The sequence below is a fragment of the Paramagnetospirillum marisnigri genome (assembly GCF_001650715.1).
Classification (GTDB): domain Bacteria; phylum Pseudomonadota; class Alphaproteobacteria; order Rhodospirillales; family Magnetospirillaceae; genus Phaeospirillum; species Phaeospirillum marisnigri.
The window spans coordinates 113,018-166,171 of record NZ_LWQT01000055.1 but is presented as its reverse complement, the minus strand read 5'-3'; the positions used below and the strand labels follow the sequence as shown (position 1 = coordinate 166,171).

Genomic DNA, 53,154 nt, shown 5'->3' with positions numbered 1-53,154 from the left:
GCCCGACCCCTTGCCGCCGTTGGGCGCCATGATCGAAATCCCCGGCGCCGCCCTGGCCGCCGACGCCATCAGCTGGCATGCCGACTTCTTTTCCATCGGCACCAACGACCTGACCCAGTACACCCTGGCCATCGATCGCTCCGACGAGGCGGTGGCGCATCTGTTCAATCCGCTGCATCCGGCGGTGCTGCGGCTGATCCAGTTCACCGCCCAGGCGGCGGCCCGCGCCCGCATCCCGGTCTGCGTCTGCGGTGAGATGGCGGGCGACCCGCGCTTTAGCGCCCTGCTGATGGGCCTTGGCATCCGCGAACTGTCCATGACCGCGTCCAATGTGCCGGTGATCAAGGCCCGCATCCGGACCACCGGCATGGCCGCCGCCGCCGAACTGGCGCGCGAGGTCATGGAGCTGAATGACGGCGGCCGCATCGCTCAACTGGTCGACCGCTTCAACAGCGCGGGACGCTGAGACATAAGGGGGAAGTCATGTGGATCCGGCTGGGGTTCGTCATCACGATTACTATGATCTCGATCATGCAGCCGCGTCTGGTCGCGGCGGCCGAGGTCTATCCCACCCAGGAGCTATTCAGTACCTCCACCACCGTGGTGGGCGAACCCATCGCCTATCCCGCCACCGGCCCGGCCAAGGTCACCACCCAGATCGTGACCATCGCGCCCGGGGCTGAGACGGTGCCGCACCACCACCCCGCGCCCATGGTCGCCTATATCCTGGATGGCGAGGTGACGGTGGATTACGGGCCGAAGGGCAAGCGGGTGTTCCGGCGGGGCGACGCCTTCGTCGAGGCCATGGCGGTGTCCCATAAGGGCGTCAATACCGGCACGGTGCCGGTGCGCATCCTGGCCATATCCATGGGGGCCGAGGGCACCGCCAACGCGGTGGCGGATCGGTAGCCCTTATTCCCACATAAAGATATCTTTATGTCCTATTGCGTTTTGCCGGGCGGACTGTTACATACGGTCCAGCCATAGCCATCCCATTTCGCCGAGGGCCCATCATGACCGATTACGTTGTTGCCGACATTGCGCTGGCCGATTGGGGCCGCAAGGAACTGGACATCGCCGAGAGCGAGATGCCCGGCCTGATGGCCACCCGCGAGGAATACGGCCCCAGCCAGCCGCTGAAGGGCGCCCGCATCGCCGGTTCGCTGCACATGACCATCCAGACCGGTGTGCTGATCGAGACCCTGAAGGCGCTGGGCGCCGATGTCCGCTGGGCGTCTTGCAACATCTTCTCGACCCAGGACCACGCCGCCGCCGCCATCGCCGCCGCCGGCACCCCGGTCTTCGCCGTCAAGGGCGAGACCCTGGAAGACTACTGGGACTACACCCACCGCATTTTCGACTGGGCCGATGGCGGCTGCCCCAACATGATCCTGGATGACGGCGGCGACGCCACCCTGCTGATCCATCTGGGCATGCGGGCCGAGAAGGACATCTCCGTCCTCGCCAATCCGACCTGCGAGGAAGAAGAAGTCCTGTTCGCCTCCATCAAGAAGAAGCTGGCCACCGACAAGACCTGGTACACCCGCAACGGCACCGCCATCCGCGGCGTGACCGAGGAGACCACCACCGGCGTCCATCGTCTGTACGAGATGGAGAAGAAGGGCACCCTGCTGTGGCCCGCCATCAACGTCAACGACTCGGTGACCAAGTCCAAGTTCGACAACAAGTATGGCTGCCGCGAGAGCCTGGTGGACGGCATCCGCCGCGCCACCGACGTCATGCTGGCGGGCAAGGTCGCCGTGGTCGCCGGTTTCGGTGATGTGGGCAAGGGTTCGGCCGAATCCCTGGCCAGCCAGGGCTGCCGCGTCATCGTCACCGAGATCGACCCCATCTGCGCCCTGCAGGCCTGCATGGAAGGCTATGAGGTGCTGACCATGGAAGACGCCGCGCCGCGCGGCGACATCTTCGTCACCACCACCGGCAATGTGGACGTGATCACCGTCGATCACATGCGCGCCATGAAGGACCGCGCCATCGTCTGCAATATCGGCCACTTCGACTCGGAGATTCAGGTCGCTGGCCTGAAGAACTTCAAGTGGACCAATATCAAGCCGCAGGTGGACGAGATCGCCTTCCCCAACGGCAACCGCATCCTGCTGCTGGCCGAGGGCCGCCTGGTCAATCTGGGCTGCGCCACCGGCCATCCCAGCTTCGTCATGAGCGCCTCCTTCACCAATCAGGTGCTGGCCCAGATCGAGATCTTCACCAATCCCGGTAAGTACGAGAAGAAGGTCTATGTCCTGCCCAAGAGCCTGGACGAGAAGGTTGCCGCCCTGCATCTGGCCAAGCTGGGCGCCCGGCTGACCACGCTGAACACCAAGCAGGCCGACTATATCGGCGTGCCGGTGGCCGGTCCCTTCAAGGGCGAAGCCTACCGCTACTAAGATCGCGGAACGCGAAAGCCCCCTGGCCGACGGCCAGGGGGCTTTTTCTTTGGGTCCCTACCGCCGTGACGCGGGCGGGGCCAGTTGCTCCGAACGGATGCCGCCCGAGGATGACGGCGCGGCGCGAGGCGCGGGCGAGGACTCATAGCCGACCGAACTGGCGTCCGATTGCTTGGGCGCCACCGTCACCGACACGGTGGTGCCATAGACGGTGCGCCGCTCCACCTGCACCGTGGCGGCGCGGTCGCCGCGCAAATAGGTCAACACGCTGGTCTCGGCGGTGACGCTCATCATGGGCTGCCAGCCGAAATTGGGCATCTGCGATTGGTAGAAGGCGGTGACCTCGTTGGCGGAATTGGACAGCGTCATCACCACCCGTCCGGTCCAGCGGTCGCGGTCCGACAGGATCAGCGAGCGGTCGTTGTCCATGGTGGCCCCCGCCGGGATCGGAATATCGGTGACCAGCTGGAAATTGACCGGCTGGTCCGAGGCGGTACCAGAGGTGGGCGGCAGGTTGGTGCCGCGCGAGCACCCCGCCAGGGCGAGACCGGCGAGCAGCGGCAGGGCAAGGCGGAAGGCACGGCGCATCATGGGGGTGAAAATACCGGGAAGGCGGCGGGGGAACAAGCCAATGTTCAGGGCGCCGCCCTCAACCCCAAGGGATAGCGTTCCAACACGTCGTAGTCGGGTCCGTGGCGGCCCAATCTGCTGCGATAGAGGCAGAACTCCTCGGCCGGAATGACTTCGGGGCCGATCACCGGACATCCGGCCATGAAAGCCTGGATGCGAGGGGGTGGAGTATTCTTCAACCGGGCCAGGGTGACATGGGGCGTGTACCGTTTCGGGTCCGGTTTGACCCCGGCGCGGAGCACCGCCGCATCGACCTTCGCCGCCAGCCGCTCCAGCGCGTCGGACAATTCGACCCCCGCCCACAGGGTGTGGGCGCGGTGGCGGTCGCCAAACAGTCCCAGCCCGCTCAGCACCCAGTCCAAGGGCTCGGCGCGGATGGACGCCAGTTCGTGATGGATGTCCTCGGCCTGGGCCTCGTCCACCTCGCCGATGAAGCGCAGCGTCAGATGCAGGTTGTGGAATTCGACCCAGCGGGCGCCCTCCAGGCCGCCGCCCAGCGCCACCAGCCGGGCGCGGGTGGCCGGGGGCAGTTCCAGGGCCACGAACAGCCGGATCACGGAGCGGCATCCCCCGCCAACACGGTCAGCACCCCGGTGAAGCCGTAAAGGCGGTCGCGGTTGATCTCGCCATTGGCGAAAAAGCCGATCAGGGGGAAGTCACCCAATTCCTCGCGCAGGACCGCCGCCTCGGCGCCCTCCTCACCGAACATATGGATGCCCCGGCCGGTGCATGACACATAGATCCCGGCGCGGATGGAGCGGTTGCCCAGGCGGGCCTTGATATCGGCCAGCATGCGGCGCAGATCGGCCCGGGCCGCGTTGGCGTCGCGGCGCACGAAGATCAGCTCCTCGCCCACCTCGGGCTGGTCGGCCATGGCCAGCCAGCCATTGGTGGGATCGATGCCGATCAGGGTGCGGACCTGATAATCGGGGATGTCGGAGCCCGCCACCGGCAGGGCGACATGGATGTAACCGGCGATGCGGCGCAGGTCGCGGGCCAGCAATTCTCCCACCTCCTCCTTCAGCACCTCCAGGGCCGGGCGCTCGTCGAGCCCCATCAGCACCCCGTCCCAGGCCTCGGTGATGGTGTGGACCGGGCCGATGGGGGTGCAGCCCTGGGTCATGCCGGTCAGCACCGGCACCGAGGGGTCGAGCAGCAGGCCGCTGAGGCGCCCCGCCACCACCTGATCCGCCAGTTGGGCGGGCGGCCCCACCGCCGAGAGCAGGCCTCCAGCCAGGAAACCGGTGGATTCGGCCATCTCGGCGACCGCGTCCAGCAGGCCGGGGTCGCGGGGATCACCATGCACCAGACCATTGGCGGGGGCGTGCTCGGCGGGCCAGGTTCCGGCATCGCCGCCGAAGACATGGAACGTTGCGGGATCGAGATGACCCACCATGACCGCCAATGCGCCGCCGCTGCCGGGAAAGTCGTTGCGGTATTCCTGCCCGTCCACGAACAGGCCGGGGGCGACGCCGCCGACCCAGTGCTCGATATGGGTGATCTCGCGCAGGAAGGTCAGGATGCTGGCGATATCCGACGAAAAGCCCTCATTGGCGTACAAGATGCCCAGATTCGACCGGGCTGGGGCGCCGCCCAGACCGTCCAGGCAGGCCTTGGCCGCCAATCCCCAATGGGAGGCGCGGGAATGGGCGACGGTAAAGGGCTGGTCCGTCATCGGGCACCTCCCTGGGCGGCATGGCGGTCCAGCAACTGGCGGACCGAAGGCAGGATGCGGCGCACGATCTCGTCGACGCCCTGGGCGGACGGGTGCAGGCCATCGGGTAGGGTCAGGCGGGGATTGCCGGTCACGCCGTCGAGGAAGAAGGGATAGAACAGCAGGCCATGCTCGCGGGCCAGGGACGAGAACACCGCCTTGAACTCGGCTTCATAGGCGGGACCGTAATTGGGCGGCGCCAGCATGCCGGTGAACAGCACGCCAATGCGCTCCCGCTCGAAACGCTTGAGGATGGCGTCGAGATTGGCGCGGGTCAGCTTGGGGTCGAGGCCGCGCAACCCGTCATTGGCCCCCAGTTCGAGGATGGCGAGGTCGGGCTTTTCCGCCAGCGCCCAGGTCAACCGGGCCAGTCCGCCCTGGGTGGTGTCGCCGGACACGCCGGCGTTGATCAGCCGCACATCGCGGCCCTCGGCGCGCAGCGCGGCTTCCAGCCGGGCGGGAAAGGCGGATTCGGCGGGCAGGCCGAATCCGGCGGTCAGGGAGTCGCCCAGCGCCAGGATTCGAACCGGCGCCGCCAGGGCCTCGCCCATCAGGGCGTTGACAACCATCACCAATGCCCCATATCGCAGGATCACCCGTGAAAGGAAAGACATGCCGCATCCCCCGCTCGCTGCCCCGCCCCTCGTGGCGCTGGAGGGCATCCATCTCAACTTGGCGAGCTTGGCGGGCGAGGTCAATGTCTTGCGCGGTCTCGACCTCGCCGTGGCGGCGGGCGAGACCCTCGGCGTGGTGGGTCCCTCGGGCTCGGGCAAGTCCACCCTGCTGATGGTGATGGGCGGGCTGGAACGCCCCACATCGGGCCGCGTCCAGGTGGCGGGCCACGATCTCGCCGCCCTGGACGAGGACGACCTGGCCCGGTTCCGCCGCGACCATGTGGGCATCGTCTTCCAGTCCTTTCACCTGATTCCCACCATGACGGCGCTGGAGAACGTGGCGGTGCCGCTGGAACTGGCCGGGCGGGCCGACGCCTTCGCGGCGGCGGCCGAGGAATTGCGCCGGGTCGGCCTCGGCCATCGCCTCGACCACTATCCCGGCCAGTTGTCGGGCGGTGAGCAGCAGCGGGTCGCCCTGGCGCGGGCCTTCGTCATCCGGCCCCGGCTGCTGCTGGCCGACGAGCCCACCGGCAATCTGGACGGCGCCACCGGCCGCGCCGTGATGGATCTGCTGTTCGAGCTGAACCGCGATTTCGGCGCCACCCTGGTTCTGGTCACCCATGACGATACGCTGGCGGCCCGCTGCGGCCGGGTGGTGCGCATCGAGGATGGGCGGGTGGCGGCGTGAGCGCCGCGCCGGTCCTCGCCCTGGCCCTGGGTCTGGCCCGGCGCGAATTGCGCGGCGGGCTGAAGGGCATGCGGGTGCTGGTGGCCTGCCTCGCTTTGGGGGTGGCGGCAATCGCCGCCTCGGGGTCCTTGCGCGCCGCCGTGGACCTGGCCTTGACCACCGATGCCCGCGCCCTGCTGGGCGGCGATCTGGATATACGGCAGTCCCATGCCCCGCCCCAAGGCGACCAGCGCACCGCCCTGCTGGAGTTGGGCCACGTCACCGAGGGCATGGAAATGCGGGTGATGGCCACGGTGGATGGCAATCGCGACCGCGCCCTGGTGGAGCTGAAAGGGGTGGATGCGGCCTATCCCCTGGTGGGAAAGCTGGAACTGGCGGCGTCGCATCCCCTCGATCCGTTTTCCATCCGCGACGGTGTCTGGGGCGCGGTGGCCGAGGCCAATCTGCTGGACCGTCTGGGGCTGGCGGTGGGGCAAAGGCTGCGGGTGGGCGAGATCGAGCTGGAGATTCGCGCCGTCATCGCCAAGGAGCCCGACCGCGTCGCCACCGCCCTGTCCTTTGGTCCCCGGCTGATGGCATCGCGGGAAGCGGTGGAGGCCACCGGCCTGATCCGGCCGGGCAGTCTGGTGCGCTATTCGGTCCGGGTGGCGCTGGAGCCGGGGCGCTCCGCCGCCGAGGCCAAGGCCGAGCTGGGGCGCCGCTTTCCGGATGCCGCCTGGCAGCTGCGCGACATCTCCGACGCCGCCCCCGGGGTCGGCCGTTTTCTCGATACCCTGTCCTCCTTCCTGACCCTGGTAGGGTTGACGGCGCTGCTGGTGGGCGGCATCGGCGTCGCCAACGCGGTCAAGGCCTTCCTCGACGGCAAGATCGCCACCATCGCCATGCTGAAATGCCTGGGGGCGCCGTCCCGTATGATCCTGATCACATATCTGATCCTGGTGGGCAGCCTCGCCCTGGCCGGGATCGTGCTGGGTCTGGCGGTGGGGGCATCGGTGACGCCGTTGGTGCTGGCTCTGGGCGGGGAGTCGCTGCCGCTGCCCGCCAAGGCCGGATTGTTTCCGGTGGCCCTGCTGAACGCCGCCGGATTCGGCCTGCTCTCGGCCCTGGTCTTCACCTTGTGGCCGCTGGCCCGCGCCCGCATGGTGCCCGCCTCCACCCTGTTCCGCCGTCTGGCGGTGCCGGTGGGCGGCTGGCCCGACCGCGCCAGCCTGACGGTGCTGGCCGCCGCCGCCCTGGGTCTGGCCGCGCTGACGGTGCTGGCCTCGGGCAACCGGCCGCTGGCGGCGTGGTTCGTCGCTGCCGCCATCGCCACTTTGGGCTTGTTCCGGCTGCTGGCCTGGGGCCTGTCACGGCTGGCGGCCTTCCTGTCGGAGCGGCACGGCAAGCTGGTGGGGCCGACCTGGAGGTTGGGGCTGGCCAATCTCCACCGGCCGGGCTCGGCGGTGGTGGGGATGGTGCTGTCGCTGGGATTGGGGCTGACGGTGCTGGTCACCATCGCCCTGGTGGAAGGCAATCTGGCCGCCCAGTTCGGCGAGCGCCTGCCCGCGCGGGCGCCATCCTTCTACTTCATCGATGTCCAGCCCGATCAGGTGGCGGGGTTGGAAGAGGCGGCCCGCGGCGCCGATCCGGACTCCGGGATCGAGCATGCCGCCATGGTGCGCGGCCGCATCAGCTCCATTCGCGGCGTGCCGGTGGGTCAGGCCAGCATCGCTCCGGAAACCCAATGGGCGGCACGGGGCGATCGCGGCCTGTCCACCGCCGCCGAACCACCGCCCGGCACGCGGGTGGTGGAAGGAAAATGGTGGCCCGCCACCTATGCCGGTCCGCCGCTGGTCTCGGTGGACGCGGCGGTGGCCAAGGGCTTCGGCCTGCGGGTCGGCGACCGGCTGGGACTGAACGTGCTGGGGCGCGAGATCGAAGTCGAGGTGGCCAATCTGCGCCAGATCGACTGGTCCAGCCTGTCGATGAATTTCGCCTTCCTGCTATCGCCCGGCGCCCTGGACGGCGCGCCCTACACGGTGATCGCCACGGTGCGCGCCGCCCCCGAGCGCGACGGCACGGTGGAAAAGGCCGTCACCGACCGGCTACCCAATGTCACCTCCATCCGGGTCAAGGAGGCGCTGGAAGCGGTACGCGCCATCATCGGCCAGGCCGATCTGGCGGTGCGCCTCGCCGGGCTGGTGACCCTGGCGGCGGGCGGCATGGTGCTGGCCGGGGCGGTGATGGCCGGGCATCGCCGCCGGGTGTGGGAGTCGGTGGTGCTCAAGGTGCTGGGCGCCACCCGGCGCCAGTTGTGGCGGGCCTATCTGGCGGAATTCGCCCTGATCGGCCTAGCTACCGGCCTGGCCGCCGCCGTCACCGGCTCGCTGGCGGCCTGGGCCATCCTGGTTCATGTCATGAAAGCCGACTGGGTGTTCCTGCCCGGGATCACCGCCGCCACCCTGGGCGCCTGCGTCGGCGCCAGCCTGCTGGCCGGATTCGCCGGGACCTGGCGGGCCTTGGGGGCCAAGGCGGCGCCGCTGCTGCGGGGGGAATAGCCCCTTCAAGAAATACGGTAACTTGATTCCCTCCAGGACTTCTCCATATTGGTAGCAGTCTCAACCGTACTCAGTCAGAGGAACGACCATGGCTTTCGGATCAGACCCCAGATACATGAGCGCCGCCCAGGCCGAAGCCGCTCAAATCGATGTGGGCCTGCGGCAGTACATGCTCAGCGTGTACAATTACATGGCCTCCGCCCTGGCCTTGACCGGCATCGTCGCCTGGGTCATCGCCAGCGTCCCGGCGCTTAACGCCGTCGTGGTGCATTCGCCCCTGAAATGGGTGTTCATGCTGGCGCCGCTGGGTTTGGTGTTCTTCATGAGCGCCAAGATCGAGTCCATGCGGGCCTCGACCGCCTCGACCCTGTTCTGGGTCTATGCCGGTCTGATGGGCGCCTCGCTGGCCTCGGTGTTCCTGGTGTTCACCGGCGCCTCGGTGGCCCGGGTGTTCTTCATCACGGCCGCCGCCTTCGCGGGCCTCAGCCTCTACGGCTACACCACCAAGAAGGACCTGTCCGGCATGGGCAGCTTCCTGATCATGGGTGTGTGGGGCCTGTTGATCGCGGGCATCGTCAACATCTTCCTCGCCAGCCCCATGCTGCACTTCGTCATGAGCGCGGCGGGCGTGCTGATCTTCGCGGGCCTGACCGCCTATGACACCCAGAACATCAAGCAGATGTACTGGGAGGGCGACCACTCCGAGGTGGCTCAGAAGAAGGCGATCTTCGGTGCCCTCCAGCTCTACATGGACTTCATCAACCTGTTCATGTTCCTGCTGCAATTCATGGGCGTGCGCCGCGACGACTAGTTGCTATTCCGGCGAAATTTGGGATGATGGCCCCCGGAGCAATCCGGGGGCCTTTTGCTTGCCCCGGCCAGAGCCGCGCAGGGGTAAGTGCATGGGAACGCTGACATCCGGACCGCTTTCCGATCTGGCCCGTTCCATGGCCGAAGGCTTCGGCCTGAGGCACTTTGTCGAGACCGGAACCTTCCTTGGACATTCGTCGGAATGGGCGGCGGATGTGTTCGAGCGGGTCACCACGGTTGAATCCAACGAGGACTACCACGCCCAGGCCCGCGCCCGGCTGGCCGGGCGCGACAATGTTACGCTGATCCACGATGATTCGGTACTGGCGCTGCAAGATGTGGTGCCGACCCTGGACGGCCCCGCCCTGTTCTGGCTGGATGCCCATGCGGGTGGCGGCTGGTTCGGTGGCGCCGATTATTGCCCGCTGCTGGGCGAGTTGGAGGCCATCGCCCAATCGCCGTTCCAGCATGTCATCCTGATCGACGATGCGCGGGCCTTCCTGGCGCCGCCGCCGCCGCCCTACAAGGCGGATTGCTGGCCGGGCCTGTCCGAGGTGATCCTGGCGGTCAATGCCCGCTTTCGTTATGACGTGACCTGCCTGTGCGACGCCTTGATCTGCACTCCGCCATCGGTGCGGCCGCTGGTGGTCGCCTTCTCGGCGCTGGTCCGCCCCGCCATCGATAGCCAGACCGGGCTGCCGGTGGCCTGAGAAAGCGGTTACAGCGTGTCGCGCAACAACTGCATGGCCTGGTTCAGCTGGCTCATGCGCTGGTGGTCGCCGTGGTTGCTGTCGGGATGGTGGATGGTGGCCAGCATGCGGAATTTGGCGCGAAGGGTGCGGGCGTCGGGAAAATCTCCCGGCGCGAAGCCCAGAACATACAAGGCCTCGGCCCGGGTCTGCACGCCATCGGGCAGCGGCTCGAAGGCCAGCACGCTGATGATGGCCTTCAGGCGGTCGATTTCCTCGCTGATGGCCTGAAGCTTCTGGTGCTGCTCGCGCACGCCCCGGCGGCGCTCCACCTTGGGGAAGGCCTCCTCCTCGCGGGGTGGCGGCGACGGCCGCCGGTCCTCGGCGGCGGGTTCGGGTGGCGGCGCCGCCTTGGGGTCTTCCAGGCGGACCCGGATGGCGCCTTGCTCCATGGCCAGGGCGAGGCCGAGGGCGCGGCGGACATGGTCGATCTGATAGCCGGGCGCCATGCGCACCTGCAGGCGAGGCTTGCGGCGCCAGGGCCGCCCCTGGGCCGGGCCGGATTTCAGGATGACCGTCTCGCGGTCTTCGGGCGGCGGCTCGCCGGGATCGGGGCAGGTGGCCAGGGCCTCGGGCGAGACCACCAGCAGCACCGAGCGGGCGATGTCGCCCACATTGACCTTGCGCCGCGCCGCCAGTTGCTCGACGGCGTCACGGAAGGCGCTGGAGCAGGGAACGGTATAGGAATGCTTGATGGTGGCGGTGACGACGGAGTCGGCTTGGTCTCTCATGAACGCATCGCAAGATTGGCGGTGATCTGATCCCCGCCCCGACTATGCCCGAGCGCCAATTCCAGTCAACTGCCAATGTTGGCTGTTCAGAAAAAACATGAAGCTACACAGGCCATCATATTGAAATATTGTCTCTTTCAGATATGAGCCATCAGGGTGTCCAGCGGCTGAAGATCCAGCTTGCGGCCTTCCGCCAGCAATTGGCGCATGCCATCGGCGGGCAGCGGCCTGCTGAAGAAATAGCCCTGGATCTGGTCGGCGCCGAGGCCGCGCAGGAAGTCCAGATGCTCCTGGTTCTCGACACCCTCGGCCACCACCTTCAGCTTCAGCGCCTTGGCCATGGCGACGATGGCGTCGACAATGGCGGCGTCATTGGGATCGGTGGTGATGTCCATGACGAAGGAGCGGTCGATCTTCAGCTTCTGAATGGGAAAGCGCTTGAGCACCGACAGCGAGGAATAGCCGGTGCCGAAATCGTCGATGGCGCAGCCGATCCCCATTTCCTTGAGCTGCTGCACCACGGCGATGGCATTGTCGGCGTCGCGCATGGCCGAGCTTTCCGTCAGCTCCAGTTCCAGCCAGCGGCGGTCGAGACCGGAGGTGGCCAGCACCCGCTCGCAGGCCGACAGCAGCCGCCGGGCATATTGGAACTGGCGCCCCGAGACATTGACCGCTACCGGAATGGCGGGCAGGCCCTGGTCCTGCCACTCCTTGTTCTGATGGGCGCAGACATCGAGCATGAATTCGCAGACGGCGTCGATCAGGCCGGATTCCTCGGCCACCGGAATGAAGTCGGCGGGCGAGACCATGCCCAGCTCCGGGCTCTGCCAGCGCACCAGCGCCTCCATGCCGATCACCGCGCCGGTGGACAGGTCGACCTGGGGCTGGTAATGGGCCGACAGCTCGGCGTTCTCCACCGCGCGGCGCAGCCGGTTCTGCAGCGACAAGGTCTTGGCCGCCCTTGTGCTCATCTCCTTGTTGAACATCTGCAGCGTGGCGGGACCTTGGGATTTGGCCCGCTGGAAGGCGGCGTCGGCGTTCTTGATCAGGGTCTCGGCGTCCTCGCCGTCGCGGGGGAAGGCCGACACGCCCATGGCGGCGGAGATGTCGAATTCCTGGCCGTCCACGGTCACCGTGGCCTGGGAACCGTGATGCAGCCGGTCCAGCGCCTCGGTCATGTCGCGCTTGGAGGCGAGCCCGGTCAGCAGCAGCAGGAAGCGGTCGCCCGACGCCCGGGCCATCACGTCGCCGGACCCGATGGCGGCGCGCACCACGTCGGCGGCGGCCATCAGCACCTGATCCCCGACGCTGTGGCCCATGGTGGCATTGATGATGCCGAGCCGGTCGATGCCCAGGCTGACCACCGCCATCAGGCCCGCCTGGGCGCGGGCTTCCTCGGCGGCGGCGGCGAATCGCTCCAGGAAGGCGGTGCGGTTGGGCAGGCGGGTCATGGGGTCGTGGAAGGCGAGGAAGGCGAGGCGTTGCTCGGCCAGCTTGCGGTCGGTGACATCCAGCAAGACACCGTCCCAGACCACGATCCCATCGGGACGCTGGGTCGGGCGCGACTGGCCGCGCAGCCAGCGCCGCCGTCCGCCCATGCCAGTACCCGCCACAGACATTTCCTCGTCGAACGGCTCCATGGTGCGGGCCGAGCGGCCCAGGGCGGTCAGGAAGGCCTGGTGTTCGTCGTCGCCCAGCAGGGACAGGAACAGGTCCGGGTCGCGGGTCAACTCTTCCGGCTCCAGGCCGAGAATGGCGCGGCACCCCTCGCTGACATAGGTAAAGGACAGGACCCCATCGGGGCTCAGGCTGCGCTGGAACACCATGCCCGGCATATTGGCGGCGATGGCGCCCAGGCGCTGCTGGGTTTCCCGCAATGCGGCCTCGGTCCTGCGCCTGCGGGTGATGTCACGGCCGATGCCCACGAACAGGCGCTGGCCTTCCAGCCGGACCTCGCTGGTGGAGAGTTCCAGGTCGAAGGTGGTGCCGTCCTGGCGCAAGCCGGTCAGTTCGCGCGGACCGCCCCCCACCACGGTGGCAGACGAGGTCTCGGGGGCGTCCAGCAGCTCGGCATGGCGCAGCTCGGGCGGCAGCAGGATGGAGAAGGGCTGCCCCACCATCTCGGCGGCGGTGCGACCGAACAGCCGCTGGGCGGCGGCGTTGACGGTGTCGATGGAACCCTGGGAATCCAGGATCAGGATGGAATCATCGGCATGGTCCATCAGCATGTCGAGCCGCAGTTCGGCGCGGCGCCCCTCGGTGACGTCCACCACCGCCCCATCCCAGGTCACCCCGCCGTCCCCGGTGCGACGCGGATTGGACGCGCCCCGCAGCCAGCGTACCTCGCCGGTGGCGGTGATGGCGCGGAATTCCTCGCGGCACGAGGTCAGGGTCTTGGCCGAGCGGAGGATTTCCGCCAGATGGCCGTCGCGGTCGGCCCAATGGATCACCTGCAGGCAACCCTTGGCATTGACCGCCATGGCGGTGGCGGGAAAGCCCAGCAAATCCTGGACGCTGTCGCTGATCCAGGGATAGGCGATGGCGCCGTCGGCGGCCCTGGTCCGCTGGAAGATGAAGCCGGGCAATCCCAGGGTCAGGCCATGCAGCCGGGCTTCCGCCTCGGCCAGACGCGGCAAGGCCTCTTCCGGGGCGCAGGGAACGCCCGGGGGCACACCGAATCCCACCTCTCCCGCCACGTCATCGGCGGCGGTGGTGGACCCGGCTGGAGATCTGTTGTTGCTCACCCTCTCCCCTCCCGGATGGTTCCGGGTGCCAAAAACGCTGTATCGGGATGGTATCGGGATCGGCGGGATCAGGCAACCCGTACCACCACGGCCAATGGCAGGAATTGGATATACCGGCCGCTCGAACACGAGGGGCTGGAATATCGGGCAAATTGTCTTACATTCGCCGCACTGGCCGATGGAGCGCTTCCGTCGCCGCTCATCACGGGGGTTCCCATGGAATGGCTCGCCGATCCGGACATCTGGCTCAGTCTCGCGACCTTGGCCGTGCTGGAAATCGTCCTTGGCGTCGACAATCTGGTCTATCTCGCCATCGTTTCCAACCGCTTGCCCGAACCGATGCGCCCCATGGGACGGCGCCTGGGGCTGGTGTTCGCCCTGGTGACCCGCATTGCCCTGCTGGGCTCCATCAGTTGGGTCGCGGGTCTGGTGGAGCCGGTCTTCGTCATCTGGGACCATCCGGTCAGTTGGCGCGACATCATCATGATCGGCGGTGGCGTCTTCCTGGTGGCCAAGGCCACCCATGAAATTCACGGCAGCCTGGAGGGCGAGGAAGACGCCGCCGCCGCGGCACCTCCGACCGGTGAAACCGCCTCCTCCCCGGCGGTGGCCGCCGCGGCGACCGCCGGCATGGGCGCGGTGGTGGTCCAGATCGCGGTGCTCGACATCGTGTTCTCGCTGGATTCGGTGATCACCGCGGTGGGCATGGCCAATAACCTGTGGGTGATGGTGGCGGCGGTGGTCCTGGCCTCGGTGGTCATGGTGGTGGCGGCCAATCCCTTGTCCGAACTGATCGAGAACCATCCCACCATCAAGATGCTGGCCCTGTCCTTCCTGATGCTGGTGGGCATGGCGTTGGTGGCGGAAGGGACGGGCGTCCATGTGCCCAAGGGCTATCTCTACTTCGCCATGGGCTTCTCGCTCGGCATCGAGGTCCTCAATCTGATGGCGCGTCGCCGCAAGCGCGCGCCGGTCAAACTGCGCACCCCGGTTCCCTGAATCTGGCGGGAGGGTGCTATTCCCCTTCCGGCAGTGGGGTTGAGCCCCTGCCGGGGCTGTGGTATCGCTTCCGCCGGATTTCCGCGCGGGCGGTTAAGAAATAAGGATATTGGAGAGCGGCATGGCCTACGTCGTCACCGAGAACTGCATCAAGTGCAAGTACCAGGATTGCGTCGAAGTTTGTCCGGTGGACTGCTTCTACGAGGGCGAGAACTTCCTGGTGATCAATCCCGACGAATGCATCGATTGCGGCGTCTGCGAGCCCGAATGCCCGGCCGAAGCCATTTTCCCCGATTCCGATCCCAAGGCCGCCGACTGGAGCGAGGTCAATCGTCAGTATGCTGGCGAGTGGCCCAACATCACCCGTAAGGGTGACGCTCCCGCCGATGCCGACGACTGGAAGGGCAAGCCCGGCAAGAAGGACCTGCTGTCCTCCAAGGCTGGCCGCTAAAATCCCAAAGCCCCGGCCCGCCTGGGATTCCGGCGGGTCGGGATTTTCTCTGTTCTTCACAGAGGCTGTTGTGCTATAAGGGCAACTCCGTCGAACTGTGTCGACGGACAGCTTGTCGGCAAAAGCCATCGGGGCGGAAATTCGCCCACCAAGTCAAGCAGACGTACCGCCGCCAGCCCGGGGAACCCGTGGCGGGTCGGAGTGTTGCGTTCCTTTTGGAACGCGGAAGGCAACGCCGTTGCCCCTTAGGTGCTCTTTCGTAGGGAACTCGAAAAGATGACGATCGTTTCATTCTCCCAGGGCGATTATGTGGTCTATCCCACCCACGGAGTCGGTCAGGTGGTTGCCGTCGAGACCCAGGAAATCGGCGGCATGAAGCTGCAGTTGTTCGTCATCACCTTTGACCGTGACCGCATGACGCTCCGCGTTCCGGTCACCAAGGCCCAGAAGTCGGGCCTGCGCAAGCTGTCGCCCCGCTCGGTCATGGATACCGCGCTGTCCACCCTCAAGGGTCGCGCCAAGGTCAAGCGCACCATGTGGAGCCGCCGTGCCCAGGAATACGAGGCCAAGATCAATTCCGGTGATCCCGTGTCCATCGCCGAGGTGGTCCGCGATCTGCACCGCAACGCCAACCAGCCCGACCAGTCCTATTCCGAGCGCCAGATCTACGAGGCGGCGCTGGAACGTCTGGCCTCTGAACTGGCGGCGGTGGAGCGCATCGACACCCAGGCGGCGACTGAAAAGTTGCAGGGTCTGCTGGAAGCGGCGTGATCATCCTTTATTGACGTTGTCGGCGACGACTGCGACCATGTCCGCCCGGCGGGAAAACCGAGCAGTGCCATGAACGCGGAAGCCGAACGGTCGGCCACGACCCAATCTGACCCCAACGTCTTCGCCACCTTGCGTGGCGGCGGGCGCATCTGGGCGATCGCCGCCATCCGTGGCGAACACGCAAGGCTGCGCTCGCTGCATGCCCGACTGGCGGTCGAGTGCAAGCCCGGCGACCAGATCGTCTATCTCGGCGACTATCTCGGCTACGGCCGGGCGGTGATCGAGACCGTGGACGAACTGCTGACCTTTCGCCGCCGCTTCATCGCCCGGCCTGGGGTCGAGCTGGACGACATCGTTTACTTACGCGGCGCCCAGGAAGAGATGTGGCAGAAGCTGCTGCAGCTTCAGTTCGCGCCCAATCCGGCCGAGGTGCTGCGCTGGATGGTGGATCACGGCATCGCCACCACCATCACCGCCTATGGCGGCGGCATGGACGAGGTCCAGACCTGCATCAAGGACGGCATCCTGGCGCTGACCCGCTGGACCAGCCAATTGCGCCAGAACATGCGGGCCTATGACGGGCACACCACCTTGATGAGCGTGCTCAAGCACGCCGCCTTCACCGACGACAACCTGTTGCTGTTCACCCATGCCGGGCTCGACCCGACGCGGCCGCTATCGGCCCAGGTGGATGCCTTCTGGTGGGGGTCCAGCGGTTTCGCCGATCTGGCCGAACCCTATTCCGGCTTCAAGCTGGTGGTGCGCGGTTCCGACCGCCTGCATCGCGGCGTGGTGCTGGGACCCCATATCGCCACCCTGGATTCCGGATCGGGCATGGGCGGCAGCCTGACCGCCGCCTGCTTCGGTTCCGACGGCAATATCCTGCAACTGCTGGAAGCTTAAGGCCATGACCATGCTCCGTTTCGCCGTCGCCTGCGCCGCGACGATGCTGCTTGCCGCCCCTGCCCTGGCCCAGGGCGGGCTGATGGATCTGGGCAAGGGTGCCATGATGGAGCAGGTGCAACGTCGGCTGGGCGGCGAAGCCCCCCCGGCGGCCAGCGGCGGGCTGGGCTCATCCCTGTCCACCGGCGAGATCGGCTCGGGGCTGAAGGAGGCGCTGCGCCTCGCCGCCGACAAGGTCACCGGCCAGTTGGGGCGGCCCGATGGCTTCAACGCCGATCCCAAGGTACACATCCCCCTGCCCGACAAGCTGGAAACCCTGCGCAAGGGCCTGGCCCTGGCGGGGCAGTCTGGGCTGGTGGACGATCTGGAGCTCAGGCTCAACCGCGCCGCCGAGGCCGCGACGCCCCAGGCCAAGCAGATTTTCTTCGATGCCGTCTCCAAGATGACCCTGGACGATGCGCGGGCCATCCTGAACGGCCCCAGCGACGCCGCCACCCAGTATTTCAAGCGCACCATGACCCCCGATCTCAAGACCGCCATGCGGCCGGTGGTGGACCAGACCGTGTCCCAGTCGGGGGCGGTGCAGTCCTATCAGGGCGTGGTCGGCGCCGCCAAGGGCCTGCCCATGGTCGGCAACATCGCGCAATCGGGGCCCGGCATGCTGACGGATCATGTGCTGGAACGGGCGCTGGGCGGCATTTTCAGCTATCTCGGCCAGGAAGAGGCCGACATCCGCGCCAACCCGGCCAAGCGCTCCACCGACCTGCTGAAGAAGGTGTTCGGCGGCTGAAATCCGGGCCTTCGCCCTGGTGACAGCGCTCCCGTTCCGGGCTAGTATCCCGGCCGTGGCAGCCGTCCCGGCTTCGCCCGACGGACTATGGCCATGGTGACCAGCCTACCCAATCTGCTGACCCTGTCGCGCATCGTCGTGATTCCGCTGGTGGTCGGCCTGTTCTATGTGGACGGCGACGCCGCCCGCTGGGCGGCTTGCGTGCTGTTCGTCATCGCCGCCATCACCGACTGGTTCGATGGCTATGTGGCGCGTTCGCGCAATCTGGTCTCCACCTTCGGCCGCTTCCTCGACCCCATCGCCGACAAGCTGCTGGTGGCCGCCGTGCTGTTCATGCTGGTCGCCTTCGACCGGGTCAGCACCGTGTCCTTCCTGCCCGCCCTGGTGATCGTGCTGCGCGAGATCCTGGTGTCGGGCCTCAGGGAATTCCTGGCCGAGGTCCGGGTCGGCATGCCAGTCTCGAAGCTGGCCAAATGGAAGACCGGCATCCAGATGGTGGCCATTCCGGTGCTGCTGGTGGGCGACGCCGCCACCTTCATGCCCACCCGCGTCATCGGCGAGGTCGGGCTGTGGATCGCCGCCATCCTGACAATGGTCACCGGCTGGGACTATCTGCGCTCGGGATGGGGGCATATCGTCGCCAATCCCGTGGCCAAGGACTGAGGCCATGGCGGTGTTTGGCGTTTGCGGCCGATCCGGCAGCGGCAAGACCACGCTGCTGACCCGGCTGATCCCCTGGTTGAAGGCCCGGGGGCTCACCATCTCCACCGTCAAGCAGGCGCAGGAGGCCTTCGACGTGGACAAGCCCGGCAAGGATTCGTACCAGCACCGCGAGGCGGGCGCCCGCGAGGTGATGATCGCCTCGGCCCGGCGCTGGGCCCTGATGCACGAATACCGCGACCAGGCCGAGTTTTCCATGGAGGAGCTGCTGGCCCGCATGAGCCCGGTGGATCTGGTGCTGGTGGAAGGCTTCCGCCGCTGGCCGCATCCGCGCCTGGAAGTGTGGCGGGCGGAGTGCGGCAAGCCGCCCTTCTATCCCGAGGACCCGCTGATCAGCGCGGTGGCCAGCGACGCCCCGGTGCCGGGCTGTCCGCTGCCGCTTCTGGATTTGGGCGATGTCGCCGCCATCGGCGCCCATATCCTGGACAGGATCGGGCGATGAGCGGCCGCTTCGACATGGACGATTCGCTGATCACCGTGGCCGAGGCCCTGGCCCGGCTGGAGTCTCGCCTGTCACCGGCCGTGGCGGTGGAAAGCGTCCCCCTGCCCGGCGCCCTGTCGCGCATCCTGGCCGAGGACGTGGTGTCCGGCGTCGATGTGCCGCCCCACGACAATTCCGCCATGGACGGCTGGGCCTTTCGCCATGCCGACCTGACCGCCGATGGCCGCCTGCCGGTGGTGGGCCGGGTGGCCGCCGGTCATCCCTTGGATGGTCCCCTGCCCTCGGGCGGCGCCGTGCGCATCTTCACCGGTGCCCCCATGCCCGAGGGCGCCGATACGGTGGCCATGCAGGAGGACTGCCGCGAGGACGGCGGCGCCGTGGTGCTGCCCACCCGGCTGAAGGCGGGCGATAATGCCCGCGCCGCGGGCGAGGACGTGGCCAAGGGCGCGGTGGTGCTGCATGCCGGCACCCGGCTGCGGCCGCAGGAACTGGGCATGGCGGCGGCGGTGGGCCTGACCGAACTGCTGGTCTATCGCCCCTTGCGGGCCGCGGTGTTCTCCACCGGCGACGAGATCCGCGAGCCCGGGACCGAGCTTGCGCCCGGCTGCATCTTCGACACCAACCGCTTCACCGCCGGGGGTTTGCTGACCAGCCTGGGCGCCGAGGTTACCGATCTCGGTATCCTGCCCGACCGGCGCGACGTCATCGCCGCCGCCCTGGCCGAGGCCGCCCGCACCCATGACCTGATCCTGACCTCGGGCGGGGTGTCGGTGGGCGACGAGGATCATGTGAAGCCCGCCGTGATGAGCCAGGGCTCGCTGCATTTCTGGCGCCTCGCCATCAAGCCCGGCCGACCCGTCGCCCTGGGCGAGGTTCTGGGGACCCCCTTTATCGGCCTGCCCGGCAATCCGGTGGCGGTGATGGTGACCTTCATGCTGGTGGCGCGGCCCATGGTGCTGCGGCTGATGGGGGCCAGCCAGACCGGCCTCGCCCGTTTCCCGGTGGAAGCCGGGTTCTCGTTCAAGCACAAGCCGGGGCGGCGGGAATATCTGCGCGCCCGCCTCGCCCATGCCGACGGGCGGCTGGTGGCGGCCAAGTTCCCCTCGGACGGGTCGGGGGTGCTGACCTCCATGACCTGGTCGGACGGGCTGGTGGACATCGCCGAGGACCGGGGCGACATCGCGCCCGGCGACACCGTCGACTTCATCCCCTATGCCGAGGTGCTGCGATGAAGGTGCTGTATTTCGCCTGGCTGAAGGCCAAGACCGGCATCGGCGAGGAAGACATCGTGCCGCCCGCCGACGCCCGGACGGTGGGCGCGCTGGTGGATTACCTCAAGACCCGCTCGCCCGGTCATGCTAGCGCCTTCGAGACCCTGTCGGTGGTGCGTGTCGCCGTCAACCAGGATTACGCCGGGCTGGATACGCCGGTGAAGCCGGGCGACGAGATCGCCTTCTTCCCGCCCGTGACGGGGGGCTGAGATGGCGGTCCGCGTCCAGCGCGAGGATTTCGATCCCGGCGCCGAGCTGGACCGCTTCTCGGCGGGCAAGACCAGTGTCGGCGGCGTTTGCCTGTTCGTGGGGCTGGTGCGCGACTATGCCGGTCACGACCCGGCCAGCGGCGCCGAGGTCCGCGCCATGACCCTGGAACACTATCCCGGCATGACCGAGCGCCAGTTGGAGTCCATCGAGGCCGAGGCGCGGAGGCGCTGGCCGCTGGAAGACACCCTGATCATCCATCGCCATGGACGGTTGGAGCCGGGAGAGCGCATCGTGCTGGTGGCGGCCAGTTCGGCCCATCGCGACGCCGCCTTCGAGGCCTGCCGCTTCCTGATCGACTGGCTGAAGACCAAGGCGCCGTTCTGGAAGGTCGAGCACACGCCCGAGGGCGATGCCTGGGTCGAGGCGAAAGACAGCGACGACGAGGCCGCCAAGCGCTGGCAGCCCTGAGAAGCCGGGGGGGGACGCATGAAAAGCATCGGGGTAGTGGGCGGCGGCGCCTGGGGAACCGCGCTGGCGCTGACGGCGCGCCGGGCCGGGCGCGATGTGGTTCTGTGGGCGCGCGAGGCGTCGGTGGTGGAACAGGTCAACGCCGCCCATGTCAATTCCGACTTCCTGCCCGGGGTCGAGCTCGACCCCGCCATCCGCGCCACCGCCAACATGGCCGAGGTGGCGGAGTGCGACGCCGTGCTGCTGGTCTCGCCCGCCCAGCATCTGCGCGCCGCCTGCCGTGCCCTGGCGCCCCATTGGCGGTCGGGCGTGCCCGCCGTCATCTGCGCCAAGGGCATCGAGCTCGCCACCTGCGCCCTGATGCAGGACGCCCTAGCCGCTGAACTGCCCACCGCCGTCGTGGCGGTGCTGTCGGGCCCCACCTTCGCCATCGAGGTGGCGCGCGGCCTGCCCACCGCCATCACCCTGGCCTGCGCCGATGCCGAGTTGGGTCGCAAGCTGGTCGAGGCCCTGGGCACGCCCAGCTTCCGCCCCTACTGGTCCGACGATCTGGTGGGCTCGCAAGTGGGCGGCGCCGTCAAGAACGTGCTGGCCATCGCCTGCGGCATCGTCGAGGGACGGGGGCTGGGCGACAATGCCCGGGCGGCGCTGATCACCCGGGGGCTGGCGGAACTGACCCGTCTCGCCATGGCCAAGGGCGGCCGCCCCGAGACCCTGATGGGCCTGTCGGGCCTGGGCGACCTGATCCTGACCGCCTCCTCGACCCAGTCACGCAACTATTCCCTCGGCTTCGCCCTGGGACAGGGCCGCGCCCTGGCCGATATCCTGGGCGAGCGCCGCTCGGTCACCGAGGGCGTCACCACCGCGGGCGCGGTGATGGACATGTCGGCCCGCCTGGGCGTCGACATGCCCATTTGCGCCGGGGTCGACGCGGTGATCAACAAAGGCGTCAGCCTGGACGACGCCATCCGCGCCCTGTTGTCGCGCCCCTTCCGCAGCGAGGGACTCTAGCCATGATCAAGCGCCTGAGCGTTATCACCGTCTGCCTGCTGGCCACGGCCTGCGCCGAGAATACCGAGGGCCAGATCTTCGGCACCGTGGCCGGGGCGGGCACGGGGGCCGCCATCGGCCGCGCCGCCGCCATCGGATCGCGCGCTCCCCTGGGCTTTACCGGGGTGGGCGCGGCGGCGGGGGCGGTGCTGGGCTATGCCATCGGCGATTATGTCGATCCCCAGGCCCAGCGTCTGTGGTCGGGGGCGACGGTGGAAGCGGCCGAGACCGGCCGGGCGGTCCGCTGGGAAAGCCACGGCCATCGTGGTTCGGTCACTGCCCTGGGCGAGTCCTGGACCGATGCCGGGGCGCGGGTCTGTCGGAATCTGCGCCAGGAGGCCAGCCGCTTGCGCGAGGCGGACACGCCCTATATGCGCCAGGTGGTGGCCTGTCGGAACGCCGAAGGGAGCTGGGAAGTGGCGGAACCGGCCAAGGACGACGAGATCTGAAGTAAAAGTCCTTGGTCCTCAACGGCTTGGCTTGACGCTGACCGGAGGGTCCGGCATCCTTGACGTCATCTGAGCCCATCTTCGAAGGAAGCCCCATCCCATGACCAAGTCGGAGCTGATCGCCCGTCTGGCCGAACGCAATCCGCATCTGTTCCAGCGCGACGTGGAGCGGATCGTCACCACCATCTTCGACGAGATCGCGGGCGCCCTGGCACGCGGCGACCGGGTGGAGCTGCGCGGCTTCGGGGCCTTCTCGGTCAAGAAGCGCGATCCCCGCCAGGGCCGCAACCCCCGCACCGGCGAGGCGGTATCGGTGGAGGGCAAGGCGATTCCCTTCTTCAAGACCGGCAAGCAGCTGCGCGAGATGCTCAACGTCGACGGCAGCGACTCATGAAAGTGATCTCCTGGCTGCTGGGCCTGCCGGTGGCCGTGCTGGCCACGGTGTTCGCCGTCGCCAATCGCCAGGAGATTCATTTCGATCTGTGGCCGTTGCCCTTCGGCCTCGATATCGCCGCCTATCTGGCGGTTCTGGGGCCGCTGGTTCTGGGGCTGGTGCTGGGCGCCGTCCTGGTCTGGCTGTCATCCACCGGCATCCGCCTGCGTGCCCGCCAGGACCGCCGCCGGGTCGAAAGCCTGGAACGCCAGCTGGCCGCCACCGAGAAACCCCCTCTGTCCTGATCAGGATTCCCATGTCGTCCTCCAATCCCGTCTTCGTCGCCCTGGATACCACCGACCGGGGCAAGGCCGCCGATCTGGCCCGCCGCCTGCTGGGCCATGTGGGCGGCTTCAAGCTGGGCCTCGAATATTTCGTCGCCCAGGGCCCCGAGGGCATGGCGGCGGTGTCCGAGCTGGGCATGCCCCTGTTCGTCGACTTGAAGCTGCATGACATTCCCAATACCGTAGCCGCCGCCATGCGCGGCGTGGCGCGCCTGAAGGCCGCCATCACCACCATCCACGCCTCGGGCGGGGCGGCCATGATCCGCGCCGCCGCCGACGCGGCCCGGGACGAGGCCGCCAAATTGGGAGTGGCGCCGCCCAAAGTCGTGGCGGTCACCATCCTGACCAGCCTGGACCAGGCGGGGGCCGAGGCGGTGGGCTTCGGCGGCTCGGTGCTGGATCAGGTCAAGCGTCTCGCCGCCCTGGCCCAGGATAACGGCGCCGATGGCATCGTCTGCTCGCCCCTGGAAGTGGACGCGGTCCGCGCCCAATGCGGCCCCGGTTTCACCCTGGTGGTGCCGGGCATCCGCCCGGCCTGGAGCGAGACCGGCGACCAGAAGCGGGTGATGACCCCGGCCGAGGCCAAGGCCCGGGGCGCCGACGTCCTGGTCATCGGCCGCCCCATCCTGGCCGCCGCCGATCCGGTGGCGGCGGCGGGGCGCATTCGGGACGAGCTTCATGGCGGTTGAGGTCAAGATCTGCGGCATCACCGACGAGGATGCCATGGATGCCGCCATCGAGGCGGAAGCCGACTATGTCGGGCTGGTGTTCTATCCCCCCAGCCCCCGGGCGGTAACGCCGGAGCGCGCCGCCGAACTGGTGGAATTCACCCCGGGCGAGATCACCAAGGTCGGGCTGTTCGTCGATCCCGACGACGCGTTGTTGGAGCGGGTACTGACCCAGGTGCGGCTTGATCTGCTGCAATTGCATGGGAGCGAGACGCCCGAGCGTATCGAGGCCATCCGTCTGGAATACGGCCTGCCGGTGATGAAGGTGGTGCCGGTGGCCATTGCCTCGGACTTGGCCGCCGCCGAGCCCTTCCTGGCGGTGGCCGACCGTCTGCTGTTCGACGCCAAGCCGCCCAAGGGCGCCACCTTGCCCGGCGGCAATGCCGTCAGCTTCGACTGGACCATCCTGAAGGGACGGAGCTGGGGCCTGCCCTGGATGCTGGCGGGCGGTCTTACCCCCGCCAATGTGGCCGAGGCGGTGCGTATCTCCGGTGCCGGAGCGGTGGATGTGTCCTCTGGCGTCGAACGCTCGCCCGGGGTCAAGGACCCCGACCTGATCCGCGCCTTCATCTCGGCGGCGCGGGGCGCCTAGGACTCCTCGCCCAGCACCTGCTTGACCGCCCCGGCCAGTTGCTTGAGCGAAAACGGCTTGGGCAGGAAATGCAGCCCGGCATCGGGGTCGATGCCGTCCCGGGCCACGTCCTCGGAATAGCCGGAAATCAGGATGACCTTGATGGCGGGGCGCTCCATGCGGACGAAGCGGGCCAGGGTGACGCCGTCCATGCCGGGCATCACCACGTCGGAAATCAGCACGTCGATATGGTCCTCGCCGCGCAGCACCTCCATGGCCTGCTCGCCCGAGCGGGCCTCGATGACGGTGTAGCCCTTGTTGCGCAGCGCCCGGGCGCCGAACAGCCGCACCGCGTCCTCGTCCTCCACCAGCAGGATGGCGCCGGTGCCGGTGAGGTCGCCGCCTTCCATCTCGGCCTGGGGTGGCTGCGGTTTGCGGGTATCGCCCGCCGGTTCGGCGTCGATGCGCGGCAGATGGATGGAGAAGGTGGCGCCCTGTCCCGGCTCGCTTTCCACCACGATGAAGCCATCGGTCTGACGCACGATGCCGTAGACGGTGGACAGGCCCAGCCCGGTGCCCGCCCCCACTTCCTTGGTGGAGAAGAAGGGTTCGAAGATGCGGGCGATGTTCTCCTTGCCGATACCGGTACCGGTGTCGGACACCTCGATCAGCACATACTCGCCGGCCGGCATCAGCTCGGGGCCACGCGGCACCGGCTGCTCCACCTTGACCGCGTTGGTCTTGATGGTCAGCGTGCCGCCGCCGGGCATGGCGTCGCGGGCATTGACCGCCAGATTGATGATGACCTGGTCGAACTGACCCGGGTCCACCCGTACCAGCCCCAGGGCGCGGCCGTGGTTCATCTTCAGCTCGATGGTCTCGCCCAGCAGGCGGCGCAGCAGATTGGACAGGTCGGACAGGGCGTCGGTGACGTTGAGCAGGCGCGGCTGCAAGGCCTGGCGACGCGAGAAGGCCAGCAGCTGGCGCACCAGCGAGGCGGCGCGGTTGGCGTTCTGCTTCACCTGCATGATATCGGCGAAGCTGGGGTCGCCGGGGCCGTGACGTTGCAGCAGCAGGTCGCAAAAGCCGATCATGGCGGTGAGCAGATTGTTGAAATCATGGGCGACGCCGCCCGCCAGCTGGCCCATGGCCTGCATCTTCTGGCTCTGGGCGAACTGGATTTCCAGGTTGCGCTGCTCGGTGGCGTCGATGAAGTGGATCACCAGGCCGGAAATGTCGCCGTCCTCGTGGCTGGGGCTGACGAATAATTGGGAGATCAGGTCGCGCCGTCCGCGCAGCTTTACCTCCAGATGGGTGCCGGTCAGCGATCCCGACAGCACCTTGGCCAGTTGCTCGGCGGCACCGGGTCGCGCCTCCTCGGCGATGATATCGGCGACGGCGCGCCCGATCATATCGTCGCGGTCGATGCCCAGCATGGCCTGCAGCGCCAGATTGCAGGCGCCGATGGAGCCGTCGGGGTCCACCAGGGCGATGCCGACCGGGGCATCGTCGAACAGCCAGCGGAAGCGGCGTTCGGCGGCGCGCAGCGCCCGCTCCCATTGCTGCTCCGGCACCAGATCGCGCACCACCACCGAACGGGTGAACATCTCGCCACCCTCGTCATAGACCGAATGAGCCACCAGCCCCTGGAAGACATCGCCGCCCCGGCCGCGCAGGCGCAGCTCGGCACGTTCCTCCTCGGGATTGGGCACCACGCCGAACACGTCTTCCAGGTTATGGCCGACGATCTCGGTGCCGGGCTTGCCCAGCCACTCCGCCAGCCGCTGGTTGACATAGCGCACGGTGCCGTCGGCATCGGCGGAGTAGCAGCCCACGGGCAGGAAATCCACGAAGTCGGACAGCAGCTCGTTCTCGCGCCGCAGGGTCTCTTCCAGGGCGCGGCGAGCGGAAATGTCCTCGGCCAGCCATGCCACCGCCCCGCCGGTTCCGGCGGGCCTCACCTCCAGGGCGAACCATTCGCGTCCGCCGCCGGTCAGGGGCAGCCCGACCTCGGCCCGGCGCTGGGCGCCCACGGCGGCGGCGGCATCCAGGCGCTCCAGATCGGCCAGGGCGCGGTCGTCATCGGCGGCGCGGGCCTTCATCCCGGCCAGGGGATCGGCGGCCTCGGCCAGGATCTGGCGGCCGCCCTGATTGCGGTAGAGTTCCATTCCGGCCGCCGAGGTGACCAGAACGGCACGCGGGTCGAGTTCCAGGGCTCCACCCAGGACCCGGGCGCGCTCCGCCGCCTGGGCTCGGCCGCGCCGCCGCCAGATCAGCAGGCCCAGGCCCGCCACCAGCGCAGCGAGGACGACGTCCAGCGTCAGCAAGGCGAGATCAGTTGGCAAGGCGCCCCTTCAGCTTCATGACATAGCCGATGACCTCGGCCACCGCCTTGTAATGCTCGGGCGGCACTTCCTGGTCCAGTTCCACGGTGGCGAACAGGGCGCGGGCCAGCGGCGGGTTTTCGACGATGGGGACCTCGTTCTCGTCGGCCAGCTCGCGGATGCGCTTGGCCACCAGATCGGCGCCCTTGGCCACCAGGACCGGCGCGCCCATTGCCTCCATGTCGTATTTCAGCGCCACCGCGTAATGGGTGGGGTTGGTGATCACCACCGAGGCCGAGGGCACCGCCGCCATCATGCGCTGGCGGGCGCGCTGCATGCGCAAGGACCGCAGGCGGCTCTTGATCATGGGATCGCCTTCGGACTGCTTGTGCTCGTCCTTCACTTCCTGCTTGGTCATGCGCATGCCCTGCATGAACGACCAGCGCTGATAGAACCAGTCCGCCGCCGCCAGGGCGGTGACGATCAGGATGATGGTCATGATCAGCTGGATGGCTGTCGAGCGCAGATAGGTCAGCATGGCGAAAATGTCGACCGCGGCCAGGGCGACGAAGTCGTTGATGCGCGATTTCAGCAACAGATAGATGATGAAGCCGATCACCCCGATCTTGATGACGGACTTGGCGAAATCCACCAGGTTCTTGGCCGAGAAGATGCGCTTGATGCCCTTCATGGGGCTGAACTTGTCGAGACTGGGGGTCAATCCCTTGGTGACCCACATCAGGCCGACCTGGGAAATGTTCGAGACGATGCCCAGCAGCATCATCAGCGCCAGCGGCATCAGCAGGATGGAGATGACCCCCTTCAACTGCTCGACCAGAACCACGCCCAGGGTGTCGCGATCCACGCCGATCTCGTGGGGATGCTCGATGAAGGGCAGCATCATCTTGACCACATCGCGTCCGATATAGGGGCTCATCATGGAGATGATCACCAGCACGCCCACCAGACCGGTCCACAGCTTGATTTCCTGGGACTGGGCAACCTGGCCCTCGTCGCGGGCGCCACTGAGTTTTCGGCCTGTTGGTTCTTCTGTTTTGTCAGAATCGTCGCCCGACATGGCCCTACCTCGGCGGCAGGTAGGGGATCAGGCTGTTCTCGAAATAGCGCAAGAACAGCGTGATGATCATGGGAAGGGTGACCATGAACATCCAGATGCCGACCAGGATCTGGATGGGCTGCGAGATGAAGAAGATCTGAAGCTGAGGCACCAGCTTGGACAACAGGCCCAGACCGGTGAAGAAGACCAGGCCCGACACCACCAGCGGCGCCCCAAACTGCAGTCCCAGACGGAAGGTCTCGGTCACCATATGCGACAGGGTTTCGGTGAAATCGCCCCAGGGCAGCGCTTGGCCGGGGGGGAATAGATCGTAGGATTCCAAAACCGCCTGGAACAGCAGATGGTGCAGGTCGGTGACGAAGATGGCCAGCAGCCCCACATTGGACAGGAAGCCGGTCAGCATCTGGCTCTGTTGCTGGGCGATGGGGTCGAAGGAAAAAGCGTTGGTCAGGCCGGTCTGGAAGCCGATGATGGTGCCCGCAAGACTGAGCACCGACATCAGGAAGCTGACAACGGTGCCCATGAAGGCGCCATAAATCACCTCGCCGAATACCAGCAGCAACAGACCGCCGGTGGTGCGCGGCATGGGAGGAATCGTGCTGCCCAGAACCGGCAGCATCAGGAAGGAAATGGCCAGGGCCAGCAGGACGCGGATGCGCATGCTGACCAGATTGCCGCCGATGCCGGGGATCAGCATCATGGCGACGCCGATGCGGGTCGATATCAGCATGAAGCGGAAGATGTCGAGCTGGAGGATCTCTGTCAGCACCGGCCGCGACCTAACCCGATCCGCCCGCGATGATGCGGTCCAGGATCATCTTCCAGAAATCGGTCATGGTCTGCAGCATATAGGGCATGAAGATGATGATGGACCCGAAGCCCAGCAGCATCTTCGGCACGAAGGTCAGGGTCTGCTCCTGAATCTGGGTCAGGGTCTGGAAGATGGAGATCAGCAGGCCAACCACCAGCCCCACCAGCAGCATGGGAGCGGCCACCTTGATCATGGTCATGATGCTGATGCGGGCCAGGTCGAGAAGGTCTGCCTCGGTCATTTTCACTGGCCCTGGGGCTCAGATCGGCATGCGCAGGATTTCGTTATAGGCGGTAATCACCTTGTCGCGCACGTTCACCACCGTATCCAGGGTCATTTCGGCATTGGCCACGGCGGCGACCACCTCGCGGATGTCGGCCTTGCCCGCCACGGCGGCCAACGACGCCTTTTCGGCGGTCTTGGCGGCGCCGACGCTGACCTTGGCCGCGTCCTTCAGCACACTGGCGAAGTCGGTTCCCACCTCGGTGCTGGACTCGCCCGAGCTGGCCTCGTTCTTCTTCTCCAAACCGGCCAGCGGATTGGCGGCGTTGCGATAGGCAGAGACGGCGTTCATGAAGTTGGTCATGGCGGTACAGTCCTGGAAGGTCGCCTATGGGCGAATTCTAGCGCAACATCTCGACGGTGCGCGACAGCAATGAGCGCGAGGTGTTGATGACGTTCATATTGGCTTCGTAACTGCGCTGGGCCTCGCGCATATCCATCATCTCGATCAGCGGATTGACGTTGGGCGACAAGATATAGCCCTCGCGGTCGGCCGCCGGATGCTTGGGGTCGTAGCGGCGCTGGAATTCCGAGGAATCGGGGCGCACCTTGTCCACCGCCACCCGGTTGATGCCGTTGGCGCGATCCAACTCGCTGCGGAAGGTGACAACCTTGCGGCGATAGGGCAAGCCTTCCGGGGTCTGGGCGGTGGAATCGGCATTGGCGAGGTTTTCCGAGATCACCCGCAGGCGCTGGGACTGGACCTTCATGCCGGAAATGGCGATCTGGGTGCTTTTGGAAAGTTCGTCCATGGGGGGTCCTCTCGCGCCGGGTCAGCTAGCGGCTGCCCATCGAGGTCTTGATCATCTTCTGGTATTTCTGGAACAGGGCGGCGGCGGTGTTGAAGGTGGTTCCGGTCTCGCCCAGCTTGGCCATCTGTTCTTCCAGGATCACGGCATTGCCATCGGGCGTGGATTCATAGGTCTTGCGCTGGGTCACCGCCTTGAACGGATCGGGCCCAAGTTCGGGCACGATATGTTTGGAGTTGGTGGCGGCGGCGGTCACCGGCGAGGCGGTGGTTCCGGCCAGAACCTCCTTGAAGTCCAGTTTCTTCAGGTCCTTGGGCAAATAGCGCGGCGTATTGGCGTTGGCGATATTGCCCGCCAGCACTTCCTGGCGCTGGGCCACCCAGTCCATCTGGGCCTTGGTCATCTTGAAGATGTCGAGCTTGTCGTACATCGGGCCTGTCCTAGGAAGACGCCGGAATGCCAACGGTCGGCACCCTTGGCTCCTTGCTGACTATGACTCCGGTGCGCTTAAGAAACGGTAAAGCGGCGCCCGTTGGTCCCGGGGTCGATCCGATCATGGACGAGGTCACTTAAAGCTTTTTTAAGCGCGGGCGGCCAAGCTTGGGGAATCTCGGCGCAAATGCCGAACGCAACCCAGGATAAGGCATGTCCGGCAGCGATATTTGGGATGAACGCGCCGAAGAGGTCGCGGAGCGGCAAGGCTCCGGCCGCGCCCGCCGTCCCGTGGCGGTGGCGCTGCAGCACGATCCCGACCGGCCTGACCTGCCCACGGTCACGGCTTCGGGGCGCGGCGCGGTGGCCGAGCAGATTCTCAACCTGGCCTTCGCCCATGGCGTCAAGGTCCGCACCGATCCCGATCTGGCCGAGGTCCTGGCCGCCGTCGAGGTGGACACGGTGATTCCGGTGGAAGCCTTCGTGGCGGTGGCCGAGATCCTGGCCTATGTCTATCGCGCCAACGGGCGCGCCGCCGCTGCGGCGGCCGCGGCGCCATCACCATGACCGGGGCCGATCGGGTGCGCCAGGAACTGGAGAAGGCGGCCTCGCTGGTGGGAGCCGCCCGGCGGCTGCTGGCCACCGGCACCATGGTCGACCTCGCCGCCCTGGAAGGCAAGGTCAAGGGCATCTGTCGCGGCGTCATTGATCTGGGTCTCGAGGATGGCCGGATGCTGCGCCCCGACATGGAGGCTCTGCTCGCCGATCTCGACCTGCTGGCCGCCGACATCAAGGACCGCTATGATCCGGCCGCGCCTCCCATGGATACCAGCCCGGAGCATTGATGGACTCCACCGCCTATTTGCGTTTCCTGCTGTCACTGACCCTGGTGCTCGGCCTGATTTTCGCCGTCACCTGGGCGATCCGGCGTTGGGGCGCGGGCGTCCTGGTGCCCAAGCTGGCCCGGGGCGCGGGCGGTGCCCGTCGCCTCGCCCTGGTGGATGTCCTGTCGCTCGACGGCAAGCGCCGTCTGGTGCTGGTTAGGCGTGATGACCGGGAACATCTGCTGCTGTTGGGCATCAACGGCGATCTGGTGGTGGAGCATGATTGCGTCCAGCCCCGGTTCGAACTGCCGAGCCCCCCACCGCCGCCCCAGCCGGAGACCGGAGCATGAGCCGCCGCCGCCTCGTCCTCGCCGCCGCCATTGGCCTGGGGACCGCCCTGATGGCGGCTCCGGTGCTGGCCCAGGCCATCAATATCGACCTGGGGGGCAACTCCTCCAGCGCCACATCGCGCATCATCCAGTTGGTGGCGCTGACCACCGTCTTGTCCATCGCGCCGTCGATCGTGGTGATGGTGACCTCGTTCACCCGCTTCGTGGTGGTGTTCGGCTTCCTGCGTCAGGCTCTGGGCACCATGCAGGCGCCGCCCAATACGGTGCTGGTCTCCCTGGCCATGTTCATGACCGCCTTCGTCATGGCGCCCACCTTCGACAAGGCCTGGGAAACCGGTATCCAGCCCATGATGGACGGCCAGATCGAGGAGATCGAGGGCTTCGAGCGCGCGGTCAAGCCGTTCCACGCCTTCATGATGAAGCATGTGCGGCCCCAGGACCTGAAGCTGTTCATGGACATGTCCAGGGCCAAGGAAGTGGCCAATCCCGAGGATGTGCCCCTGAAGGCGCTGATTCCCTCCTTCATGATCAGCGAGCTGCGCCGCGCCTTCGAGATCGGCTTCCTGATCTTCCTGCCCTTCCTGATCATCGACATGGTCATCGCCTCGATCCTGATGAGCATGGGCATGATGATGATTCCGCCCGCCATGATCTCGCTGCCGTTCAAGCTGATCTTCTTCGTGCTGGTGGACGGCTGGTATCTGGTGGTGGGAAGCCTGGTCCAGAGCTTCGGCTAGACATTCGAACCGTTGCAATTTGGTTCACAGCCGAATCGAATTGCGTTTATGGACTTATGGCATAGTCAAATCCTTACGGAGGGTATGGGCGACCCTGGGCAAAGGATTGGCTGGCGATGGCATTTGATCTGGCTTGTTTTCGCGAACGTTTCGATCGGTTGATGGCCGCCATTCGCGACAGCCTGGCCGAACTTGACTATGCCGAGGCCGCCCTGCGGCGTCAGGTGGCGGATTTCACCCGCCAGTGACGCGGCCAGGCCATCCTACCAGGTGATGCCGTCCTCGGGGGTCAGGGCCTGGATCGCCGGGCGGGCGAACAGATAGCCCTGGAACAGGTGAAGCCCCATCGCCATCAGGGTCCGGGCTTCCTCGGCGCGCTCCACTCCTTCCGCCACCACCGAAATTCCCAGCATCTCGGCCATGCGCATCAGGCCGGCGATGATGGCCTGGCGGGGCTTGTCATTATCGACGCCGGTGACCAGGCAGCGGTCGATCTTGATGGTATCGGGTTGGAAATCGGCCAGCAGCGACAGCCCGGCATAGCCGGTGCCGAAATCGTCCAGCGCCGTCATGAAGCCATGGCGGCGATAGGTGGTGACGATGGATTTGAGATGATCGCGATCGACGATCATCTCGTCCTCGGTGAATTCGAAGGTGATCAGGTCGCGGGGAAAGCCGTGTTTCTCGGCGGCGGCCAGGGTCAGGCGCAGGCAGGCCTCGGGGTGGTAGACGGCATTGGGCAGGAAATTGATGTTCAAGCGACGGTCCAGGCGCAGCCGGGCGGCGGTTTCGATGGCGCGGACCCGGCAGGCCTGGTCGAAGGCGTAGCGATTGGCCTCGGTCACTCCGGCCAGGACCGAGGCGGCGCCTTCGCCATTGGGGCCGCGCACCAGCGCTTCGTAGGCATAGATGCTCCGCCGCCGCAGGTCCACTACCGGCTGGAAGGCCATGATGAAATCGAAGGCGGAGGTATCGGCGCAGGCGCCGGAACAGGCAGGAACGGTTTCTGATTCGGTCATGACGGACTCTGTCCAGGCGACGGTTGGCCCGGCATCACATTGACGTGACCGCCGCCGGAATCAAGCCCGACGATTGGGTCCGGCCAAACAAAACCCCCGCCGGATCGCTCCGGCGGGGGCTGCTTGCGGGAAGGACCGATCAGGCCATGCCCATCTTCTTCTTCAGGTTCTCGTCCAGCTTGTCGAGGAACTGGCCGGTGGTCAGCCAGGACTGGCTGGGACCGATCAGGATGGCGAGATCCTTGGTCATGAAGCCGGATTCCACGGTCTCGACGCAGACCTGCTCCAGCGCCTCGGCGAAGCGGGCCACCTCGGGGGTGCCGTCGAACTGGGCGCGGTAGAACAGGCCCCGGGTCCAGGCGAAGATGGAGGCGATCGGGTTGGTCGAGGTCTCCTTGCCCTTCTGGTGCTCGCGATAGTGACGGGTGACGGTGCCGTGGGCGGCTTCCGCCTCCACCACCTTGCCGTCGGGGCTCATGAGCACCGAGGTCATCAGGCCCAGCGAGCCGAAGCCCTGGGCGACGGTGTCGGACTGGACATCGCCGTCGTAGTTCTTGCAGGCCCAGACGAATTCGCCCGACCACTTCAGGGCCGAGGCCACCATGTCGTCGATCAGGCGGTGCTCGTAGGTGATGCCGATCTTGTCGAATTCGGCCTTGAACTCCTTCTCGTAGACCTCCTGGAAGATGTCCTTGAAGCGGCCGTCATAGGCCTTGAGAATGGTGTTCTTGGTGGACAGATAGACCGGCCACTTCTTCTGCAGGCCGTAGTTCATGCAGGCCCGGGCGAAGCCGTAGATGGACTCGTCCAGGTTGTACATGCCCATGGCGACACCGGCGCCGGGGAAGTCGAACACTTCATGCTCGATGGTGTCGCCATTGGCGCCTACGAACTTGATGGTCAGCTTGCCGGGGCCGGGAACGGTGAAGTCGGTGGCCTTGTACTGGTCGCCGAAGGCGTGGCGGCCGATGACGATGGGCTTGGTCCAGCCCGGCACCAGGCGCGGCACGTTCTTGCAGATGATGGGTTCGCGGAACACGGTGCCGTCCAGGATGTTGCGGATGGTGCCGTTGGGCGACTTCCACATCTTCTTCAGGCCGAATTCCTTCACCCGGGCTTCATCGGGGGTGATGGTGGCGCATTTGACGCCGACGCCGTACTGCTTGATGGCCTCGGCGGAGTCGATGGTCACCTTGTCGTCGGTCTTGTCCCGGTTCTCGATACCCAGATCGTAGTATTTCAGGTCCAGGTCGAGATAGGGAAGGATCAGCTTGTCCTTGATGAACTTCCAGATGATCCGCGTCATCTCGTCGCCGTCGAGTTCAACGATGGGGTTCTTGACCTTGATCTTGTTCATGGAGGGGTTCCTCGGTCTACGGATGTCCTAAGGGGGAGTCGGGCGGCGGCGGAGAAGCGGATCGGGCGGAGGAGATGCCTCCTCCGCCCGAGAGTATTTGGTTCGTGTCCTAGAGCGCGGCCAGGGCCGCGTTCAAGGTGGCGGACGGCCGCATGGCGGCCGAGGTCTTGGCCTGATCCGGGTGGTAGTAGCCACCCATGTCCACCGGCTTGCCCTGGGCGGCGATCAGCTCGGCGTTGATCTTGGCCTCGTTCTCGGTCAGGGCCTTGGCCAGCGGCGCGAAGCGGGCTTTCAGTTCCGGGTCCTTGTCCTGGGCGGCCAGGGCCTGGGCCCAGTACAGCGCCAGATAGAAGTGGCTGCCGCGATTGTCGATCTGGCCGACCTTGCGGGCGGGGGAGCGGTCGTTCTCCAGGATCTTGCCATTGGCCTGATCCAGGGTATCGGCCAGCACCTGGGCCTTGGGGTTCTTGAAGGTCTGGGCCAGATGCTCCAGCGACACGGCGAGAGCCAGGAACTCGCCCAGGCTGTCCCAGCGCAGATAGCCTTCTTCCTGGAACTGCTGCACATGCTTGGGGGCGGAGCCGCCGGCACCGGTCTCGAACAGGCCGCCGCCCGCCATCAGGGGAACGATGGACAGCATCTTGGCGCTGGTGCCCAGTTCCAGGATGGGGAACAGGTCGGTCAGATAGTCGCGCAGCACATTGCCGGTGGCCGAGATAGTGTCCTGGCCCTTGCGGATGCGCTCCAGCGACACGGCGATGGCCTCTTCCGGCGACTTGATGGAGATGTCGAGGCCCTTGGTGTCGTGGTCCTTGAGGTACTTTTCCACCTTGGCGATGATCTGGGCGTCGTGGGCGCGATGCTTGTCCAGCCAGAAGATCACCGGGGTGTTGGACAGCCGGGCGCGGGTCACCGCCAGCTTGACCCAATCCTGGATGGGGGCATCCTTGGTCTGACAGGCGCGGAAGATGTCGCCCGCCTCGACCTTCTGCTCCAGCAGCGTATTGCCGTTTTCGTCCACCACGCGGACCAACCCGTCCGCGGCGATTTCGAAGGTCTTGTCGTGGCTGCCGTATTCCTCGGCCTTCTGGGCCATCAGGCCCACATTGGGGACGCTGCCCATGGTCTTGGGATCGAAGGCGCCGTGCTTCTTGCAGTCCTCGATCACCACCTGATAGATGCGGGCGTAGCAGCGGTCGGGGATCATGGCCTTGGTGTCGTGCAGCTTGCCGTCGGTGCCCCACATGCGGCCGGAATCGCGGATCATGGCGGGCATGGAGGCGTCGACGATCACGTCGGACGGCACATGCAGGTTGGTGATGCCCTTGTCGGAATTGACCATGGCCAGGGCCGGGCCGTTCTCGTAGGCCGCCTTGATGTCGGCCTCGATCTCGGCCTTCTTGGCGGCGGGCAGCTTGTCCAGCTTGGCGATCAGGTCGCCGAAGCCGTTATTGACGTTGACGCCGAGGTCCTTGATCACCGCGGCGTGCTTCTCGAACACGTCCTTGAAGAAGACGGTGACGGCATGGCCGAACATGATGGGGTCCGAGACCTTCATCATGGTGGCCTTGAGGTGCAGTGACAGCAGCAGGCCGGGCTGGGACTTGGCGTCCTCGATCTGCTCGGCGAAGAAGGCGCGCAGGGCCTTGACGCTCATGACGGCGGTATCGATGACCTCGCCCGCCTTGAGCTTGGTCTTGGCCTTCAGCATATGGATCGAGCCATCCTTGCCGTGGAACTCGATCTGGACATCGGTGGCCTCGGCCACGGTCACCGACTTTTCGGAACCGTAGAAGTCGCCGTGTTCCATATGGGCGACATGGGACTGGGACGAAGCGGCCCAGGCGCCCATCTTGTGCGGGTTGTTGCGGGCGTACTGCTTGACCGAGGCGGCGGCGCGGCGGTCGGAATTGCCCTCGCGCAGCACCGGGTTGACGGCCGAGCCCAGAACCTTGCCGAAGCGGGCCTTGATTTCCTTCTCGGCGTCGGTCTTGGCGTCCTCGGGATAGTCGGGGATCTTGTAGCCCTGGGCCTGCAATTCCTTGATGGCGGCCTTGAGCTGCGGCACCGAGGCGCTGACATTGGGCAGCTTGATGATATTGGCCTCGGGCTTCAGCGTCAGCTCGCCCAGCTCGGCCAGTTCGTCGCCGATCTTCTGGTCGGCGCTCAGGCCTTCGGGGAAATTGGCGATGATGCGCCCGGCCAGGGAGATGTCGCGGGTCTCCACGGCGACACCGGCGGCGCGGGTGAAGGTCTCGACGATGGGCAACAGGGAATAGGTGGCCAGGGCCGGAGCTTCGTCGACCTTGGTCCAGATGATTTTCGCGGTGCTCATTTTCTTACGTTACCCCCCTCGTCTGAGTTGGTCTTCGCCGTGGCGGACGGCGGTCCCGGGGATTGGGCAGCATGATCGCCGCCCATGGCCGGACAGCCGGGGACGATAGCATTCGGGGCGGCGAACGCAAGCCGGAATCCTACTCGTTGGGATGGGAAACGGGGGGGCAGGGGGACGAATTCATTGAATCCTCTCTAGGAAAGGCGCGAGCTTGCCACCATACTCAGGACCTTCGGCAACCTCGCACTCCTAGGGGGAGTTACCCATGAACCTATTCGCCAAGACCGCCCTCGCCTCGTTCCTGGCCGCCGCCGTCGCCGTGGCCGCGCTGCCCGCCAGCGCCCAGCAGGCCAAGCCGGAAGATCTGCTAAAACTGCGCCAGGGCCTGATGCAGGCGGTGAAGTCCCAGTGGGTTCCTATCGCCGCCTTCTCGCAGGGCAAGGCCGACCTGCCCGCCAATGCCGCCGAGATGGCCGCCAACCTGTCGCTGCTGGCCAAGCTGGCGCCCATCGGCTGGGCCAAGGGCACCGAGTCCCTGCCCAATTCCGCCACCAAGCCCGAAGCCTTCGGCGCCAAGGCCGGTCAGTTCGCCGATGGCTGGAAGGCCCTGGAGACCGAGGCCGCCAAGCTCGCCGACGCCGCCAAGGTGGGGCCCGATGCCGTCAAGGCCCAGGCCGCCAATGTGGGCAAGCTGTGCAAGGGCTGCCACGAGGAACTCAAGAAGGATTAATGGGGGAAAAGGCGGCCTTGGGGCTATTTCCCCCAGACCGCCAGGCCGCCGAACACCAGGGCGGCGGCCACCACCAGCAGCGCCAAGGCCAGCCAGGGGCTGGCCAGGCGCTGCGGCTCCGGCGCCGGGTCCATCTCCTTGACGCCGGTGACCATGGGGATCACCAGATTCTCGCCTTTCTTGATCCGGTAGAAGACGATGGCGGCCAGGTGCAACCCCACCAGCCCCAGCAGCAGCCAGGCACCCTGGCGATGCAGTCCCGACAGCAGCTTCACCATGGCGCCCGAGGCGCTCCAGACTAACGGCCCGTCGGTGGCGATGTCGTCGCTGGTGAACAGGCCCGCCGTTGCCTGGGCCGCCAGCAGGCCCAGCATGGCCAGCACCGACAGCGCCCCCAGCGGATTGTGACCGATGCCCGACCATTGTCCGCGCAGATAGGCGAGGATGCCTCCGGGACCGGACACGAACCGGGCGAAGCGGGCGGTGGGGCTGCCCACCACGCCCCAGGCCAGCCGGAACAGGATCAGGGTCAGCACCGCCGCGCCCATCTTCATATGGATGTCCAGCTTGCCCATCTTGCCGCTGGCCCAGGACAAGGCGAACAGCAGGACCAGGGACCAGTGGAACAGCCGCAGCGGCAGGTCCCAGACGGGAACGGGGCGAGAAGAGCCGGAAGGGGACATGGGGCACAACCTTGGCGATGACTGGGGAAGGCCAGTTTTCCAGGCCGTTCCGGTCGGGTCAATGGGGCTGGACGAGGGTCAGTGACAGCCTTCGCCGAGCCTGCTAGGCTGTGGCCATGGAGCCCGCCACCGAAACCCCGCCCCGGGATGAACCGCCGCCGTCCCGTCCCAAGGACGAGCCGACGAACCGCCCCACCATTATCGCCCTGATCGGGCTCGCCGTCGCCGCCATCGCCCTGGCACTGTCGCTGATGCACGAGCGCGAGGACAAGTCCGCCGCCAACCTGCCTGCCCCGGTACCCCAGGCCGTCCCGGCGACCGGCGCCATGCCCGCCGCGCCCGCCCCGGCGCGCGAACCCAGTTTCGACGTGGTCCGCATCGGCACCGATGGCAATTCGGTCATTGCCGGTCGCGCCGTTCCCGGCGCGGTGGTGACCATTGTCGATGGCGGCACCGAACTGGGCAAGGTCACCGCCGACCAGCGCGGCGAATGGGTCTTCGTTCCCAGTGGCGCCCTGCCCCCCGGTTCGCGCGAACTGCGGCTGATCGCCCGCAATCCCGATGGAACCACCACCGATTCCGGCGATCCGGTCGTGCTGGTGGTGCCCGAGCAGGGCAAGGGTCCCGCCCTGGCCATCCAGACCAGCAAGAAGGGCGCAAGCCGCCTGTTGCAGGGACCGGCGGGGACCAGCGGGCTGATCTCGCTGGATGTGGTCGACCATGACGACCAGGGCCGCCTGTTCGTGGGCGGCAAGGCCCATGCCGGAGCCAAGATCTTCCTGTATCTGGACAATAAGCTGATCGGCAAGGCCGATGCCGATGGCGACGGCCAATGGCGGGTGGACTCCACCAAGCCGGCGGGCCATGACCGCCATCTGCTCCGCGCCGACCTGATCGGCGACAAGGGCAAGGTGCTGGCCCGGGTCGAGGTGAGCTGGGCGCCGGGCGAGGAATTGTCCGCCGGGTCGGTGGGAATCGTGGTGGCGCCGGGCAACTCGCTATGGCGCATCGCCCGCAGGCTGTACGGGCGCGGCGTCGCCTATACCGTGATCTTCGAGGCCAACCGCGACCGGATCAAGGACCCCGACCTGATCTATCCCGGTCAGGTGTTCAGCGTCCCCAACCGCTAACCCCGCGCCCGGGCAGGCCCAGCCGGCGCCATTCCGGCCGGACGGCGCTTTCGCCTGGCCGCGCGGCGGCCAGGGGCGGCCGGATATAGAGGGCGATCACTTCCAGATAGGGCAGGGTCGGCGCCAGGAAGCGGGTGACCTCGGTCACCAGGGCATGGGCGGTCACCGGCACCGGGATGGCGATGTCGCCCCCCACCAGCACCCGCCCGGCCACCACGCGAAAGCATCCGCTGCCCAGATGGGCATTGGCGGCTTCGACGATGCGGGCCAGTCCCGCCCGCGCCGCGGGCGATTCCGCCGAGAAGGGCATGGGGCCGAGATCGCCCACCAGCTTCATATGGGCGGCACCCCGGGCCTGCTCCAATTGTGCGGCGAAGCGGATCTGGCGCAGATTGAAATCGAATTTGACCGAACCGTCGCCCAGTACCAGGGCCTGGCTGTCGTCCTCGGCCCAGGCGCCCTGAAGATCGATCGGTAGGGGCTTTCCGCCCAGGGTCAAGGTAACGCTTCTGGTCATGCTGCGAATTGCCTTGCGGCCGAAACAAAGGGGCGACACACGAATATCATGACTATCACGACGCGGTTCGGGATGAAATTCCAAAAGACCGGCTGTATAAGGTCCTGGTGCCTTGCCGCTGAGGGGTGGGGCTCCCACGCGGAGATTGGCTCGTGCAGGCTCACAACATTTCCTTGACCAAGTATCTCTGGTTCCCCGTCAACCGCGAGGGTTGGCCGTTCGTCGCCCTGTTCGCCGTGGCGGCATTGCTGCTGGGGCAGGTCTGGGCGCCGCTGGGCTGGCTGGGGGGGCTGCTGACCTGCTGGTGCGCCTGGTTCTTCCGCGATCCCGACCGCGTCACCCCCATCCGCGACGGTCTGGTGATCAGCCCCGCCGACGGCGTGGTCCAGATGATCGGCATGGCCGCGCCGCCGCCCGAACTGGGCATGGGCGATGAGCCGCGCATGCGGATCTCGGTCTTCATGAGCGTGTTCTCGGTCCATATCAACCGGGTGCCGGTGGACGGCACCGTGTCGGCCACGTCCTATCGGCCGGGCAAGTTCCTCGACGCTTCGCTGGACAAGGCCAGCGCCGACAACGAACGCATGTCGGTGCGCCTGACCCGGCCCGATGGCCGCGAACTGGCCTTCGTGCAGATCGCCGGGCTGGTGGCGCGACGCATCAAATGCGATCTCAAGGACGGGCAGCAGGTGAGGGCGGGCGAGCGCTTCGGCCTGATCCGCTTCGGCTCGCGCGTCGATGTCTATTTGCCCGAGGGCGTCGAGCCGCTGGTGGCGCTGGGCCAGACCACGCTGGCGGCCGAGACGGTTCTGGCCGATCTCGACGGCCCCCAGGCGGCGCGCCCGGGCGAGGTGCGCTGATGTTCCGCCCCAAGCGGTCGCCACGCATTCCCGGCTTGTCCATCAACAAGCTGATTCCCAATATCCTGACCCTGCTGGCGTTGTGCGCCGGCCTGACCTCCATCCGCTTCGCCATGCACGACATGTGGAAGGAAGCGGTATTGGCCACCATGCTGGCCGCCGTGCTGGACGGGCTCGACGGGCGTATCGCCCGACTGTTGCAGGGCACCTCCAAATTCGGCGCCGAGCTGGATTCCCTGTCGGATTTCGTCAGCTTCGGTGTCGCCCCGGCCATGGTGCTGTATTTCTGGGCCATGCGCGGCGCGGGTGGCTTCGGCTGGGCGCTGGTACTGCTGTTCTCGGTCTGCTGCGCCCTGCGTCTGGCCCGCTTCAACACCATGATCGGCGAACCCGACCTGCCGCCCTATGCCTATAACTTCTTCACCGGCGTGCCCGCTCCCGCCGGGGCGGGCATGGTGCTGCTGCCGCTGATCCTCACCATCCAGTTCGGTGACGGCTTCTTCGACCGGCCCTGGCTGGTGGCGCTGTTCCTGCTGGGCGTGTCGTTCATGATGGTCAGCAAGATCCCCACCTTCTCGTTCAAAAAGGTGCGCATTCCCCATAAATGGGTGCTGCCCATCTTGCTGGTGGTGGGGCTGGCCGCCGCCTTCATGGTGACCGAACCCTGGCTGACCCTGTCGCTGGTGGGCTCGGCCTATATGGCGTCGATCCCGTTTTCCGTGCGCTCGTTCCGCCGCCTCAAGGATCAGGCCGACCGCGCCGCCTTGGATACCGCCGCCGCCGCCGCAACCCCGGATTGACCGGTCACAGTGTTGCATTGCGGCAACACCCGCCGGGAATAGCGCTGCCCAGGACTTACGCCTGCTTGCCGCAGCCAAGGTCACGGTCTACATAGGACAAAGCAGAATTTCGTCTTATGACAAGACTCAAAGGATTTCGCACCATGCGCAGCTTCAAGACCCTCCTCGCCGCCGCGGTGATCGCCGCCGTGCCCGCTCTGGCCCAGGCCGAGTGGTATGTGGGTGCCGATGCCGGCGCCCAGTGGCTGCAAGACTCCAAGAACAGCGGCACCGGCCTCGGCTACAAGAGCGAGTCCGATATCGGCTGGCTGGTCCAGGGCCAGGTGGGCTATGCCTTCGGCCAGTGGCGGCTGGAAGGCGAACTCAGCTACCGCTCCAGCGGCATCGACAAGGTCGGCGGCGCCACCGGCAGCGGTGACACCACTGCGCTGGCCACCATGGTCAACGGCGCCTACTACTTCATGCCGCAGTCGTCCTGGCATCCCTTCGTCGGCGCCGGTATCGGCGCGGCCATGGTCGATGCTGGAACCGTCAAGCAGAACAACACCAGCGTCTATAACGGCGACGACTGGCAGTTCGCCTATCAGGGCTTTGCCGGTGTCGCCTACGACATCAACAAGAATCTCGAGCTGAAGGCCCAGTATCGCTACTTCGCGACCCTGGACTACGAGACCAAGGCCAACGCCAACAACACCACACTGGACAGCGAGTATCGCGATCACGCGGTGCTGCTGGGCTTCACCTACAAGTTCAACAAGCCCGCTCCGGTGGCGGCTCCCGCTCCGGCCCCCGTCCCGGTGGCGGCTCCGGCCCCGGCCCCCAAGGCCGTGCCGCAGGTGGCCAAGAACTTCATCGTGTTCTTCGACTTCGACAAGTCCGCCATCACCCCCGAGGCCAACCGGGTGATCCAGCAGGCCGCCTCCGCCGTCAAGTCGTCGGGTGCCGCCCGTATCGACCTGACCGGTCACACCGATCTGGCCGGCAGCGCCAAGTACAATCAGGCCCTGTCGCAGAAGCGTGCCGATGCCGTGAAGGCCCAGTTGGTCGCCCAGGGCGTGCCCGCCAACCAGATCATCACCGTCGCCAAGGGCAAGTCCTCGCCCATGGTCGCCACCCCCGATGGCGTGCGCGAGCCGCAGAACCGTCGCGTCGAGATCGTGATGCCGTAATTCCGGCCGATCATCAGCGTCCGATCAGGGCCCCCTCCTCCGAGGGGGCCCTTTTCCGTTCAGGAGGGTGTTGACCATGGGCGCCGGGGCTGCTTCCCTGGGGTGACCCTGTTCCGGAGCCCGCCATGCTGTCCGACTGTCTTTCCGGCCTTCGCGTCCTCGACCTGTCCATGTATATCCCCGGCCCGCTGGCTACCATGTGGCTCTCGGATCTGGGCGCCGAGGTGGTCAAGGTGGAAGGTCCGCTGGGCGACCCCATGCGGGTGATGGGGCCGGTGGATGCCGATGGCACCACCGCTTTCTACAAGCTGGCCAACCGCAACAAGACGGTGGTGGCGCTGGATCTGAAAAGCGCCGGGGGCAAGGCGGCGTTCGCGGGCTTGCTGGAAAAGGCCGATGTGCTGCTGGACGGGTTCCGTCCCGGCGTGCTGGCCCGGCTGGGCTTCGGCGACGAGCGGCTGGTCGGCTTGAACCCTCGCCTGATCACCTGCCGCCTGTCGGGCTATGGCGGCACCGGCCCCTTCGCCGAGCGGGCGGGCCATGATGTCACCTATCTGGCGGCGGCGGGAATGCTGGCGGCCAGCGGTCCCGCCGAGCGGCCGGTGATGACCTTTCCCCCCCTGGCCGACCATGCCGGGGCCATGCTGGCGGTCAATGCCATCCTGGCCGCCCTGTTGCGCCGCGCCACCACCGGCAAGGGCGCCGTCATCGATGTCAGCCTGTCCGAGGCGGCGCTGTCCTGGATGGGTGGGGTGCTGACCATGGCGGAACGCTGGGGCACGCCGGGACGCGAGGCCGACCTGATCAATGGCGGCGCCGCCCATTACCGCATCTATCGCACCAGGGACGGCCGCTTCGCCGCCATCGCGGCGCTGGAGGAGAAGTTCTGGCGGTCGTTCTGCACCGCCGTGGAGCGGCCCGATTGGATCGCGCGTCAGGCCGATCCCCTGCCCCAGACCGCCATGATCGCCGAGTTGGAGGCCCTGTTCGCCTCAAAGACCCTGGCCGAGTGGACCACGCTGCTGGAACCCGCCGATTGCACCTTCGAGCCGGTGCTGGACCCCTCCGAGGTGGCGGACCATCCCCATCACCGGGCGCGCGGCTTCGTCAGGCGGGCCGCTGACGGCATCATCGACGTGGCCCTGCCCATGCTGATGGATGGTCAGCGGGTGCGCGACCGCCGCCCGCTGGTGGAGCGCGGTGCCGAGGCGGTGCTGGCGGATTGGCGGTGAGCCCGACCCAGCTACCCCTGGCCCCGCTTCCCCTTCATGGCGGCGATCTGGCGGGGGCGGCGGCGCGGTGGGGACGCCCGGCCGAGGGCTGGCTTGATCTCTCCACCGGCATCAATCCCTGGCCTTATCCCTTGCCCCACATTCCGGCCGAGGCCTGGCACCGCCTGCCCGGTGCCGCCGAGGAAGAGGCCTTGCGCCGGGCCGCCGCCCGCTGCTGGGGTGTCGCCGATGCGGCCCTGGTGGTGACGGCGGCGGGCAGCCAGCCGCTGATCCAGGCGGTGCCCCGTCTGCTGGCTCCGGGCCGTGTCGCCATCGTCTCGCCCACCTATGGCGAACATGGCCGTGCCTGGGCGGCGGTGGGGCACCAGGTGTCGGATGTGGAGGATTTGTCCTCGGTGGACGAAGTCGGGGCGGTGGTGGTGGTCAATCCCAACAATCCCGATGGCCGGATCACGTCGCCTGAAATTCTGTCCGCCCTGGCGGCGCGGCTGGCCCGACAAGGTGGGTTGCTGGTGGTGGACGAAGCCTTCGGCGATCTCCGCCCCGATCTGTCCCTGGCCGGGCGGGTTGGCCCCGGTCTGGTGGTGCTGAAATCCTTCGGCAAGTTCCATGGCCTCGCCGGGCTGCGCCTCGGTTTCGCCCTGGCCGAGCCCGTCCTGGTCGAGCGGTTGCGGGCCATGATGGGGCCTTGGGCGGTTTCGGGGCCTGCCCTGACGGTGGGTACCGTCGCCCTAGCCGATGAGGGCTGGGCCGCCGCCACCCGACCGCGTCTGGCCCAAGCCACCGCCGAACTGCGCCAGGTGCTGACCGCGGGCGGCTGGGAGGTGCTGGGCGGCACCGACCTGTTCGTGCTGGCCCGCCCCAACCGCTTGCCCCATGACGAGGCGGCGCGGCTGTATGACCGGCTGGGGCGGGCGGGAATCCTGACCCGGGCCTTCGCGGACCGGCCGGACCGGCTGCGCTTCGGCCTGCCTTCCGATTCGGGCGGGCTGGAGCGGCTGCGGCGGGTTCTTGCGGCCCCGTGATCGGGTTTTGGTTCTCGGCTGTCCACATTGCCGCTATCATCCCCCAACGGGAGGCTAAGGCTGGGGAGACGGGATGCGACGGAGTCTGCTTCCGGTGCTGGGGCTGGTGTGGATGACGTTGGTCGCCGCCCAAGCCCAGGCCCGCGACCTGAAATTCATCACCATCGACGTGGCGCCCTGGGCCTATGCGGAGTCCGCCAGCACCCGGCTGTCGGGGGTGTTTCCCGACGTGGTCCGAGAATTGGAGCGGCGCACCGGCCACCGCATCGCCATGTCGCTGCATCCTTTCGCCCGCATCGATCGCGAATTGGAGGCGGGCGCCCAGGACTGCACCATCATCGTCTGGAACGACCAGCGCGCCCGCGTCGTCCGCAAGGGCGAACTGGTCTCGGACCATCCCATCGGCGTCATCGCCGCCAAGGGCTCCCGATTGGCCGGCTATGACGATCTGCGCGGGCTGAAGTCCATCTCGGTACTGCGCGGCCTGTCGCTGGGAGCGCGTTTCGACCACGACCCCGCCATCGCCAAGGAATTCGACACCGACTACCAGACCGGGCTGCGCAAGATCGCCCATGGGCGGGTCGACGCCATTGCCGGGGCGGTTCCCACCATCTTGTATCTGGCGGCCCAGATGGGGCTGAACCAGCATCTGGGCGAACGGCTGTCGCTGGGAAGCATGGAGCTGGTGCTGCAATGCTCGTTGAAATCGCCCCATCTCGACCTGATGGACCAGTTCAACCGCGCCATCCGCGACATGCGGGACGACGGTACCCTTGAGCGCATCTTCAAGGAGAACTACTTCTCGTGACCGCGCTGGCCCCGCCCCCGTCGTCCGAGGATCAGGACGAGCGCCCCGGCCTGTCCCGGCCGCATCCGGCCATGGCGCGCGGCATCGGGCTTCGGGTGCTGGCCCTGATCGTGCTGTTCAGTTCCATGGTGACCCTGGTCTCGACCCTGGCCCAGCTCGGACTCGACTATTCCCACGACCTGCGCCAGATCGAGGGGCGGCTCGACGATATCGGCCGCAGCAACCTCACCAGCCTGTCGGTGGCGGTGTGGAACGTGGATTCCGAGGGGTTGCGGGTGCAGCTGGAGGGCATCCTCCGCCTGCCCGACATGCAGCGCCTGGAAGTGCGCGAAACCACGCCGGGGGTGTCGAATCCCTTGCTGGTGGTGGTGGGTGGCAGCGGCGGCCAGGCCATCCTGGCCCGCGACTATGTGCTGCGCTACGACGATCGCGGGACTGTTCGCGAGGTGGCGAGCTTGCGGGCCGAGGCCAGCCTGGAGGGCGTCTACGACCGGCTGCGGGAGAAGGTGGTGGTGATCCTGGTGGCCCAGGGGCTGAAGACCTTCCTGGTGTCGCTGTTCACCCTGTATATCGTCCATCGCCTGATCACCCGGCATCTGGTGGCCATCGCCCAGTTCTTCAGTCGCTACGACTCCCACGGTTCCGGGCCCGAATTGCGCCTGAACCGCACCCAGCCCCGGCAGCCCGACGAATTGGACCAGTTGGTGGACGCCTTCCGCGCCATGTCGCTGGGGCTGGAATCCGCCTATCGCGAACTGGCGGGGGCCAATGCCGAACTGGAATGGGACATCGCCGAGCGCCAAGCCCGAGAGCGGGAATTGCAGCAGGCGCTGGACCGGCTGGCCGCCGCCAACCGGGAATTGGAGCGCTTCGCCTTCGTCGCCTCCCACGATCTGCAGGAGCCGTTGCGCAGCATCGTCTCCTTCGCCCAGTTGCTGTCGCGCCACTATGCCGGGCGGCTGGATGCGCGCGCCGATGAATATATCGGTTTCGTGGTCACGGCGGGCAAGCGCATGCATGCCTTGATCAACGATCTGCTGGCCTATTCCCGGCTGGACCAGGATGGCAATGCGTTCCAACGGGTCTCGGCGGCGCGGGCCTGTGCCAGTGCGCTGGAGAATATGACCGACAGCATCCGGGAATCCGGCGCCATCATCACGGTGGCCGATCTGCCCGAGGTTTGGGGCGACGAGATCCAGTTGATGCAGTTGTTCCAGAACCTGCTCAGCAACGCCGTCAAGTTTCATCGCCCGGGCCAGTCCCCCCGGATCGAGGTGACGGTGGAGCGCATGGACGGAGTCTGGCGGTTCGGCGTCGCCGACGACGGCATCGGCATGATGGCCGATGGCAGCGACCCCTTCGAAATTTTCCGTCGCCAACACCCCGCCCATGCCTATCCCGGAACCGGCGTCGGCCTGGCCATCTGCAAGCGCATCGTACAGCGCCATGGCGGCGCCATCTGGGTCGAGTCGCGGCCCGGCCAGGGCACCACCTTCCGCTTCACCCTGCCGGTGATCTGATCCCCCCTTTCAAATCCATGTCTCCATGCCTAACGTTATCGGAGTTTGGCGGAATCGATTTTCTTTTCGTCACCCTCGGGCTGGACCCGAGGGTCCATGGATGCCCGGATCAAGTCCGGGCATGACGAAGAGAGAGCGGTTCCACCTTAGCCGGACAGACTGAATTGAGGGTCGATCCAAGGAGGATGCCATGGTGGACAAGGTGGTGAAGTCGGACGAGGAATGGCGGGCGCTGCTGACGCCGGTGCAATACGCCATCACCCGCAAGAAGGCCACCGAGCCGCCGTTTTCCGGGGTCTATGACCATTCCAGCCCGCCCGGCACCTATGCCTGCGTCGCCTGCGGCCAGCCGCTGTTCACCGCCGAGGCCAAATACAATTCCGGCTGCGGCTGGCCCGCCTTCACCCGCCCGGCCGTGCCCGAGGCGGTGGCCGAGGCGGAGGACCGCAGCCACGGCATGCGCCGGGTCGAGGTGCTGTGTTCGCGCTGCGACTCCCATCTCGGCCATGTCTTCGACGACGGCCCGGCTCCCACCGGCCTGCGCTACTGCATCAACTCGGCGGCGCTGAAGCATGTGAAGGAATAGGGCTCAGAACAGGCTCAACTGGTCCCCGGCCCTGGGCGGCACCCGGAAGCGGCTGGCGTCCAGGCTCAGGCGGGCGCCGTTCAGGCCCAGTTTGGTCAGGGCGACGCGGAAGCGCTGGGACAGCAGGGCGGCATGCTCGCCGGTGCCGCTGAACCGGGCGCCGAAGCGGGACTCGTTCAGCATGCCGCCGCGCTGATCCGCCACCAGCGACAGGACATGCGCCTTGCGGTCGGGGAAATGGGCCTCCAGCCAGTCGGCGAACAGGTCCTTCACCTCGCGCGGCAGCCGCAGCAGGGTATAGGCGGCGGCGGTGGCCCCCGCCGCCTTGGCCGCCTCCAGGATATGTTCCAACTCGTGGTCATTGACGCGCGGAATCATGGGCGCCGCCATCACCATGGTGGGAATCCCGGCCTGGGACAGGCGGCGGATGGTGTCCAGCCGCCGGGCCGGGGAACTGGCGCGCGGCTCCAACAGACCGTGCAGACGGGCATCCAGGGTGGTGACGCTGATGGCCGCCAGGACCAGTCCCTTGGCCGCCATGGGCGCCAGGAGGTCGATATCGCGAGTGATCAGGACGCCCTTGGTGGTGATGCTCACCGGGTGATTGAAGGCGGCCAACACATCAAGGCAGCCGCGCATGATGCGGTGGTCGCGCTCGATGGGCTGGTAGGGATCGGTATTGGTGCCGATGGCCAGGACGGCGGCGCGATAGCCGGGCTTGCGCAATTCCGCCTCCAGCAGGCGCGGTGCCTCGGGCTTGACGAACAGCTGGGTCTCGAAATCCAGCCCGGGCGACAGTTCCAGATAGGCGTGGCTGGGCCGGGCGAAACAGTAGACGCAGCCATGGCCGCAGCCGCGATAGGGATTGACCGAGCGGTCGAACGGGATGTCGGGTGAGTTGTTGCGGGTGATGATGGAGCGGGTGGCGTCCACATGGAGGATGGTGGGAGGCGCGGGCGGCTCGTCCTCGTCCGGCGCCCAGCCGTCATCCACCGCTTCCCGCCGCAGCCGGTCGAAGCGGGTGGCGGGGTTGAAGCGGGCGCCGCGCGCCTTGGGCCAGGACTCGGTGCGGGTCATGATCGAACATAACATGAACGCAAGCGGTGAGTCGAGAGCCGCGCCCTTGCCTCCGCCGGGCTTTTCCCCTAACACATTGCGGTGAATTTCATCGGCGAAAGGGCGGTTTCATGGCGGACGGTCATTCCACTCCGGTTCTGGGCATCATCGGCGGTTCCGGCGTCTACGACATCGACGGACTGACCAACAAGGAATGGCGCCGGGTGGACAGCCCCTTCGGCCCCACCTCGGACGAGTTCCTGTTCGGCGAGCTGAACGGCCAGAAGCTGGTGTTCCTGCCCCGTCATGGGCGCGGCCATCGCATTCCGCCGTCCGAGCTGAATTTCCGCGCCAATATCGACGCCATGAAGCGGGCGGGCGTCACCGAGATCCTGTCGGTATCGGCGGTGGGTTCGCTGAAGGAGGAGTTGCCGCCCGGCACCTTCGTCATCGTCGACCAGTTCATCGACCGCACCTTCGCGCGGACCAAGAGCTTCTTCGAGACCGGCCTGGTGGCCCATGTCTCCATGGCCCATCCGGTCTGCGGCCGCCTGGGCGATCTGGTGGAGGCGGCCGCTAGGGAGGCGGGCATCATCGCCGTGCGCGGCGGCACCTATCTGGTGATGGAAGGCCCCCAGTTCTCGACCCAGGCCGAAAGCAACCTCTATCGCCAATGGGGCTGCGACGTCATCGGCATGACCAACATGCCCGAGGCCAAATTGGCCCGCGAGGCCGAGATGTGCTACGCCTCGGTCGCCATGGTCACCGATTACGACTGCTGGCACCCCGACCATGACGCGGTGACGGTGGATGCCATCGTCAAGGTGCTGCTGGCCAATGCCGACCGTGCTCGCTCGCTGGTCAAGGCGGTGGCGCCCAAGGTCACCGGCCGCTCGGCGCCTTGCGCCAAGGGCTGCCATACCGCTCTCGACAACGCCATCATCACCCATGGCGAGGTGCGCGACCCCGCCGTGGTCGGGCGGCTCGACGCCGTGGCGGGGCGGGTGCTGAAGTAGCGGGCGCTTAGCGGATATAGGCGGCGGGGAGTTCCTGGCGCAGTTCGTTGGCGATCATGCGCAACAGCAAGGCTTCCTCGGCATAGATCTTGGAATCCACGTCGGCGATGCGGCAGGCGATGGCCAGCACGGCCTTGGCCGTTTCGGGGTCGTCGGCCACCGCTGCCAGGGCGTTCCAGGCCTCGCGGGCGGCGGCGCCGTTATCCTGGCCCAGCTTGCGCACATAGCCGGCATAGAGTGCCATGGCCTGCGAGCCGTGGCTGGAGGATACATCATCGATACCCCGCGCCAGGCGGGCCACCACATTGGATTCCTCCTCGGAAACCCAGCCATCGGCCTTGGCGATGATGGCTGCCGCCGCCATGGCGGCGTCCAGCAGTTTCTTGGTGGCTGTCATCACGCTCCCCCCGGGATCAAGTGAAGGGGCAATTTGTCCCCATGGCACATCAGATAGGCAAGCCTAACCCATTCGTCAGCACCCCCCAACCGCTTTGGCGGCAATTCCGTCACCGTTTCAGCACGGCGAAGGGGGAATCAGGGTCAACGGGCCGCGGCCTTGGCCGATTCGCTCCCTTGGCGCGGCGCGACAGGGCGGCGCGGACCGAGCGGGCGGCATCAAGGCCGAGGCTCAGCAGCGAGGCCATCAGGCGGCTGGGCTCGTCCGGATTGGGTTCAGCCCCTGCCCTGGCCAGGGCGCGGGTTTCGGCGGCGAAGCGTTCCAGGATGTCGAGCCTGACCGCGATGCCCCCCAACAGCCGATAACCTACCGCCTCGGCGAAACCGGGGGGCCAGCCGGGATCGGCGACGGCGGGACGGGGGGCGGGGGAGGGCGGCGGGGTCAGCCCCTGGGCGATGCCCCAGAGCTGGGCACGGGCCTGCAGGGCGGCGGGCTTCAGCAGCAGGGGCAGGAAGACGCTTTCGGTGCCGAAGCGGACCCCCAGCCGGGTCAGGGCACCGCGCCCGGCGGCATCCAGCGCCTCGACCCCGACCCGGCAGTCGGCAAGGGGCGCCGAGCCCAGCCCTTCCACCAGTTGATGGGCAAGGCCCCGGGCCGCTCCGGTCAGCGGTGCGGCACGCAGGCGGAACAGCGGCGCCAGATCGCGGCCCAGCACCAGCGGGCAGACATCGTCGAGGCGGCGGCGCAGCCCGTCGCGCTGGCTGGGGTCCAGCAGGTCACTGGCCAGGGGGGTGGGGCGCGGCCGCAGGATATCCGCTCCGGCGGACAGGCTGGCCACCAGGGCGCCGCGCCAGCGCAGGCCGTCAGCCGCCAGGGTGAAGGCCTCGGGCGGGTCCTCGGCGATGCGGCGCAGCCGCTCGGCCACCTCGCCGGTCAGGGCGCGCAGCGCCGCCGCCTGCAGGGTGCGCGTCGCTCCGGCGGAGTCCGCCCGCTCGGAAACGAAGACGAAACCGTCCAGGCGGCCCACCACATGGCCGTCAACCCGGACCTCGCCACTGTCGGACAGCCCGGCCTCCAGCCCGCCGCCGTCCCGCAGCCTGCGGGTCAGATGGGCGGTGCGCTTGTCGACGAAGCGGTTGGTCAGGCGGTCGTGCAGGGCGTCGGACAGGCGGTCCTCGATGGCCCGGGTCAGCTCCTGCCAGTGGCCGGGATCGGCCATCCAGTCGGGCCGGTGGGCCATATAGGTCCAGGTGCGGATCTGGGCGATGCGGGCCACGATGGTATCCAACTCGCCGTCGGTGCGGTCGATGCGCCGGACATTCTCGACGACCCAGTCGGTGGGCAGCCGTCCGGCGGGGGCCGCCAGATGGGTGAAGACCCGCCCCAGCAGGCGGGTGTGGGATTCGTCCAGCACCTTGCGGAAATCGGGAATCTGGCAGACCTCCCACAACAGCCGCACCCGGTCGGGATGATTGGCCAGACGCGCGATATCGGCATCCAGGGAAAGGGCGGCCAGGGCGGTGTGGTCGTCGGCCTCGCGGGCGCGGATCAGGCCGGGCAGCGGCGCGGGTTTGTCCAGGCTGGCCAGCAGGGCGGCCACCGAGGCGAAGCGCAGGTCGGAATTGCGCCAGGATAGCAGCTTCAGCGGCGCGAAACGGTGGTTCTCGATGGCCTCGACCATGTCGGGCGGGATGGTCCCGGCATCGGCGGTGGTGCCGAAACTGCCGTCATTCATGTGGCGCCCGGCGCGGCCCGCGATCTGGGCCAGTTCGGGCGGCTCCAGCGGTCGCGGCGCCCGGCCGTCGAACTTGCGCAACGCGGCGAAGGCCACATGGTCCACATCCATGTTGAGGCCCATGCCGATGGCGTCGGTGGCGACGATGTAGTCCACCTCGCCCGCCTGATACATGGCCACCTGGGCATTGCGGGTGCGGGGCGACAGGGCGCCCAGCACCACCGCCGCGCCGCCGCGCGAGCGGCGCACCGATTCCGCCATGGCGTAGACCTCGGCGGCGGAGAAGGCCACCACCACCGAGCGCGGCGGCAGCCGGTTGAGCTTGCGCGGTCCCACATGGATCAGGCTGGAAAAGCGCGGGCGGCTGATGAAGTCCACCCCCGGCACCAGACGGCGCAGCAGCGGCTTGATGGTTTCCGCCCCCAGCACCATGGTTTCCTGTTCGCCCCGGGCATGCAGCAGCCGGTCGGTGAAGATGTGGCCGCGCTCGGGATCGGCGCAAAGCTGGATCTCGTCCACCGCCAGGAAGGCCACCCGGCGGTCCAGCGGCATGGATTCCACGGTGCAGACGAACCAGCGGGGATGGGGTGGGACGATCTTCTCCTCGCCGGTGATCAGCGCCACCGAGCCGGCGCCTTTCAGCCGGACGATGCGCTCGTAATTCTCGCGCGCCAGCAACCGCAGCGGAAAGCCGATCATGCCCGAGGCATGGCCCAGCATGCGTTCGAGCGCCAGATGGGTCTTGCCGGTATTGGTGGGGCCGAGAACCGCCGTCAGGCGGCCCGGCGACGCTGACGCGGCGGAACGGGAGGTGGTCATGGCCGGTCCAGAGTCGCCCGATTGGCGGCCTATGGCAAGAGATTGGGGGGGAGAGGTGGGAATTGCGCGTGACAGGGGCGTTCCACTGCATATCATGGTCGGAATGGATTCCGGTTTGAAGGGCGTCAGGTGAAAGACTTCGTGATTCCCGACCAGGGCGTGACCCGCTCGGTCGGCGTGTTCGAGGGATTGTCGTTCAAGCAGGCGGTGGCCACCCTGGTCATCGCGCTGACCCTTGGCCTTGTCGCCGGGGCCTGGGACCTGATGGCCGACTATCGCCGCATGCGCCAGGAAGTTACCGACGCCACCACCGCCAATCTGGCCTTGGTGCGCGGCCTGGCGGTGGAAGCCGCCTTCCTGCTGTCGGCCGATCTGGCGGGCGAGGTCGCCAATGGCCTGATGCAGGACCCGGTGGTGGCCGAGGTCAGGCTGGTGGACAATTTCGGCGACGTACTGGGCCGCAAGGAGCGGCCGGGGGCCGAAACCGCCTTCCCCGAGCTGGCCCAATGGCTGTTCGGCGATTTCACCAGCCACAGCCTCTTGCTGAAAAGCGACCAGAAGGGCACCAGCCTGGATGTGGGGCGGCTGGACCTGCGGCTCGATCCCGGGCG

Annotated in this window: 61 protein-coding genes (2 of these 61 only partly in view); 40 read left to right on the top strand and 21 right to left on the bottom strand. The window is 67.1% G+C overall.

Features of this window, described 5'->3' with window-relative positions:
• The 3 genes from ptsP to ahcY all read left to right on the top strand — a co-directional run.
• Positions 1–466, top strand: partial view of a phosphoenolpyruvate--protein phosphotransferase gene (gene ptsP, locus A6A04_RS10685; RefSeq protein WP_068492649.1) — the 3' portion only. Its footprint begins 1,346 nt before the window's first position; the window shows 466 of its 1,812 coding nt (coding positions 1,347–1,812); its start codon lies off the left edge, out of view; the stop codon is at positions 464–466.
• 17 nt (positions 467–483) lie between these two features.
• A complete protein-coding gene (locus A6A04_RS23425; protein WP_068492647.1) occupies positions 484–909 on the top strand; it encodes a cupin domain-containing protein in 426 nt (141 codons plus the stop codon).
• 104 nt (positions 910–1,013) lie between these two features.
• Entirely contained in the window at positions 1,014–2,405 is a 1,392-nt protein-coding gene (ahcY, locus tag A6A04_RS10675) for an adenosylhomocysteinase (protein ID WP_068492645.1), read from the top strand.
• Positions 2,406–2,462: 57 nt separating this feature from the next.
• On the opposite strand, the gene A6A04_RS10670 is transcribed toward ahcY, so the two are convergent.
• From A6A04_RS10670 to A6A04_RS10655, 4 genes are read right to left on the bottom strand one after another with little or no spacing between them, the layout of a single operon-like run.
• Entirely contained in the window at positions 2,463–2,996 is a 534-nt protein-coding gene (locus A6A04_RS10670) for a hypothetical protein (RefSeq protein WP_068492896.1), read from the bottom strand.
• A gap of 44 nt (positions 2,997–3,040) precedes the next feature.
• Positions 3,041–3,592 (bottom strand): RNA 2',3'-cyclic phosphodiesterase, encoded by a 552-nt coding sequence (gene thpR, locus A6A04_RS10665; protein ID WP_068492643.1) that lies wholly within the window; start codon positions 3,590–3,592, stop codon positions 3,041–3,043.
• The gene (locus A6A04_RS10660; protein ID WP_068492641.1) at positions 3,589–4,710 is read right to left on the bottom strand and encodes an FIST signal transduction protein; all 1,122 of its coding nucleotides are present in this window, start codon (positions 4,708–4,710) and stop codon (positions 3,589–3,591) included. The genes thpR and A6A04_RS10660 overlap by 4 nt, the downstream gene beginning before the upstream one ends.
• Complete coding sequence (locus A6A04_RS10655) at positions 4,707–5,363, bottom strand: arylesterase (protein WP_068492639.1); 657 nt, start codon at positions 5,361–5,363, stop codon at positions 4,707–4,709. Before A6A04_RS10655 ends, A6A04_RS10660 begins: the two co-directional genes overlap by 4 nt.
• Between A6A04_RS10655 and A6A04_RS10650 the strand changes: the two genes are divergently transcribed.
• The 4 genes from A6A04_RS10650 to A6A04_RS10635 all read left to right on the top strand — a co-directional run bounded on the left by A6A04_RS10650 (position 5,362) and on the right by A6A04_RS10635 (position 10,108).
• Complete coding sequence (locus A6A04_RS10650; protein WP_068492637.1) at positions 5,362–6,051, top strand: ABC transporter ATP-binding protein; 690 nt, start codon at positions 5,362–5,364, stop codon at positions 6,049–6,051. The genes A6A04_RS10655 and A6A04_RS10650 overlap by 2 nt on opposite strands.
• Positions 6,048–8,588, top strand: a complete 2,541-nt coding sequence (locus tag A6A04_RS10645) for an ABC transporter permease (protein ID WP_245651162.1) — start codon at positions 6,048–6,050, stop codon at positions 8,586–8,588. Before A6A04_RS10650 ends, A6A04_RS10645 begins: the two co-directional genes overlap by 4 nt.
• A gap of 88 nt (positions 8,589–8,676) precedes the next feature.
• Positions 8,677–9,399 carry a Bax inhibitor-1/YccA family protein gene (locus A6A04_RS10640; RefSeq protein ID WP_068492633.1) on the top strand — a complete coding sequence of 241 codons (723 nt, stop codon included), beginning with the start codon at positions 8,677–8,679 and terminating at the stop codon, positions 9,397–9,399.
• 91 nt (positions 9,400–9,490) lie between these two features.
• Positions 9,491–10,108: an O-methyltransferase gene (locus A6A04_RS10635; protein WP_068492631.1), complete on the top strand. Its 618-nt coding sequence runs from the start codon at positions 9,491–9,493 to the stop codon at positions 10,106–10,108.
• A gap of 8 nt (positions 10,109–10,116) precedes the next feature.
• On the opposite strand, the gene A6A04_RS10630 is transcribed toward A6A04_RS10635, so the two are convergent.
• Positions 10,117–10,878: a J domain-containing protein gene (locus A6A04_RS10630; RefSeq protein ID WP_068492629.1), complete on the bottom strand. Its 762-nt coding sequence runs from the start codon at positions 10,876–10,878 to the stop codon at positions 10,117–10,119.
• Between the two features lie 137 nt (positions 10,879–11,015).
• Positions 11,016–13,622 carry a sensor domain-containing protein gene (locus A6A04_RS10625; RefSeq protein ID WP_245651161.1) on the bottom strand — a complete coding sequence of 869 codons (2,607 nt, stop codon included), beginning with the start codon at positions 13,620–13,622 and terminating at the stop codon, positions 11,016–11,018.
• 216 nt (positions 13,623–13,838) lie between these two features.
• Between A6A04_RS10625 and A6A04_RS10620 the strand changes: the two genes are divergently transcribed.
• The 16 genes from A6A04_RS10620 (at position 13,839) to A6A04_RS10545 (ending at position 24,183) form a co-directional block, all read left to right on the top strand.
• Positions 13,839–14,621 carry a TerC family protein gene (locus A6A04_RS10620; protein ID WP_068492627.1) on the top strand — a complete coding sequence of 261 codons (783 nt, stop codon included), beginning with the start codon at positions 13,839–13,841 and terminating at the stop codon, positions 14,619–14,621.
• Positions 14,622–14,742: 121 nt separating this feature from the next.
• Positions 14,743–15,072 carry a ferredoxin FdxA gene (fdxA, locus tag A6A04_RS10615; protein WP_068492625.1) on the top strand — a complete coding sequence of 110 codons (330 nt, stop codon included), beginning with the start codon at positions 14,743–14,745 and terminating at the stop codon, positions 15,070–15,072.
• A 276-nt stretch (positions 15,073–15,348) separates the two neighbouring features.
• Complete coding sequence (locus tag A6A04_RS10610; RefSeq protein WP_068492622.1) at positions 15,349–15,843, top strand: CarD family transcriptional regulator; 495 nt, start codon at positions 15,349–15,351, stop codon at positions 15,841–15,843.
• 69 nt (positions 15,844–15,912) lie between these two features.
• Entirely contained in the window at positions 15,913–16,746 is an 834-nt protein-coding gene (locus A6A04_RS10605) for a hypothetical protein (protein WP_068492621.1), read from the top strand.
• A gap of 4 nt (positions 16,747–16,750) precedes the next feature.
• A complete protein-coding gene (locus A6A04_RS10600; RefSeq protein WP_068492619.1) occupies positions 16,751–17,536 on the top strand; it encodes a DUF4197 domain-containing protein in 786 nt (261 codons plus the stop codon).
• A 93-nt stretch (positions 17,537–17,629) separates the two neighbouring features.
• Positions 17,630–18,199: a CDP-diacylglycerol--glycerol-3-phosphate 3-phosphatidyltransferase gene (pgsA, locus tag A6A04_RS10595; RefSeq protein ID WP_068492891.1), complete on the top strand. Its 570-nt coding sequence runs from the start codon at positions 17,630–17,632 to the stop codon at positions 18,197–18,199.
• Positions 18,200–18,203: 4 nt separating this feature from the next.
• Complete coding sequence (gene mobB, locus A6A04_RS10590) at positions 18,204–18,698, top strand: molybdopterin-guanine dinucleotide biosynthesis protein B (protein ID WP_068492617.1); 495 nt, start codon at positions 18,204–18,206, stop codon at positions 18,696–18,698.
• On the top strand, positions 18,695–19,930 hold the full coding sequence (gene moeA / locus A6A04_RS10585; protein WP_068492615.1) for a molybdopterin molybdotransferase MoeA: 1,236 nt from the start codon (positions 18,695–18,697) through the stop codon (positions 19,928–19,930). The genes mobB and moeA overlap by 4 nt, the downstream gene beginning before the upstream one ends.
• Positions 19,927–20,178 carry a molybdopterin converting factor subunit 1 gene (gene moaD, locus A6A04_RS10580; RefSeq protein ID WP_068492613.1) on the top strand — a complete coding sequence of 84 codons (252 nt, stop codon included), beginning with the start codon at positions 19,927–19,929 and terminating at the stop codon, positions 20,176–20,178. Before moeA ends, moaD begins: the two co-directional genes overlap by 4 nt.
• Position 20,179: 1 nt before the next feature.
• Positions 20,180–20,647 carry a molybdenum cofactor biosynthesis protein MoaE gene (locus A6A04_RS10575; protein WP_068492611.1) on the top strand — a complete coding sequence of 156 codons (468 nt, stop codon included), beginning with the start codon at positions 20,180–20,182 and terminating at the stop codon, positions 20,645–20,647.
• A gap of 18 nt (positions 20,648–20,665) precedes the next feature.
• A complete protein-coding gene (locus A6A04_RS10570; protein ID WP_068492609.1) occupies positions 20,666–21,658 on the top strand; it encodes an NAD(P)H-dependent glycerol-3-phosphate dehydrogenase in 993 nt (330 codons plus the stop codon).
• A gap of 2 nt (positions 21,659–21,660) precedes the next feature.
• A complete protein-coding gene (locus A6A04_RS10565) occupies positions 21,661–22,146 on the top strand; it encodes a glycine zipper domain-containing protein (RefSeq protein WP_245651160.1) in 486 nt (161 codons plus the stop codon).
• Between the two features lie 100 nt (positions 22,147–22,246).
• Entirely contained in the window at positions 22,247–22,540 is a 294-nt protein-coding gene (ihfB, locus tag A6A04_RS10560; RefSeq protein WP_068492607.1) for an integration host factor subunit beta, read from the top strand.
• Positions 22,537–22,824, top strand: a complete 288-nt coding sequence (locus A6A04_RS10555) for a lipopolysaccharide assembly protein LapA domain-containing protein (RefSeq protein ID WP_068492605.1) — start codon at positions 22,537–22,539, stop codon at positions 22,822–22,824. Before ihfB ends, A6A04_RS10555 begins: the two co-directional genes overlap by 4 nt.
• A gap of 11 nt (positions 22,825–22,835) precedes the next feature.
• Positions 22,836–23,552: an orotidine-5'-phosphate decarboxylase gene (pyrF, locus tag A6A04_RS10550; RefSeq protein WP_068492604.1), complete on the top strand. Its 717-nt coding sequence runs from the start codon at positions 22,836–22,838 to the stop codon at positions 23,550–23,552.
• Positions 23,542–24,183: a phosphoribosylanthranilate isomerase gene (locus A6A04_RS10545; RefSeq protein ID WP_068492602.1), complete on the top strand. Its 642-nt coding sequence runs from the start codon at positions 23,542–23,544 to the stop codon at positions 24,181–24,183. Before pyrF ends, A6A04_RS10545 begins: the two co-directional genes overlap by 11 nt.
• On the opposite strand, the gene A6A04_RS10540 is transcribed toward A6A04_RS10545, so the two are convergent.
• Genes A6A04_RS10540 through flgB form a run of 7 tightly spaced genes read right to left on the bottom strand, consistent with a single transcriptional unit; the run spans position 24,180 to position 29,836 of the window.
• A complete protein-coding gene (locus A6A04_RS10540; RefSeq protein ID WP_068492600.1) occupies positions 24,180–26,507 on the bottom strand; it encodes a hybrid sensor histidine kinase/response regulator in 2,328 nt (775 codons plus the stop codon). The two genes, A6A04_RS10545 and A6A04_RS10540, sit on opposite strands and share 4 nt — an antisense overlap.
• Complete coding sequence (gene flhB / locus A6A04_RS10535; RefSeq protein ID WP_068492598.1) at positions 26,497–27,564, bottom strand: flagellar biosynthesis protein FlhB; 1,068 nt, start codon at positions 27,562–27,564, stop codon at positions 26,497–26,499. The genes A6A04_RS10540 and flhB overlap by 11 nt, the downstream gene beginning before the upstream one ends.
• 4 nt (positions 27,565–27,568) lie before the next feature.
• Positions 27,569–28,333, bottom strand: a complete 765-nt coding sequence (gene fliR, locus A6A04_RS10530; protein WP_068492596.1) for a flagellar biosynthetic protein FliR — start codon at positions 28,331–28,333, stop codon at positions 27,569–27,571.
• 10 nt (positions 28,334–28,343) lie between these two features.
• Complete coding sequence (gene fliQ, locus A6A04_RS10525; RefSeq protein ID WP_068492594.1) at positions 28,344–28,616, bottom strand: flagellar biosynthesis protein FliQ; 273 nt, start codon at positions 28,614–28,616, stop codon at positions 28,344–28,346.
• A gap of 18 nt (positions 28,617–28,634) precedes the next feature.
• A complete protein-coding gene (locus A6A04_RS10520) occupies positions 28,635–28,961 on the bottom strand; it encodes a flagellar hook-basal body complex protein FliE (RefSeq protein WP_068492592.1) in 327 nt (108 codons plus the stop codon).
• Between the two features lie 37 nt (positions 28,962–28,998).
• Positions 28,999–29,409 (bottom strand): flagellar basal body rod protein FlgC, encoded by a 411-nt coding sequence (gene flgC / locus A6A04_RS10515; RefSeq protein ID WP_068492590.1) that lies wholly within the window; start codon positions 29,407–29,409, stop codon positions 28,999–29,001.
• A 25-nt stretch (positions 29,410–29,434) separates the two neighbouring features.
• Complete coding sequence (gene flgB / locus A6A04_RS10510) at positions 29,435–29,836, bottom strand: flagellar basal body rod protein FlgB (RefSeq protein WP_068492589.1); 402 nt, start codon at positions 29,834–29,836, stop codon at positions 29,435–29,437.
• Between the two features lie 215 nt (positions 29,837–30,051).
• On the opposite strand from flgB, the gene A6A04_RS10505 reads away from it, so the two are divergent.
• The 5 genes from A6A04_RS10505 (at position 30,052) to A6A04_RS23420 (ending at position 31,997) form a co-directional block, all read left to right on the top strand.
• Entirely contained in the window at positions 30,052–30,405 is a 354-nt protein-coding gene (locus A6A04_RS10505; RefSeq protein WP_068492587.1) for an EscU/YscU/HrcU family type III secretion system export apparatus switch protein, read from the top strand.
• A complete protein-coding gene (locus A6A04_RS10500; RefSeq protein WP_068492585.1) occupies positions 30,402–30,683 on the top strand; it encodes a hypothetical protein in 282 nt (93 codons plus the stop codon). Before A6A04_RS10505 ends, A6A04_RS10500 begins: the two co-directional genes overlap by 4 nt.
• The gene (locus A6A04_RS10495) at positions 30,683–31,012 is read left to right on the top strand and encodes a flagellar biosynthetic protein FliO (RefSeq protein WP_068492584.1); all 330 of its coding nucleotides are present in this window, start codon (positions 30,683–30,685) and stop codon (positions 31,010–31,012) included. Before A6A04_RS10500 ends, A6A04_RS10495 begins: the two co-directional genes overlap by 1 nt.
• A complete protein-coding gene (gene fliP / locus A6A04_RS10490) occupies positions 31,009–31,749 on the top strand; it encodes a flagellar type III secretion system pore protein FliP (RefSeq protein WP_068492582.1) in 741 nt (246 codons plus the stop codon). The genes A6A04_RS10495 and fliP overlap by 4 nt, the downstream gene beginning before the upstream one ends.
• Positions 31,750–31,865: 116 nt before the next feature.
• Positions 31,866–31,997 (top strand): hypothetical protein, encoded by a 132-nt coding sequence (locus A6A04_RS23420; protein WP_281196758.1) that lies wholly within the window; start codon positions 31,866–31,868, stop codon positions 31,995–31,997.
• A 15-nt stretch (positions 31,998–32,012) separates the two neighbouring features.
• On the opposite strand, the gene A6A04_RS10485 is transcribed toward A6A04_RS23420, so the two are convergent.
• The 3 genes from A6A04_RS10485 to A6A04_RS10475 all read right to left on the bottom strand — a co-directional run bounded on the left by A6A04_RS10485 (position 32,013) and on the right by A6A04_RS10475 (position 36,460).
• Positions 32,013–32,768: an EAL domain-containing protein gene (locus A6A04_RS10485; RefSeq protein WP_068492581.1), complete on the bottom strand. Its 756-nt coding sequence runs from the start codon at positions 32,766–32,768 to the stop codon at positions 32,013–32,015.
• Between the two features lie 139 nt (positions 32,769–32,907).
• A complete protein-coding gene (locus A6A04_RS10480; protein ID WP_068492578.1) occupies positions 32,908–34,125 on the bottom strand; it encodes an NADP-dependent isocitrate dehydrogenase in 1,218 nt (405 codons plus the stop codon).
• 109 nt (positions 34,126–34,234) lie between these two features.
• Positions 34,235–36,460, bottom strand: a complete 2,226-nt coding sequence (locus tag A6A04_RS10475) for an NADP-dependent isocitrate dehydrogenase (RefSeq protein ID WP_068492576.1) — start codon at positions 36,458–36,460, stop codon at positions 34,235–34,237.
• Positions 36,461–36,725: 265 nt separating this feature from the next.
• Between A6A04_RS10475 and A6A04_RS10470 the strand changes: the two genes are divergently transcribed.
• Entirely contained in the window at positions 36,726–37,190 is a 465-nt protein-coding gene (locus A6A04_RS10470) for a cytochrome c (protein ID WP_068492574.1), read from the top strand.
• Between the two features lie 23 nt (positions 37,191–37,213).
• Here A6A04_RS10470 and A6A04_RS10465 read toward each other — a convergent pair whose 3' ends face one another.
• Positions 37,214–37,873, bottom strand: coding sequence for a cytochrome b/b6 domain-containing protein (locus A6A04_RS10465; RefSeq protein WP_068492571.1), 660 nt, complete (start codon positions 37,871–37,873; stop codon positions 37,214–37,216).
• Between the two features lie 116 nt (positions 37,874–37,989).
• On the opposite strand from A6A04_RS10465, the gene A6A04_RS10460 reads away from it, so the two are divergent.
• Positions 37,990–39,003, top strand: coding sequence for a LysM peptidoglycan-binding domain-containing protein (locus A6A04_RS10460; RefSeq protein ID WP_082914843.1), 1,014 nt, complete (start codon positions 37,990–37,992; stop codon positions 39,001–39,003).
• On the opposite strand, the gene A6A04_RS10455 is transcribed toward A6A04_RS10460, so the two are convergent.
• The gene (locus A6A04_RS10455; protein WP_068492885.1) at positions 38,984–39,520 is read right to left on the bottom strand and encodes a hypothetical protein; all 537 of its coding nucleotides are present in this window, start codon (positions 39,518–39,520) and stop codon (positions 38,984–38,986) included. The genes A6A04_RS10460 and A6A04_RS10455 overlap by 20 nt on opposite strands.
• A gap of 152 nt (positions 39,521–39,672) precedes the next feature.
• Here A6A04_RS10455 and A6A04_RS10450 point away from each other — a divergent pair, with 152 nt between their 5' ends.
• From A6A04_RS10450 to msrB, 8 genes are all read left to right on the top strand, one after another.
• Positions 39,673–40,380 carry a phosphatidylserine decarboxylase gene (locus A6A04_RS10450; protein WP_245651159.1) on the top strand — a complete coding sequence of 236 codons (708 nt, stop codon included), beginning with the start codon at positions 39,673–39,675 and terminating at the stop codon, positions 40,378–40,380.
• Positions 40,380–41,180 (top strand): CDP-diacylglycerol--serine O-phosphatidyltransferase, encoded by an 801-nt coding sequence (gene pssA, locus A6A04_RS10445; protein ID WP_068492569.1) that lies wholly within the window; start codon positions 40,380–40,382, stop codon positions 41,178–41,180. The genes A6A04_RS10450 and pssA overlap by 1 nt, the downstream gene beginning before the upstream one ends.
• Before the next feature lie 143 nt (positions 41,181–41,323).
• Positions 41,324–42,349, top strand: a complete 1,026-nt coding sequence (locus A6A04_RS10440) for an OmpA family protein (RefSeq protein WP_068492567.1) — start codon at positions 41,324–41,326, stop codon at positions 42,347–42,349.
• A gap of 125 nt (positions 42,350–42,474) precedes the next feature.
• Positions 42,475–43,581, top strand: a complete 1,107-nt coding sequence (locus A6A04_RS10435; protein WP_068492565.1) for a CaiB/BaiF CoA transferase family protein — start codon at positions 42,475–42,477, stop codon at positions 43,579–43,581.
• The gene (cobD, locus tag A6A04_RS10430; RefSeq protein ID WP_172822755.1) at positions 43,578–44,606 is read left to right on the top strand and encodes a threonine-phosphate decarboxylase CobD; all 1,029 of its coding nucleotides are present in this window, start codon (positions 43,578–43,580) and stop codon (positions 44,604–44,606) included. Before A6A04_RS10435 ends, cobD begins: the two co-directional genes overlap by 4 nt.
• Before the next feature lie 73 nt (positions 44,607–44,679).
• Positions 44,680–45,414: a substrate-binding periplasmic protein gene (locus A6A04_RS10425; protein ID WP_082914842.1), complete on the top strand. Its 735-nt coding sequence runs from the start codon at positions 44,680–44,682 to the stop codon at positions 45,412–45,414.
• Complete coding sequence (locus tag A6A04_RS10420) at positions 45,411–46,934, top strand: sensor histidine kinase (RefSeq protein ID WP_068492561.1); 1,524 nt, start codon at positions 45,411–45,413, stop codon at positions 46,932–46,934. The genes A6A04_RS10425 and A6A04_RS10420 overlap by 4 nt, the downstream gene beginning before the upstream one ends.
• Before the next feature lie 190 nt (positions 46,935–47,124).
• Positions 47,125–47,520 (top strand): peptide-methionine (R)-S-oxide reductase MsrB, encoded by a 396-nt coding sequence (msrB, locus tag A6A04_RS10415; protein WP_068492559.1) that lies wholly within the window; start codon positions 47,125–47,127, stop codon positions 47,518–47,520.
• A gap of 3 nt (positions 47,521–47,523) precedes the next feature.
• Here msrB and A6A04_RS10410 read toward each other — a convergent pair whose 3' ends face one another.
• Complete coding sequence (locus tag A6A04_RS10410; protein ID WP_156612555.1) at positions 47,524–48,597, bottom strand: PA0069 family radical SAM protein; 1,074 nt, start codon at positions 48,595–48,597, stop codon at positions 47,524–47,526.
• 110 nt (positions 48,598–48,707) lie between these two features.
• Between A6A04_RS10410 and A6A04_RS10405 the strand changes: the two genes are divergently transcribed.
• Entirely contained in the window at positions 48,708–49,592 is an 885-nt protein-coding gene (locus tag A6A04_RS10405; protein ID WP_068492555.1) for an S-methyl-5'-thioadenosine phosphorylase, read from the top strand.
• Positions 49,593–49,599: 7 nt separating this feature from the next.
• Here A6A04_RS10405 and A6A04_RS10400 read toward each other — a convergent pair whose 3' ends face one another.
• Together A6A04_RS10400 and A6A04_RS10395 are read right to left on the bottom strand one after the other, a co-directional pair.
• Entirely contained in the window at positions 49,600–49,989 is a 390-nt protein-coding gene (locus A6A04_RS10400; RefSeq protein ID WP_068492553.1) for a TerB family tellurite resistance protein, read from the bottom strand.
• A 109-nt stretch (positions 49,990–50,098) separates the two neighbouring features.
• Positions 50,099–52,543 carry a helicase-related protein gene (locus tag A6A04_RS10395; protein ID WP_068492551.1) on the bottom strand — a complete coding sequence of 815 codons (2,445 nt, stop codon included), beginning with the start codon at positions 52,541–52,543 and terminating at the stop codon, positions 50,099–50,101.
• Positions 52,544–52,672: 129 nt separating this feature from the next.
• On the opposite strand from A6A04_RS10395, the gene A6A04_RS10390 reads away from it, so the two are divergent.
• Positions 52,673–53,154, top strand: the start of a protein-coding gene (locus A6A04_RS10390; protein WP_245651158.1) for a SpoIIE family protein phosphatase. 1,168 nt of this gene lie beyond the right edge of the window; only the first 482 of its 1,650 coding nucleotides appear in the window; the start codon lies at positions 52,673–52,675; the stop codon falls past the right edge of the window.

What these genes read in the sequence shown, in the direction of transcription:
- A6A04_RS10470 (WP_068492574.1), top strand. Translation starts at nt 36,726, where the DNA reads ATGAACCTATTCGCCAAGACCGCCCTCGCCTCGTTCCTGGCCGCCGCC.
- A6A04_RS10555 (WP_068492605.1), top strand. Translation starts at nt 22,537, where the DNA reads ATGAAAGTGATCTCCTGGCTGCTGGGCCTGCCGGTGGCCGTGCTGGCC.
- A6A04_RS10660 (WP_068492641.1), bottom strand. Translation starts at nt 4,710, where the DNA reads ATGACGGACCAGCCCTTTACCGTCGCCCATTCCCGCGCCTCCCATTGG.
- A6A04_RS10400 (WP_068492553.1), bottom strand. Translation starts at nt 49,989, where the DNA reads ATGACAGCCACCAAGAAACTGCTGGACGCCGCCATGGCGGCGGCAGCC.
- A6A04_RS10575 (WP_068492611.1), top strand. Translation starts at nt 20,180, where the DNA reads ATGGCGGTCCGCGTCCAGCGCGAGGATTTCGATCCCGGCGCCGAGCTG.
- A6A04_RS10640 (WP_068492633.1), top strand. Translation starts at nt 8,677, where the DNA reads ATGGCTTTCGGATCAGACCCCAGATACATGAGCGCCGCCCAGGCCGAA.
- A6A04_RS10655 (WP_068492639.1), bottom strand. Translation starts at nt 5,363, where the DNA reads ATGTCTTTCCTTTCACGGGTGATCCTGCGATATGGGGCATTGGTGATG.
- pssA (WP_068492569.1), top strand. Translation starts at nt 40,380, where the DNA reads ATGTTCCGCCCCAAGCGGTCGCCACGCATTCCCGGCTTGTCCATCAAC.
- A6A04_RS10605 (WP_068492621.1), top strand. Translation starts at nt 15,913, where the DNA reads ATGAACGCGGAAGCCGAACGGTCGGCCACGACCCAATCTGACCCCAAC.
- pyrF (WP_068492604.1), top strand. Translation starts at nt 22,836, where the DNA reads ATGTCGTCCTCCAATCCCGTCTTCGTCGCCCTGGATACCACCGACCGG.
- flgB (WP_068492589.1), bottom strand. Translation starts at nt 29,836, where the DNA reads ATGTACGACAAGCTCGACATCTTCAAGATGACCAAGGCCCAGATGGAC.
- mobB (WP_068492617.1), top strand. Translation starts at nt 18,204, where the DNA reads ATGGCGGTGTTTGGCGTTTGCGGCCGATCCGGCAGCGGCAAGACCACG.
- A6A04_RS10410 (WP_156612555.1), bottom strand. Translation starts at nt 48,597, where the DNA reads ATGACCCGCACCGAGTCCTGGCCCAAGGCGCGCGGCGCCCGCTTCAAC.
- fliQ (WP_068492594.1), bottom strand. Translation starts at nt 28,616, where the DNA reads ATGACCGAGGCAGACCTTCTCGACCTGGCCCGCATCAGCATCATGACC.
- A6A04_RS10505 (WP_068492587.1), top strand. Translation starts at nt 30,052, where the DNA reads ATGTCCGGCAGCGATATTTGGGATGAACGCGCCGAAGAGGTCGCGGAG.
- fdxA (WP_068492625.1), top strand. Translation starts at nt 14,743, where the DNA reads ATGGCCTACGTCGTCACCGAGAACTGCATCAAGTGCAAGTACCAGGAT.
- A6A04_RS10425 (WP_082914842.1), top strand. Translation starts at nt 44,680, where the DNA reads ATGCGACGGAGTCTGCTTCCGGTGCTGGGGCTGGTGTGGATGACGTTG.
- A6A04_RS10565 (WP_245651160.1), top strand. Translation starts at nt 21,661, where the DNA reads ATGATCAAGCGCCTGAGCGTTATCACCGTCTGCCTGCTGGCCACGGCC.
- A6A04_RS10670 (WP_068492896.1), bottom strand. Translation starts at nt 2,996, where the DNA reads ATGATGCGCCGTGCCTTCCGCCTTGCCCTGCCGCTGCTCGCCGGTCTC.
- A6A04_RS10440 (WP_068492567.1), top strand. Translation starts at nt 41,324, where the DNA reads ATGCGCAGCTTCAAGACCCTCCTCGCCGCCGCGGTGATCGCCGCCGTG.
- ahcY (WP_068492645.1), top strand. Translation starts at nt 1,014, where the DNA reads ATGACCGATTACGTTGTTGCCGACATTGCGCTGGCCGATTGGGGCCGC.
- A6A04_RS10610 (WP_068492622.1), top strand. Translation starts at nt 15,349, where the DNA reads ATGACGATCGTTTCATTCTCCCAGGGCGATTATGTGGTCTATCCCACC.
- A6A04_RS10570 (WP_068492609.1), top strand. Translation starts at nt 20,666, where the DNA reads ATGAAAAGCATCGGGGTAGTGGGCGGCGGCGCCTGGGGAACCGCGCTG.
- A6A04_RS10650 (WP_068492637.1), top strand. Translation starts at nt 5,362, where the DNA reads ATGCCGCATCCCCCGCTCGCTGCCCCGCCCCTCGTGGCGCTGGAGGGC.
- A6A04_RS10600 (WP_068492619.1), top strand. Translation starts at nt 16,751, where the DNA reads ATGACCATGCTCCGTTTCGCCGTCGCCTGCGCCGCGACGATGCTGCTT.
- A6A04_RS10405 (WP_068492555.1), top strand. Translation starts at nt 48,708, where the DNA reads ATGGCGGACGGTCATTCCACTCCGGTTCTGGGCATCATCGGCGGTTCC.
- A6A04_RS10500 (WP_068492585.1), top strand. Translation starts at nt 30,402, where the DNA reads ATGACCGGGGCCGATCGGGTGCGCCAGGAACTGGAGAAGGCGGCCTCG.
- A6A04_RS23425 (WP_068492647.1), top strand. Translation starts at nt 484, where the DNA reads ATGTGGATCCGGCTGGGGTTCGTCATCACGATTACTATGATCTCGATC.
- msrB (WP_068492559.1), top strand. Translation starts at nt 47,125, where the DNA reads ATGGTGGACAAGGTGGTGAAGTCGGACGAGGAATGGCGGGCGCTGCTG.
- A6A04_RS10620 (WP_068492627.1), top strand. Translation starts at nt 13,839, where the DNA reads ATGGAATGGCTCGCCGATCCGGACATCTGGCTCAGTCTCGCGACCTTG.
- ihfB (WP_068492607.1), top strand. Translation starts at nt 22,247, where the DNA reads ATGACCAAGTCGGAGCTGATCGCCCGTCTGGCCGAACGCAATCCGCAT.
- A6A04_RS10455 (WP_068492885.1), bottom strand. Translation starts at nt 39,520, where the DNA reads ATGACCAGAAGCGTTACCTTGACCCTGGGCGGAAAGCCCCTACCGATC.
- fliP (WP_068492582.1), top strand. Translation starts at nt 31,009, where the DNA reads ATGAGCCGCCGCCGCCTCGTCCTCGCCGCCGCCATTGGCCTGGGGACC.
- A6A04_RS10460 (WP_082914843.1), top strand. Translation starts at nt 37,990, where the DNA reads ATGGAGCCCGCCACCGAAACCCCGCCCCGGGATGAACCGCCGCCGTCC.
- pgsA (WP_068492891.1), top strand. Translation starts at nt 17,630, where the DNA reads ATGGTGACCAGCCTACCCAATCTGCTGACCCTGTCGCGCATCGTCGTG.
- A6A04_RS10395 (WP_068492551.1), bottom strand. Translation starts at nt 52,543, where the DNA reads ATGACCACCTCCCGTTCCGCCGCGTCAGCGTCGCCGGGCCGCCTGACG.
- moaD (WP_068492613.1), top strand. Translation starts at nt 19,927, where the DNA reads ATGAAGGTGCTGTATTTCGCCTGGCTGAAGGCCAAGACCGGCATCGGC.
- A6A04_RS10485 (WP_068492581.1), bottom strand. Translation starts at nt 32,768, where the DNA reads ATGACCGAATCAGAAACCGTTCCTGCCTGTTCCGGCGCCTGCGCCGAT.
- A6A04_RS10520 (WP_068492592.1), bottom strand. Translation starts at nt 28,961, where the DNA reads ATGACCAACTTCATGAACGCCGTCTCTGCCTATCGCAACGCCGCCAAT.
- moeA (WP_068492615.1), top strand. Translation starts at nt 18,695, where the DNA reads ATGAGCGGCCGCTTCGACATGGACGATTCGCTGATCACCGTGGCCGAG.
- A6A04_RS10545 (WP_068492602.1), top strand. Translation starts at nt 23,542, where the DNA reads ATGGCGGTTGAGGTCAAGATCTGCGGCATCACCGACGAGGATGCCATG.
- A6A04_RS10475 (WP_068492576.1), bottom strand. Translation starts at nt 36,460, where the DNA reads ATGAGCACCGCGAAAATCATCTGGACCAAGGTCGACGAAGCTCCGGCC.
- flgC (WP_068492590.1), bottom strand. Translation starts at nt 29,409, where the DNA reads ATGGACGAACTTTCCAAAAGCACCCAGATCGCCATTTCCGGCATGAAG.
- flhB (WP_068492598.1), bottom strand. Translation starts at nt 27,564, where the DNA reads ATGTCGGGCGACGATTCTGACAAAACAGAAGAACCAACAGGCCGAAAA.
- A6A04_RS10435 (WP_068492565.1), top strand. Translation starts at nt 42,475, where the DNA reads ATGCTGTCCGACTGTCTTTCCGGCCTTCGCGTCCTCGACCTGTCCATG.
- A6A04_RS10630 (WP_068492629.1), bottom strand. Translation starts at nt 10,878, where the DNA reads ATGAGAGACCAAGCCGACTCCGTCGTCACCGCCACCATCAAGCATTCC.
- A6A04_RS10480 (WP_068492578.1), bottom strand. Translation starts at nt 34,125, where the DNA reads ATGAACAAGATCAAGGTCAAGAACCCCATCGTTGAACTCGACGGCGAC.
- A6A04_RS10465 (WP_068492571.1), bottom strand. Translation starts at nt 37,873, where the DNA reads ATGTCCCCTTCCGGCTCTTCTCGCCCCGTTCCCGTCTGGGACCTGCCG.
- A6A04_RS23420 (WP_281196758.1), top strand. Translation starts at nt 31,866, where the DNA reads ATGGCATTTGATCTGGCTTGTTTTCGCGAACGTTTCGATCGGTTGATG.
- A6A04_RS10635 (WP_068492631.1), top strand. Translation starts at nt 9,491, where the DNA reads ATGGGAACGCTGACATCCGGACCGCTTTCCGATCTGGCCCGTTCCATG.
- A6A04_RS10495 (WP_068492584.1), top strand. Translation starts at nt 30,683, where the DNA reads ATGGACTCCACCGCCTATTTGCGTTTCCTGCTGTCACTGACCCTGGTG.